This is a genomic window from Mesorhizobium sp. LSHC420B00 (assembly GCF_000503055.1).
Taxonomy (GTDB): Bacteria; Pseudomonadota; Alphaproteobacteria; order Rhizobiales; family Rhizobiaceae; genus Mesorhizobium.
In genome coordinates this window covers 1-57,671 of the sequence record NZ_AYVY01000029.1, presented here as the reverse complement: position 1 = coordinate 57,671, position 57,671 = coordinate 1, and the positions used below count along the sequence as shown (strand labels likewise).

The following is a 57,671-nucleotide window of genomic DNA, read 5'->3' as shown; positions in this document are numbered from 1 at the left end:
TGCGGACGAGGTCCTACAATCGACATCTCGCCCCTTAACACGTTCAACAGTTGCGGTAACTCGTCTATGCTCGTGCGCCTTAGCAGCGACCCGAAGGGCGTAACGCGCGGATCGTCAGCCGTGGCCTGCGCGATCGTCGGGCCGTCTTCGCATACCCGCATCGTACGGAATTTGTAGATCTGGAAACGCCTGCCACAGAGGCCCTGGCGCTCCTGGCGAAAGATAACCGGGCTGCCGGACGTAGCGCGGATGGCGATGCTGACGGCGATCAGCAAAGGCGCCAGCAAGACGAGTCCCGCGAGCGCGATGCTCACGTCGAGGGATCGCTTCATTGCGCGTTCGGCCCACGACAGCGGGGCCCGCTGGAGCTCGAAGCCCTTGAAGGGGCCGAAACGTAGCGCCGATGTCTGCAGCAGCCGTTCCATTGCTGCATCCGCAAACAGAAACACGGGCAGCGGAAGGCGTCCCAGTGCGGTCGCTAGGTTGCGGAGCTGCAAGCGCTTGTCCCAAGGGAAAAACAGGTAAATCTCGTCAAACGGTACCCTTTGGAGGGCGTCACGGAGCTCCCGCACTAGGTCCTCACACATTCTAGCGAACGCCCGACCGGTCACCTTGTCCGCCGGAAGGATCGACACGCCAACAATCTGTATGCCGCGGTTCTGCGCTTCGCTGAGCACTTCGGCTGATGCTTGGTCTCCAAAGCAGATGAGGTGGGCTCTCCGAATCGCAATGGCACCGCGTCCAAGCCAGACGCGCAAGGCCTTCACCGTCCCCACCCGGACAAGCACAATCGCTGCCGCACCGACTGCAAACGAAGTGATTAGCAGCTCGTGCGACAGCTCACCTATCGTTTCGACCAGGACGCCGATCCAGGCAAACACGAAGGCCACCATGAGCCAGCTCAATAGCGCGTTTCGGGCGCTGGCCATCGGCTCAAGATATAACCCGGTTGTGTATGCGCCAGAAAGGCTCTCGAAAACCACAAAGAACGTTGCAGCAAGGGAGGTCACCATCAGGACGTGGGGGTCGCGCAAATCGTAAAGGATATGCGGCTGATAAAAAAGAATGACCGCATGCACACTCAGCCCAACAATAACGAAATCAGCGACCATGCAGACCCCCACTAGAAGGGCTTGCGGAAAATGAAATGCGGCACGCCCATAAACTACCGACTTCTTGGGAATGGTTTGGATAATCTCTGTCATCCGACGCAATTCCAATGATAAGCCCGTGCCTGCGCGAGCGGATATCCGCTTCTTAAAGATTTCTTTGGTCGATCTTGGAATAAACAAGGTCTTTTGTACGTACGGCCGAACAAACTGACTCACATGGCGTCAATCTATTAAAAAAATAACATCTTAATTTCGCGAAACGTAAAAAACGTATTACATTTCATGGTTATTGTTGGTTAACATTGTCTGCTTGTCAATTGATTCGTTCGCAGCCGAATTGCGTATACGTCTACTACTTACGGAGAAGGTTCGCCGCTGGAAACGCTGAATGCGGTGGTTCCGTGGGAGGGTATTCCGCGTGCCGCTGGCGAAGGCGCTGAAGCAGCCGGATGCACTTATTTGAGAATCCACCGCCCAAGATTCTTACGTTTAAATGCCAACCCTTAGCAAAACCGGCGCATTCTTACGTTCAACTGCCAAGCGACAGCGGGAGTGGCATACGCTGCGGGCATGGTGCAGAAATTGCTCGCATCATGCCGAGGTAAAGTCGGCCGTTTGGGGCAATTCACTTTCGAAACTTTCCGCGCCACTCGGCTGCCACGCCATTCTCGGCAACCACGACTGGTGGCACGATGTCGACAGCGTCCGCGCAGCCCTCGTCGACAATGGCATTCCGGTCCTCGAGAACACCGCCACGCTTATTCGGCCGCAGGATGGCCCAGCGTTCTGGCTCGCGGGTCTTGGCGACCAGTGGGCCAAGAAGTTTTCTCGCGGCGTGTACAAGGGCGTCGACGATCTGCCTGGAACAATGGCTGGAATACCCGACGACGGCAATCCGATATTGCTCCTTGCGCATGAACCGGACATCTTCATTACTGTCCCTGACCGTGTCAGCCTGACGTTATGCGGCCATACACATGGGGGACAGGTGCGCTTGCCATTCATCGGCCCCCATCATCAATTCAGCCTACGGACAGCGCTTCGCCTATGGGCATATCGTCGAGGGTGGGCGGCACATGATCGTATCCGGGGGTTTGGGCGTATCGTGGCTGCCGGTGCGCTTCGGCGTGTCGCCGGAGATCATGGTCGTCGATATCGGCCCGAAAACGTTCTCTCTTCCTGTCGACGGATGACATCTGCCGTTCCAGAGAGACCTGCCGTTCGCGGTTGACCGTTCCGTTTGAGGGTATCGATCGTCGTGTACATGCGGTCGGGGTTTGGCCGAGTTCCCATCGCCTACAAGGCGAACGCGGCACAGTCCATCATCCTTTTTCGCAGGCCGGCTGATAGCTCTCGATTTCCACCAGAATGCCTTTGAGAAGTCGAGCCAAGCGTCCGAAACACCTTTCTTCGACATTCTCGGGACGGCCATGCTTGGACGAGCCCTCCTTTCGGCCATCGGCGGGCATACTCCTATTGGACGAGGCGGCGCGACCCAGCGTGTTAGGACTACTCCAATTGCTGAAGGGGCCTGCGTCGGGCAGCGTGCTAGAACTGTTGCGAATAGCGGATCGAAGAACCGGGACTCTGGGTATAGTCGACCAGGCCAGCCGAACACATTCCTTTTCGGAAACAGTGCTCTCATCAAAGCCACTGGCTTTCGGGAATGCGAGGCGCGCTGGTGGTTCGGCCATCCAGACACGGAGAAGTGCCCGAACTCAACCTGATGGGCGTGTAAGAGATCGGCATTGTGCTTGGCACCTTGACCCGCCGAATGGGTGTAGAGACGCGGAATTCACGACAATGAAGGCGGACGGGATCGAGTCGCTGGCCAGCCCCTGGCCAATCTCATCACCGTGAAGGGGTGCGTGTCGTTGCCCAGCCGGCAAGCGGGGTCAGGGGCTTGTTGAACAAGCCGGAAATTGTCGTCGTGGGAGGCTTTGTCTCGCCGGAGCGGCGTAGCGAGATGTTCGAGGCTCTCGCTCGCCGTGCTGCGCCGGAGCCAGAGGTCGGAGCCTACAACCAGACATTCTGAGAGGAACTGGACCATGTCGGAGCGGATCGTCAGTTTTGTGATGAGCGGGGGCGTCGGGTCACGGCTATGGCCGCTGTCGCGCGAGGACAATCCCAAGCAATTCCACGACCTTTCGGGCGACGGCTCCATGCTCGCCAAAACTGTCCGACGCCTCAAGGCGCGGTCGGACGGCGAGACGCCGATCTATCTGATAGCCTCCGAACGGCATGCCGACCGCGTTATCTCGGACATCGGTCCGCTCGGCCTTAACGGTGGCAGCCCGATTTTCGAGCCCGTCAGCCGCAATACCGCCGCTGCGGTGGCCATAGCCACCTTGCAGACAATCTCCGAATATGACGGCGAAGCGCTTGTGCTGGTGGTCCCCTCCGACCATCAGATATCGACCGAAACGCAATTCTGGGAAACCGTCGAGACGGGCATGCCTGCCGCCGATTCAGGAAGCATTGTCGTATTCGGCATCAAGCCGACGCATCCCGAAATCGGCTACGGTTACATCGAGGTTGGGGCAACTGGTGACAGAGTGGCCGCCGTTTCGCAGTTTGTCGAAAAGCCCAATGCCGCGACGGCCCGCAAATATGTGGCTTCGGGAAGATTTTACTGGAACGCCGGCATCTTCCTGTTTCGTGCCGACACGATGCGGAAGGCATTTCTCGAGTTCCGGCCAGACATCTGGGACACCGCGGAACGGGCCTATAAGGCTGCACGGACCGACGTCTTGGGCATCTACCTGCCCCAGGGCTTCTATTCGGCTGTCCCGTCGACGTCGATCGACTACGCAGTCATGGAGCATGCACGCGGTATTGCGATGGTTACGGCTTCCTTCCGCTGGAACGACCTTGGATCGTGGCAATCGCTGCTCGAAGCCAGCCCGACGGACCGCGACGGCAATGTCGTAATGGGCGACGTTGTCGCCATGGATTGCGGCAACTCCTATCTCAGAAGCCAGGGCAGACTGCTCACAGTCATTGGAATGAAGCATGTGGCGGTGGTGACGACACCGGACGCGGTATTCGTCGCGCCTGTCAGCCATAGCCAGAACGTGAAGCAAGTCGTCGAACAACTCGAGAAGAGCGGACGCCTCGAGACGAAGTTCACGGCGTCGGAAGACCGGGTCATCACCAGCGGGTCATGGCGCAAGCGGGTCGAGCACTGGCTCTTCAACGAAACCCTGCCGCTGTGGTCCACTGCAGGGGTCGACGATGCCTATGGCGGCTTCCACGAGGCGCTCGGTTTCGATGCAAGGCCCTTGGGCAAACCCAAGCGCATGCGCACGATGGCTCGCCAGATTTACGCGTTCGCGGTGGCCAAAGAACGCGGCTGGGTTGGACCGGCTGACAGGCTCATCGACCACGGCATCGAGTTCATCGCCAAACACGGCCGCACCGAACGCGGTGGCTGGGTGCGCACCCTCAATTCCGACGGCAGCGTGGCTGACCCGACGGAGGACGCCTACGACCATTCCTGCGTGCTCCTGGCGCTTGCCCATGCTCACCGATGCGGCCATCAGGATGCCCTGCAGCTGGCACAAGAGACGTTCCATTTCATCGACACCCATCTCGAGGACGTCAGCCTGAACGGCTTCCTCGAGACCCCCGGCTGGAAGGGGGTGCGGTTCTCGAACCCGCACATGCACATGCTGGAATCCTTCCTTGCCTGGCATCGCGTCACCGGCGAGCGTGCATATCTCCGTCGGGCGGCACGCGTCATCGATCTCTTCCGGTGCCATTTCTTCGATCAGGAGAGCTGGACGCTTGGGGAACATTTCGACGTCGATTGGCTACCGTTGCCGGGAGAGGAGGGACAGTGGACCGAACCAGGGCACCATTTCGAATGGGCCTCGCTCCTCGTCGAGTTCGCGCGGGCAAGCGGGCAGAAAGACTTGGCAGCCTATGCAAGGAAGCTCTATTCGTCGGCGATCGCCAGCGGATTGAACCGGGCCACGGGCCTGGCTTATGCAGCCGTGTCGCGGCAGGGAATGCCCTTCGACCGGCTCTCCCGCAGCTGGCCGCAATGCGAAGCCGTCAAGGCGGCCGTCGCCCTGGACGGCATCGGCGGACCTGATCTGAAACCCGAGATCGAAGCTCGTGTCGCCCGCCTCTTCAAATGGCATATCGATCCCGCACCGCTAGGCTTGTGGATCGACAGGATTGACGAGCGCGGAAGGTCACTGGCGACGGAGGTGCCCGCGAGCATTTTCTACCACCTCGTGACGGCCTTGATGCAGTATCTGGACAAGACCGCAGGGCAGGTCGAACCTTTCCCGCTGCCAGCTTTGGATGTGAGCAAGACCGTTCCAATGCAGGTTTACGGCTGACCCAACCGTCCGCCATAGCTCCGTGTTGGTGAAACGTTCAATAACGAAACTAGTACAAGATCGGGAGGAATACCCATGAAAGTGACAATCCTGGGAAACTGTCCGCCCCATGCCTACAAGGGATTGATACAAGGCTCAGACCGGGAAGCTGCAATCAAGGCGGTTTTGGAAAGCGTTGGTGGCAAGGTATCCGGTATGATGTTTACTCGCGGCGCCTATGATATTGTCATCAATGCTGAGGTTCCGGACCAGGCCGATGGGATGGACCTAGCACTGGCGGTCCGGGCAAGCGGCTGGATAAACGACCTGGTTGTCCTCGAAGAACTCGACATGAATGCCGCGCTCGCAGCTGCCAAAAAGGGCTGCCGGCGTTACAAGCTCGCCGGATGATTGGACTGGCTGTACATTGAAGGCAGCACGGTTCCGATTGAACGCGCCGTGCTGCCAAGTCTCAAGGAAAGACACGCTGGGGTTTCGGAAATCCGAGGCAGGCGCGGCATTGGTTCAGCTTCGACACCGCGCCGACAGCGAACGCGCCCGGCTCAGGGGGTCAGAAACGGAGGTCATGCCGAGTTAATTTTGGAATGTACACCCTAGGGGATAGCGCCTGACGGAAGAGTCCCGGTTGGGACACCCGTGGCCCGTCGCTTCTAACCTCATGGTCGGCCTGCCCTTCACCGAGGCGCCGCCCGCCCGGACGGAGGGCCCAGCGCGCTAGCGCCAGTCGTCGAGCACGAAGACGCCAGCGCGACTGTAGCCCGGCTCATTGGGCCGGTGCATCGTGACCCCTTGAATTTCGGTGCGAAAGCCACGCCCGGCCAAACGCCGGTACGCCTCGTGGCGGGCCATGTTCACCCCGGCCAGCAGCTTGGGCATCCCCTCCGCTGCGCCAAGTGCCTCGCAGGCGTGCAGCAACCTGTCGAAGGTCTCACCAGCACCCGATCCCGGACGCACGGCCCCGAACTTGATGAAGCAAGCGCCGTCGCCTGCTTCGCTGCGAGGCCCATGGTGGCACACGGCGAAACCATCCAAGCCCGCATCCGCCATGTCCCCGAGAAGGACAGTCTCCCCAAGCCCCTGTGCCTGTATCGGTCGGACCAGAACGTCTCGGGTTCAGGTGCTCCCAAGAAGGTGCCAAAGGCCAGCCGGAAAATCCTCTCGGCTTCCGGCAGATCGGTCTCGGCCAGCGTGCGGATGACAATGCTTGGTGCTGCCGTTCCCATCTCGCTCTCNTCGGCTTCCGGCAGATCGGTCTCGGCCAGCGTGCGGATGACAATGCTTGGTGCTGCCGTTCCCATCTCGCTCTCCCTGGTCTGCTGAGCGTGCAGCGCCTGATGCGCTGCCCAAGACCGTTTCAGTCGGGCTGCATTCTACTCTTCTCCAGAGGAAAGATCACGTCGCATGGGAGAGGTCGGTTTTCCACCGGATCGGACCTCTTGCGTGGGTACTATCTGTCAGGCTTTTACCACTAGAAGGTGCGCTTGACGGATCGGCGAGGTCCGGTTTTGTAGAGGTTTCTTGTCGGAGCGCTTCTTTATCTAATCGGAGCGCGACAAGGCAATCGAGATCACATTGTCAGTATCTGTTTTTCAGGTAGCTCGAACAGCATTGGCAAAAATTGGCCGCTCGGGCGGCGTTCTCATGATCACCGTTCCTAAGCGAGCTCGGACTTTACGACTTTCCAGGATACCTATGGTCCTGACGCAGCGGGTGGAGCTAGCCGTCACTTCCCTACACCCTGTGCGCGCGCCACCAATCTCGCGTAGAAGGGCCCTGGCCGAACCCGGCCCTGCGACGCGAGAACTCCATGCGAATAGTGTTGCCTGTCCTGTTGCTCGGCGCGGCCCTCGCCAGCCTGTCGCCCGCCCGGGCAGCGGCCGGCGATTGCGGCGATGCCGCCGCCCTGGTGCAGCAGGCCTATCCCAAGGCCCGAAAGAGCGCCGACGGCGCTTCGTTCACGCTTGTACCCCATACGAGCATCGCCTCAACGCTCCCGGAGAGCGATGCGCCATTCGGCCTGGCCTGCAAGATCTGGCCGGCTCATTATGACCTGCTTTTGGTCGCGGTACCGCTGATCGACAGCGCTAACAGCGACCACCTGCATGTCGGCGACATCGAGCTACTGGTCGTCGATAGAAAGAGCCTGCGGGTGCGCCAGCGCCTGCTCCAGCCTGGACTGATGACCGATGATGCCATCGCGATCCGTAAGGTGGAATTCGACACCGGCCGCTATGCACTGGCCCCTGAGGTCACCGCCTTCGGCCTGCGCGTCGAAATGGCAAACCATTCGCAGGCTACTCCCTTCACTGAAACCGACCTGCGGCTCTATGCCGTCGCCAGCGATGCGCTGCGCTTGGTGCTCGACGGCCTCGTGGTTGCCGGCCATGGCGGCGAAGGCGATGCCAGTTGCGCCGGATCGTTTCATTCCAGCCAGGTCAGCCTGGCGATGAGCCCGGCGCGCCACCACGGCTATCGTGACATCATTGCGGTCGAGCGGACGGATACCGACAATCCCTCCCCCGACAAAGATGGCGAATGCAAGTCCCATCCCGCCAAGTCTGTGAAGCGGACCTACCGGCTGCGCTATGACGGCAACCGCTATCCGGTTCCGGCGGCACTCAGGGTGATGGGGTTGTGACGCGGCCGCACACGTCCCTGCCTTGGTTCGTCAATGTGATCAATTCCAGTTGAATGGGTATCGACCATTAATTCTCTCGTGGTAGGAGGCGCTCAAGGGGGCTCTTCCCAAAGGAGCTGATGATTTGTGGTGGTCAAGATTCAAAAGGGGTTTTGCCGGAACGTGGGACGACAGACTGGACGGGCTATTCTCCGCAAAGGTCGACTACGCTGGAAAATCCATTCTCGATGTTGGCTGCAATATGGGTGTTGTCGCCTATGAGATATCCAAGCTGAAACCCAGTTCGATCCATGGGATCGACATTGCCAAGCCGCATATCGAGACTGCAAAGATGTTGTTGAGCGGCTCCCCGGTACATGCCCGGTTCGATCGCCTGAATCTTGGCAGCCGGCGCCTCGGCAATATCCTTCTACCGAAATACGATATCGTCCTGCTGCTGGCCGTCTATCAGCACATGCAGCGCAACATCGGCCCAGGCAAGGCGCGAAGGGTGCTTTCCAATATTGTGAGGCGCACCTCAAACGTTGTTGCCCGCGTTCCGCCTGGAACGGATGGCGAATTCATCGAAACGCTGTCCGACGAGGGATTCCAAGTTAAGAGCACTCACACATCCCCTCTTGGTAGTCATGTGCTCGTTCTTGAGAAACCTGCCTTCGGAAATCCGCAGCCATGATGACACATTCCTTGTGGTAGTCTGCCCACCAACATCCATGTGCCAGCAGCGGGCGCAGACCCGCTGCCTGCCTGCAGCTCGGCCCCGGGGAGCGCTGATTCGCCGGCAGAAAGCATCTTGCGAATGGACTTCGCGCCAATACCGATGACATTTGAGGGTTGCGGCTACGGTGTTGTCTGCTAGTGCCTTGACGGCCAGGATGCGCCCGTTGGCATAAGTAGCGGAAGAAGAATTTGGCCGCCACGGCGAGAGCATTGGCCGTCCCGCCTGCGGTCAGCGCGCCGCCACTATCGAAATTCAACCATGTGCGCCATCATTTCTTAGGCGCCCGCCCAGCGCTCATGGCTCGTGGCGCCGGGCGGGTGAACAGGGCTCGGAATTGCTCCTCCGCACGCCGCAGTCCTTCATCTGTCAGAACCACTGACTTCGCCTTGTTTGCTGGATTCGCGATCAGCCCCTTCTCGTGCAAGCGATCCAGAGCGTTCCAATCCAAACCCTTCCAGGCGCGCCTCTCTTCATGCAGCGTCAGCCAAAGCAGGCCCAGAACGGCTTCGTCGATCTTGTCGGTGTCGATCTCCATGCAAGCAATCTAACACGCGAAAGGGCCTCTGCCACGATCCACACCGGATAGTTACTCCCTGCCACGAGCGTTCGGCTGAAAATAAGTGCTTCACTCAGGCGTCGCATGCGCGACAGCGTCATTTGCGCGGGCGACGAGCCGGGATGGGATCGGAGTTCATCATGGTGCCTAAGCGGCCGTGGCAGCCTTGCCGCTGGCAATGAAATGCGGATTGGCGAAATCCTCGTCGTCGCTCTGGTTGCGCTTACCGCAGGCGAGCGGCGCGCTATCCAGCATGCGCGTCATGCCGCCGGCAGCGCGCAGCACCGCGTCACCCGCCGCGGTGTCCCATTCCATAGTGCGGCCGAAACGCGGATAGGTTTGGCGGGACACTTTCTTTTCCGACGCGCTCTCCGGCCGCAGAAGTCTCAACCTTGCCAGAGGTGAATTTTGACCCCTGAGCGGTTATCGCGGAGCGCATTCCGGGCCACAACCGACTTTGCGACATCCCCTTCACTGATTCACTGCCCGTCTAGCGCCAGAATGCGAAATCTGCTGTGAGGGTCGGGCTTAGCAACAACCGCTCAAGGTCGGTCCGACGTTGCAGGGCTGACGTGTTCTCATCGAGCGAAGACTGACTCTGGTACCGTGCCGGGAATGAGCTATAGTTCAGATACTGTGACGGCCGGGGGCTTGCACAATGGCTGGACTGGGTGAACAGATTGCGCGTCAGCAGCGCACCATGGGACCGCTCCTGGTGACGGCAGTGGTCATCGGCCTTATCGGTCTGCCCGTCGCAGCCTGGCTCGACCTCCGAGACCTATCGGAACGGATGCTGCGCAGGCAAGCCAGCGAAATCAGCCGCATCATCGACGAAATGCGCGGATTCTACGGCAGCGACGTCGTGGGACGCGTGCTGCAAGCCAACGGCGCCGTGACTGCGACGCACAACTACCGGGACGTGCCAGGCGCGATCCCTATTCCAGCAACCCTCTCGATCGAACTCGGCAAGCGCATCAGCGCTCACGACGGCTCGGTCAAATATCGGTTCGTCTCGGATCTGCCTTTCAAAGGTCGCTCGCCCCACCAGCTCGATATGTTCGAGCGGAATGCAATCTTGGCTTTGCGCGCCAACCCGAAGGAGCCGATCATCGAGGTCTCGGGTTCACTGTTTGACCGGCAGGTCCGCGCCGCGGCCCCTGTTGTAATGGGACAAGTCTGCGTGACCTGCCATAACTCACACCCGGACAGCCCCAAGACGGACTGGAAGGTAGGGGATGTCCGAGGGATCCAGGAGATATCAGTCAATCAGCCTATTGCTGCGAACGTGCTGACCTTCAAGTATCTGCTCCTATATTTCGGCTTCTCGGCGGCGGCGGGCCTGACGTTCATTCTCCTGCAGCGTCGGCAGTCCGCGTTGATTCAGGGCATCAACAAGGAGCTTTCCGAGGCAAACGACTTCCTGGCCGCGATTTCATTGAAGATCGCCAAATACCTTTCGCCTCAAATCTACAAAAGCATCTTCAGCGGCCAGAAGGACGTCACCATCGCAACCGAGCGCAAGAAGCTCACGATCTTTTTCTCCGACGTCAAGGATTTCACCGCGATCGTGGAACGGCTCCAGCCCGAGGACCTGACGCTTCTCCTCAACGAGTACTTCACCGAGATGTCGACGATCGCGCTCAAACACGGCGGCACCGTCGACAAGTTCATCGGCGACGCGCTTCTTGTGTTCTTCGGAGACCCCGAGACGCAGGGCGTCGAGGAAGACGCGAGAGCCTGCTTGCGCATGGCTGTCGACATGCAGCGTCGGCTGGAGCAGTTGAACAGGGTGTGGCATGACCGCGGAGTTGAACGGCCCTTCCGAGCTCGCATGGGCATCAACACGGGCTATTGCAATGTTGGGAACTTCGGTTCCGATGATCGGATGGACTACACGATCATTGGAGCCGAGGCGAACTTGGCGGCCCGGCTGCAGTCGATTGCCGAGCCCGGCGGCATCTGCCTCAGCTATGAGACTTACGCGCTCGTGCGCGACCTTGTCCGGGCGCGTCCATTAGCACCGATTGCCATGAAGGGGATCAGCCGGGAGGTTGTCCCCTACGAAGTCGAGGGCCTCCTGGGTGAACTCGCCCAGCGCCCTCAGGTCATCAGCGAGCATACGACTGGTCTCGACTTGTTCCTCGATGTTGAGGCAATCGACGAGAACGGGGTGGAGCGGGCGAAGAAACGACTTTCGGAGGCGCTCCTGGCCTTAACCATCCGAAGCAAGCCCGCCGCATTTTAGGTTCTTGAACGTGATCCAATCTGGACCGTGGCCAGCCAAGTAAAGTCCGGTTCAACACCGTTCAGCCGCGCCGGGTCCCGACCAGGAGTTCGCGCGCATCATCCTCGTTGGTCATCAGCGCCGTCAGGGCCGAGGCGTCGATGAACATCATCATTCTCGTACAGGCTGTCGCGAAACGCCTTGTCGGCGGGCCTGCCGTGATCAGGCTTGCCCCGGGCTCGCACATCACGGCAGAACCTGACGCCGATCTCTACGGGGGACGGTCTAGCCTGTTCGCGCTCAAGCTCATGCTTGAGCGCGGCATGGACGGCCCCTGTCAGACCAGTCCTCTTAAGTGCGGCGACCCGGCGGGCCAGTGCGTCGGTCTCGGGATTTTTGATGTGGAACGCCATCACTCGCTCGTATAGCCGTTCAAGTGTATCGGTATACAGCAATTTGGATACACCGTGTGAAGGCCCCGCAGCATCGACCGGACACGAAGCGAATCGGCCACGCCGACCCAACTGTCGGCTGGATGGGGATCGTACCGCTGTGTTTACAGATCTCGAGCAGCATCTGAGGTCGCTTGCATAAGTCACTTGCAACACCCGCATCTTTCGTACGGGTCTGGAACTGCGCAATCACCGTCTAGCCAAATCCAGCAGCCTTGCCGCTGGCGATAAAATGCGGGTTGGCGAAATCCTCGTCATCGCTCTGGTTGCGCTTGCCGTAGGCGAGCGGCGCACCATCCAGCGTTCGCGTCATGCCGCCGGCAGCGCGTAGCACCGCGTCACCCGCCGCGGTGTCCCATTCCATGGTGCGGCCGAAGCGTGGATAGACGTCTGCCTCGGCGCCGGCGACGAGACAGAATTTCAGCGATGACCCGACCGAGACGATCTCGGCAGCGCCCAGCGCGCGGATATAAGCGTCGGTTTCCGGCGTGTTGTGCGACCGGCTGGCAACGACGGTCAGCGGCACCACACCGGCCCTTGCCGAAATCGGCTGGCGATCGACGATCTCATAGTCGTCATTGATCTCGATCGTTTCCGCTTTGCCCGGCCGGCCGGAAAAGAAGCGGCCGGTGCAAGGCGCGAAGACGACCCCGATCTCCGGCACGCCATGGCGAACCAGCGCGATGTTGACAGTGAAATCGGTCCTGCGGTTGACGAACTCCTTGGTGCCGTCGAGAGGATCGATCAGGAAGAAGGCGTCGCCGAGATCCGGTGCCATGATGCCGGCCGAAGCTTCTTCCTCGGCCACGCACGGAATCTCGGGAAATGCGGCGCGCAGCCCGGCAAGAATAATCTTCTCGCTCTCGCGATCTGCCTCCGTCACCGGCGAACTATCCGACTTGCTGTCGACCGCACAGCCGGCACGAAAGACGCGCATCACCTCGCGCCCTGCCGCCAAGGCAAGGTGCTCGAAGACGGCAAGCATCGCTTCGTCGTCAGATACCGCCGCCGCTATCATATTGGTCTTCGGCAATGTCACGCTCGATCAGCCAGTGTTCCAGGGCCTCTACCATCTCCTCGGCCGATTTGCCGAGTGTCTTGAGATGGATTTCCGGTTTTTCCGGCGCCTCATACGGCGAATCGACGCCGGTGAAATTCTTGATTTCGCCGTTCAACGCCCGCGCATAAAGGCCCTTCGGATCGCGCCTGGCGCATTCTTCGAAGGGTGTGTCGACAAACACCTCGACGAATTCGCCGTCGGCCATCAATTCGCGCGCCATGCGCCGCTCTGCGCTGAACGGCGAAATGAACGACACGATGACGATCAGCCCGGCGTCGGCCATCAGGCGCGCGACTTCGGCGACGCGGCGAATGTTTTCGACACGATCGGCGTCGGTGAAGCCGAGATCGCGGTTGAGCCCGTGCCGGACGTTGTCGCCGTCCAGAATGTAGGTATGGCGCCCGGTGGCGAAGAGCTTCTTTTCGAACAGATTGGCGATGGTCGACTTGCCTGAGCCCGAAAGCCCGGTGAACCAGAACACCGCCGGCCGCTGGTTCTTCATATCGCCGCGGGCGCGTTTGCCGACATCGAGCGACTGCCAGTGGATGTTTTCGGCGCGGCGCAGCGAATGCAGGATCATGCCGGCGCCGACCGTCGCATTGGTGATGCGGTCGATCAGGATGAAGGCGCCGGTGGTGCGGTTCTCGGCAAACGGATCGAAGGCGATCGGCGAGCGCGTCGAGATGTTGCAGATGCCGACTTCGTTCATCTCAAGCGACTTGGCCGCCTCATGGGCAAAGTCGTTGACGTTGACCCGGTATTTCAGGTCGGTGACGGTGGCGCTGGTCTGGTCGGTCTCGGTGCGCAGGATGTAGGAGCGGCCGGGCAGCAGCGCATGCTCGTCGAACCACACGATGTTGGCGGCGAACTGGTCGGCGACCTGCGGCCGCGCTGCCGGCGACACCAGCATATTGCCGCGCGAGACCTCGACCTCGTCGTCGAGGACAAGCGTGATGGCCTGGCCGGCGACAGCCTGCTGAAGGTCGCCGCCATGCGAAACGACGCGCCTGACACGGGAGGATTTGCCTGATTTCGCGACGACAACCTCGTCGCCGGGCGCAACCGAGCCGGAGGCGATGGTGCCGGCGAAACCGCGAAAATCGAGATTGGGACGGTTCACATATTGGACCGGAAACCGGAACGGCAATTCGACCGCGGCCTCGTCGACCGAGACGGTTTCGAGATTTTCGATCAGCGTCGGGCCGGAATACCAGTCCGTCCTGTCGGAACGGCCAGTAACGTTGTCGCCATAGCGGGCCGACATCGGAATGGGCACGATCGTCTGGAAGCCGAGTTCACGTGAGAACTGCCCGTAATCCGCGACGATCCGTTTAAAGACCGCCTCGTCGAAGCCGACAAGATCGATCTTGTTGACGGCGAGCACGATGTGGCGAATGCCCAGTAGCGAGGCAATGATCGAATGCCGCCTTGTCTGGCGCAGCACGCCCTGGCGGGCATCGATCAGCACGATGGCAAGATCGGCGGTCGATGCACCCGTCGCCATGTTGCGCGTGTACTGTTCGTGGCCGGGCGTGTCGGCGACGATGAACTTGCGCTTCGGCGTGGCGAAGAAGCGATAAGCGACGTCGATAGTAATGCCTTGCTCGCGCTCGGCCTCGAGGCCGTCGACCAGCAGCGCGAAGTCGACGTCGTCGCCGGTGGTGCCGTGCTTGCGCGAATCGCGCTCGAGTGCCGCCAGCTGGTCCTCGAAAATCTGCTTGGTATCGGAAAGCAGGCGCCCGATCAGCGTCGACTTGCCGTCGTCGACCGAACCGCAGGTCAGGAAGCGCAGCAGCGACTTTCGTTCCTGCGCCGCCAGATAGTCGCGGACGCCATCGGTCGGGGCGAGGCTCTTGGCCATGATGTGGCGCATTTTCAGAAGTACCCCTCGCGCTTCTTCTTTTCCATCGAGCCTGCTTCGTCGCGATCGATCAGGCGACCTTGCCGCTCGGAGGTGCGCGCCGTGAGCATCTCGCCGACTATTGCCTCCAGAGTGTCGGCTTCCGATTCGATCGCGCCGGTCAGCGGATAGCAGCCGAGCGTGCGGAACCGCACCAGCCGGTTCTCCACCGTCTCACCGGGCCGCAGCTGCATGCGCTCGTCATCCTTCAGGATGAGCATGCCGTCACGCTCGACGACCGGCCGCTCCTTGGCCAAATACAGCGGCACGATCGGGATGTCTTCCTGGAGAATGTATTGCCAGATGTCGAGTTCGGTCCAGTTCGACAGCGGAAACACCCGGATCGATTCACCGGCAGCGATGCGGGTGTTGAAAATCTTCCACATCTCCGGCCGCTGGTTCTTCGGATCCCAGACGTGCTGGGCGTTGCGGAACGAGAAGATGCGTTCCTTGGCCCGCGACTTCTCCTCGTCGCGGCGGGCGCCGCCGAAGGCCGCGTCAAACCTATATTTGTCGAGCGCCTGCCGCAGCGCCACCGTCTTCATCACATGCGTATGGGTGTTGGAGCCGTGGTCGAACGGATTGATGTTGTCGCGCACGCCGTCTTCATTGACATGGACCAGGAGATCGAAGCCGAGCTTTTGCTGCATCTGGTCGCGAAAGGCGATCATCTCACGGAATTTCCAGGTCGTATCGACATGAAGAAAGGGAAAGGGCGGCTTGGCCGGATAAAACGCCTTCATCGCCAGGTGCATGAGCACCGACGAATCCTTGCCGACCGAATAGAGCATCACCGGCTTGGCGAAAGCCGCGGCGACCTCGCGAAAGATATGGATGGATTCAGCCTCAAGCCGCTGAAGGTGCGTAAGCGCGATGTTCATGGACTGTGAGCGTTCTTTCGTGCCATCCACAGAAGGGCCTGTATCATCAACGGGCGCGGTCTTCAGCCGCGCGGTTCAAGCTGCACTTCTGGACAATCTATTCTCACGGGCCTTCTAGCAGATCGTTCCTGCCCAGAACAATGCAAGACAAGCCAGCGGCCGAATGGTTCGGGAATGAATTTTCCATACAGCCGGCATAATCGGGAAATTTCTGCCCGGCGAGCGGTTGCGCTTGGGAGGGGCGGGGAAATATTGCCTGGGCCTCGGAACCCGAGCGCCAGGAGCGCTCGCCTGAAAGCCGTCCGCCTCGTTCAGATGACGGCCAACGTAGCGACGAGGCCTTACGACGAATTTCCGATGGGAACAAGGAGCTTGTCACCGTTGTGGTCGATCTCGATCATCTCGCTCTTGCGGCTCAAGCGTTCTGCAAATCCTCTGTGAAAGATGATGGCGTTCATATAGGCAAAGGTGATCGCCAGCGCCTCGGTTCGCAGCGGATAGTCAACCAGCGAATGAATGAGAAGAAAAGATACCGAGAGGAATGCAGCCTTCTGCAATGGGTCACGTCGAACTTTCGCCAATGCAGTTACAAGCAATAGGAAATAGCTTATCAGTAGTGCAATAGCAGGAACCCCGCCCTCAAAGGCTATCTCAAGGTAATCGTTGTGAGCATGATTTACGTACTTCTGAAAAATCATGCTCTCCCGTTCGTATATCTGATAGGCTTGCTGGAAATTCCCAAACCCGACACCTGTCGCCCAATTGTCCTTGATCCCCTCGATTGTGGTTCGGGCGAATTCTTCTCGCCCGAAAGCCGGATCGACTGCCTCCGCGTCGATTTTGGTCCAGACGCCGATCGTGTAGATCGAAAGCCCGACAAAAATTAGGAGAACGCTAAACCCGCTCACCCTTGAACGAGCTGAGAGAAAGATGACTGACAATACAGTGATCGCGAGTCCAATCAGAACGCCGGCACGCGAACCCGCCGCCAAAAGCAGCAGCAAAAGTATAATCAATCCAAGGGACCCCGACAAAAGGCGCCCACGGAAGAGCCCGTGGTAAACGACGAAGGGGATGGAGACAAAGAGCAAAGCCGCAAAATGATTCCGGTTCGCAAAAAGCCCGGCGTTGATCGTGAAAGGCAACAGTCCCTTAATAGCGACGTCGTCTGAGAGCGAATATTGAATCGCTCCTGCCAATCCATTGCAGATCACGCCCATGAAGAAGAACGGAAGAAGCGCGCTGACCTGCTCGGCACGCAAACGCAATACGGCCAAAAAAAACGCTGCAGCGGCCAGAAGATAAAGCAGGCATTCGACCGTGCGGCCGACGCCAACGCTGACGAAGCGAAATCGGCTTTCTTCAACCCAGGGGCCTCCGAGCAACAGCTCCGGCCGCAAGCTGTTGAATATGGCCACCGGCAATGGAACGATTTGCAAAACGATCAAGGCCACCGCGAACATCAGCAGCCACAGAACAGGCCGGGGGATTCTCTGGCCGGGGGTTTGCGAAAAGACGGCCGCCGCCGAAACTATTGCCGCGGCCTCGATCAGAGTGTCTGTGTAAAGGCCGCTCGCAGTACCACCGCCGATCAGCAGCGACACAAACAAGACTGTGCCGAGGAGATATTTATCCCATTCCGACGGCCTGTCGTTCAAGATGGAAGTCTCTCAACGCTCAATTTGTGCATTATCAAGGTGCCGACATATCGAAATCGCCAGCTCTCGGCAATGGCGGCGGTCTGCAACATCAGCAACTGCATCGGGCAGGCGCCGGGTCCTATTGAAAAATTCTGGGCAAGATTCTGACGGTTATAGGTGCCCTCCGGAATACTGAATCGCGCGATTTCCCCCATTGGATCAACACATCTGATCGACCAGAACAATTCCTTTGGAAGCTTCAGGTTTCGTGCTGAGGCAACCAGGGAAATCCTGTATGAGCCTGGAGGCAGCGCAATATACTGCTGGAGAGCTGCGTTCTTGACAGGCGTGTTCAAGAATCGGACCGTCGCCCCGCCCTCGCCCTCCACTGCATCACTGGATGTTGCAAAGGTGATTTCCAAGCCTGACTGATCGCGGATCTGCCAATCGAATGGCTTGCCACTAGGTACTGGCTCGAACGTGCTATTGAATATATATCCGGCTAACGCCCGCTCTTGATCCGACAGGCTGAAAAGGAACAGACGATACGCCGGTCCGAATTGTTTCTCGCGAATATACCCGCCGATTACCGCGCTTAGTTCGTTCGGCTTCGGCGGAGTTCTTGATACTTTCAGATCAAGCAGCAGCCGATTGGCGACGTCGAGCCCCTCGGGAGTTTTGTTAAGGGCGACGAATAGACTGCCTCTCCAGGGTGCTTCCGCCGCAATCGCGGTCAGCACGGCCTGGTAGCCGTCGGGATTCGAGAGAATTGTCGGCATGGCCTCCGCAATTGCAGGAAATTGATCCGGCCATCGCCGCAACAAAATGTCGATCTCGCCGACGGCCTTTGACAAGTCATCCGTTTCTACCGCGCGGGCAATGGACCTCTGCAGCGCGTGGATCTCTGTTTTGGACAATTTTCGGGCTTGATTGAAGAGTTGGTAGGCCTCGTCTTTATCGCCTTGTCGGTATTTGATCTCACCGATCAGGCTGTAGAGACGTGCATCAGCCAAATCGAAGGTGAGCGCGCGCTTGGCCTTGGCAAGCAAGGCATTAAGATCGGTAGCATTGTTCTTATCGTTCAAGTCGCTGGTGATTTCAGCTATCAATGCGTCAACGTTGAACGGATCCAGCGCAAGAGAGACAGTTGGCGTTTCTGTTTCAAGAAATCGACTTAGCCCGATCGAGGAAGCCACCAATACTAGAACGAACGCGACGAACCAAACGACTGAATGTCGGAGACTTTGCATAAGCGGGCTGGCTTGCTCCATCATCGACTTTGCCCTCAATCTTCGGATTGCTCTTGTCCGTGCCGTAGTTGTAGTACTGATAGTTCATGTATTTGTAGGCGTAATTGTAGTCGAATTTGTTCACCGCAAACTTTGACATCGCGGCTCCCACTACGTTTGCGCCGGCCGATCGCAAGCGCTTCAACGCAGTCTTGGCCGACTTGCGCGTCACCTGATTTGTTGAGATGACCATCAATGTGCCCTCCGCAAGCCTGCTGAGAATAGGAGCGTCCGAAAGACCGACGATCGGCGGCGCATCGATAATGACAAGATCGAAGCGCTTGCCGAGATTGGTTATGATCAGAGCCATCTTCGGTGAGGATAGCAGATCCGCTGGATTTGGAGGGATCGTTCCAGAAGTTAGAACGGTCACGTTGGGATACTTCGTCGCCCTGAAGATGCTCGCCAGATCCTCCTTGCGAACGGTGTTTGTCAGCAGATTGCTCAGCCCGATTGTATTGTCGAGGCCAAACAGGCGATGAAGGTTCGGTTTGCGGAGATCGCCGTCGACAATGAGAACCCTTGCGCCGAGTGCTGCAAAATCCTGTCCGAGCTTGAACGATGTGGTCGATTTGCCTTCCGAAGGCTCGGAACTCGTGACGACCAGCGATCGTGGCGCGCCTTCCGCACCGGAAAACTGCAGCGATGTTCGAAGCGAACGATAGGCCTCCGACAGGCCGGACTTCTGATCGGCAATACTGGCCATGAGTTCCCGGTCGTCGACGAGCGGCAAAATACCGAGCATTGCCAAGCCGAGCTCCTTTTCAACCTGCTCGGGATTGGTGAACGTGTTGTTCAGCAGTTCGATAACATAAATGACGGACGCGCTCAGAGCCATAAAAAGGGCCAGCGCGATCGCAAGATTGATGCTCAAGCGCGGTGAATATGGCCTGTCCGGTACTGACGCGAAATCGACGATTGCGGCACTTTGCGTCTTGAGCTCGGAGCTGACACCAACCTCATTCAGCTTGGCGATAAGATTGTCATACTGCGACCGGTTCGAATCGACCTCCCGCTTGAGAATTGTGTATTTGATGTTCTTGTCGTTGAAGATAACCTGCTGCTTCTCCATCTCGGCAAGTTTGGACTTGAGATCGGCCTCCTTGTTCTGCGCCTCTTGATATTTCAGCCGTAGTGAATCCGTAATGGCAAGCACGCCGTTGTTATAGAGACGCTGCAACTCCTTGATTTGTGACTGAAGCTGCTGCATTTCGGGAAAGCCGGGCTTAAGAATGCCCAATTTCTGCTGGTACTGGCTCGTCAAATCCGCCAGCTTTTCATTGAGCTTTTGGAGACCTTCGCTTTCCAATACTGGGGCCAAGCTCGAACCGCGACCTTTATCTATCTGGTCGACCACACGTCCAGCATCGAGACGATCCTGAATCGCCGTCGCAAGGGCAGTATTTAGCGCCTCGATGTTCGACCCTATCAGCGACTTGTCGTCGCCGGTTATGGTAATGCCGGCATCCTTCGCATACGCGACCAGTTCTTCTTCCGATTTTTGAAGCTTCTGCTTCACCTGCAACACCTGTTCCTGGATGAACTGTCGTGCCAGGTCGGATGTTTCGCTTGTCTGATCGAGGCGTTGGTCAATAAAGCTTTGCGCGACCTGGTTGGCGATGTCGCTTGCATATTTCGGTTTCTGATCAACAAAAGTGATCGACAGCAGACTTGTGTTCGTAACCAGATTGACCGTGAGATCGTTAAGGATGCGCTTGATCGCAATTTCCTCGCGCTCCTCTGGGGTCTTCTCCTCAAGCGAAGGCGATTTTGAAATACCGAACGCGCGATAGAAAATATTGCTGAGGGAAAAGGACGGCGTCGGAAACAGGAAATCCGGCTTTTCGCTGAGACCCAGTTGAAACACAACACGCTGCGCCAATGCGCGGCTTTTGAGTTTTTCACGCGCGGTCAGGAAGGCCCGCACGTCGGCATTTTCAGAAACCACCTCAATGTCCTGGAAGACCTTCGCCGAAGGAACCAGCACTTCCAATTGCGTCGTTGCCTGGTATTTCGGCGTCTGCATCATCGTGATGATGACACCCGCGACAAGCCCTGCTGCCGCCATAATGACGAACAGCCACCGATACTGGACGACGTAAAAGAGCAGCTTGAGTGGATTGAAACCCTGTTCCAGCTCCGAATAATCGCGACCATAGGGGCTGTAGTTTTGCCCCCCGTCATAATAGAGGTCGGCGGACAAGGCTTGGCCATGTCCTGGACCTGCAATTTGATGCTGCCTGTTGCGATCGAGCATGGTGCGAAGTGATCCTATCCGACTGACCGGCTGCGGGTTATATCCCTGGGATGACGGCAATTCGCGCGGCACTGGAGGCTATGCCTAGCGCGTCCTTGAGATTGTTCACCGCAATTTTTGAGCTCGACGCAAAGACGACGATCTTGTCACCTCCGTAAATGCGCGGATTGCGGACCTTGCCAGCACGAATGGCTTCCACATTGTAATTGGCGACCAATGTATTCGTGCCAATGTTGCGGTAGATGAAGACCTTCTTTGCGTCCCCTATCGGACTGAAATTTCCCGCAAGAGCGATAGCGTCCAGAAGCGAGGAATTGCTCGACACCGGATATATGCCGGCCTTGTTGACCTCGCCGTCAACGGTTACGCGTTGTCCGATCGATTCCTTGACGAAAACTGTTACATCAGGCGACTGGAGGTAGTTGGAACCGTAGGCAGTTTCGATTTCCTGCTCCAGCTGCCGGACGGTTTTGCCTGCCGCGATGACAGTCCCGATGAGCGGAAGCGAAATCTGCCCGCCGGCATCGACTTGCACGGTTCTGTTCAAATTGTCGACCTGGAACACATTTACCTCGAGCACATCGTTCGGAGACAAAGGCTGCTCGCTGCCGTTCTGGGTGTTTTGCGGAGCAGGCAGGTCCTTTACCACTCGCAGGGCACCACCACCCGCAAGTGGTGTCGACGATGATGTCAATTGCAGTGCATCGACCGAACTCGCCGATGAAGGTGTCGTCGACGATGTGCTCGTGCAGGCCGACATTGCGAGTGAAGCCAGTAGGAGTAATAATACCGTGCCGATATCGCTTCTTACAAAATGAAAAATGCCCATCACGCTGTCCCGCCCTTGAATAGGCGGCCCAATCCTCCAAAACGGCCGGCGTTACCGGCGGCTGGGTTTTTCGGACGCACTTTTCCGATCGGCTCGATGGGCCGGTTCGCCAATATGTCACCTGGACGTTTCAACACCATGTTGCGGGCCTCGTCTTCCCCACATCTCTTGGCAGCAGCAGCAACCGCTTTCGAAAGTCCAGGACGGCGGCGTGTTGCGCTATGAGTGTCCGATGCGATGATATCCACCCTGCCCTCGTCAATCAGCTTTTCAGAATAATAAAGCGCCGTGCGTCCAAAAGCACCAACAATCGAGTCTGCGGTAAGCTGGATAAGACAACCCACTGCATTCAACCTCTCGATAACGTCGTAATTCGTTTTGATCCAGGTCAAACGCTCGGGGTGAGTAAGAATTGGGATGAAACCGGCGTTTACGAGGCGTAGAGCAAGATCCTCCATTCGCGGAGGCAGAACATGATGCGGCGGTTCGAACAGAAAATAGCGGGACCTGTTTAAGGTCGGCACGGTACCCGCCGCCAATTGGTCCGGAAGATCCGGCGCTATGTGGACATCGGCGCCGACGTAGAGAGCAAGTGGTATGGCGGCGCTGCGCAGCGCCTGTTGCAACTCTTGGACCGCCCGAACAATATTCGATGTGCCGTTTTCGTATACGCCGGGCGTCACGTGCGGCGTGCACGCCATATGGGTCGTTCCGTCGGCCACCGCCAGTCGAGCCATTTCCAGCGATTCGGCAAGATTGGGCGAGCCGTCGTCGAGGCCGGGCAAGATATGGGAATGTAGATCGATCATGGGCGTTTGTGACTGCAGCGTAGCAACGTGGCGACGCCATCCCCAAAAAGTATAAATGCGTCACCCGCAGGACAGCGAATGACGCATTTGTCAAGTTCATGCGATACGGTGGATGCCAGGTCCCTGCTACTGGAGGAGAGAATTGTCGTCATCATGCGGGCCGATGATCAGCGCCGCACCGGTGGCAAAAGCTGCGCCTGATGTTTCGAGCGCTACACAAATGCCGCCCTTCGCAGGATTAATCTTGATCGTCGAGTTTGCCGGACGTCGTTCCGAAACTTGCACCAACACACAGCAGCAAAAGATCGACCACTTAGACCGGCACTTCGCACCTCATCCCGGCATGTTCGCCAGACTCACAGCGATGCCTGGTCCGACACCAGCATAAACGCCAAGGCCATTCCATTCAACAACAGACGCGCACAGCAGGAGCGCCGCACGCCTCTGCTGCCGTTGCCTTATTTACTACGCGGTCAACTTAGTCGCTAACGGCGTGGCCGTGATCTTTGTCCGCCGTTGCAGCCAGAACACCAGCCCCAAGAGCCATGCCGCCAAAAATGAAGAGCGGCGTGTTGTTGCTGGTGTTGGCATTGCCCGTCTGAGCGGTCTTCTCAGAACCCAGGACATTGAGGCAAATCTTGTTCTCGACGCGCGAGATATCGAGCGTCGAATTCGCCGGAACGCTCAGATTACAGCCACCGACCTGAACCGAAGCCGAGCCCTTGGCACCAACCACGACACGACTGCCGAAATCAAGCGCGCCGCCCGCTTGCGCCGGACCATAGCCAGCCACCTGCGAGATCATCACATCGCCATTGACGCGACCGAGCGATCCAATCGGATTTACGCCGTTATAGGCAGTTGCACAGGTGCACGACCCATCCTGCGCGAAAGACGACACCGGGGCGAAGCCGGCCAACACAACAACTCCGGCCAACGCACTTTTAACAACTAGATTCATCCGCATCAATCCTTCTGTCCCACGTTACCTGAGGCCGCCCAACCGCTAAGGTACTCAACAGCGCGTAACAGCTTTCTGCGCCAATTCCAACCTATTTCGCATCTGCGAGATATTTTTTGGTTTCGGTGTGGTTGATAGAACACACCATTAGAATATCGCAATGGTCATCTGTACAGCTGGCTAATAGCCGACTAACCGCGGGCCGGTCTGCTATTCCTGGCGGCCGCTGGGGCGCCACGGTTGCTGCGTAGATGAGCCCGCCTGTGTCGACTGTCCACTCAGGATACCTGCCGAGCTTTGCAGTCAGATCCGCGCCGTCGGACCTGAGAGTCCGTTTTGAAATTCAAGGATGGGCGTTTCTGCGGATGAGGTTTGCGCCCATTGCGACAGGGATCATGGCGTGGGAGACGGCGATGCGCTGCTCGTAGTCGCGCACGAGGCGGCGCCATCTTGTCATCCAGCCGAAGGTCCGCTCGACAACCCAGCGGCGGGGCAAGACTTCGAAGCCCTTCTGGTCATCGGATCGGCGGACGACCTCGACCACGAAGCCGCGGCCTTGTCCATGAGCTTTAGACGATCATAGGCGCCGTCGGCGAACAGATGCTTCACCCAGGGCCAGCGCTTGCGGATACCATCCAAGACCGCCTGGGCGCCGGCGCTGTCGGAAATATCGGCCGGCGTCAGGTTGACCATCAACAGCCGCCCATCCGTATCGACTGCGATATGGCGCTTGCGTCCGACGATCTTTTTTCCGGCGTCGTAACCCCTTGTTTTCGCTTGCGGAGCCTTGACCGACTGGCTGTCGATCACGATGGGCTCGCCTCGCGCCCGGCCCGCTCACGATCCAACATCAGAGCCACGTCGTGGATGGTCTGGAACAGAAACCGCCGCGCCAGCTCTCGAAACCAGCCATAGACCGTCTGCCACGGCCCAAAGTGGATCGGCAGCATCCGCCAGCCGCACCCCGAGCGGACCAGGTAGCGCAGCGCATTAATCACCTCGCGAAAATCAACCTCGCGCGGACGCCCACGCCGCCCGGGCTTGGGCATCAGCGGCGCGAACTGCTCCCACTCCTCGTCCGTCAAATCAGACGGGTAGCGCTTGGTCTTCTTGGCGATCTGGGCCATCCGGCATCCGGCCACGGCTCTGCTCTGTCCACATCCACAGCTTGAATCATAACCCAGCCGCAGATGGAACCCCAGTCAGCCGATTTTCAAGACAGCTTCTGAGGCACCGCCACGACGGCGCCACGGAATTTCGGCGCGACATTGCCGTAGCATGGTGCACCCGCGCCGATGAGGCTTGCATGTCAAACCGAGCCCTCGATACCTGCGTTCTTCAAGTGGTGGCGCCGTCCGCATGGACAGGGGCTTGCTGAAGGTTCGCACAGCACCATCTTGTGGGACCAACGCGCAAATCAACGCCTACGGCAAGCTTGCGATGACAGGGCTCCCATCTGCCTCGCCCCGGCGCGCGAAAATGACGGACAGGAAGGCGCTCGTGAATACTAACGCAACAAAAGCAAGTACCATTACCTTCCTGATCGGCAACCCTACTTTGGCGCTGATCCCGTCTAACCCATGTTCAACCGATCACCCAATTCGCGGACTTTCGCGTTTCTTCAGCCCTAACAGGGTTTCATGTCTAGCGATTTCCTCCGCTGTAAACCTCGAAGCCACTCTGGTCGCAGGGTTTCCAACAACGATTGCATATGGAGGCACATCCTTTGTAACAACGGCCGCCGCTCCGACTACCGCTCCCTTTCCTATGCGAATGCCCGATAGCACGGTTGCGCCAAATCCGATCCAAACATCATCCTCTACATGAATCGCATCCTCGGGCTGCGCTAGTTTACCACCGTCAGAATACACCCACGGCGCATCTGCTATAAAACTCCCGATGTGTCGCATATCGTGATCTTTGCGGCCTACAATCCCTACGAAGCTGGAGATCAGCACTCCGTCTCCGATCTGACCGTCGCAAGCAATCCAGCAATGTGAACCGATACTAACGTTTCGTCCGATTACAAGTCGTTTCGGGGACGCCAGATAACTTCCTCGTCCGACGACAAAACCTGGCCCAACTTCGACGTTGCGCCTTACTGCGAGCAGTCGGTAAATCCGCCGAACGAGTACTCGGGCAACACGGAGCAAAATATTCATAGCCGCCGGTCACGAACCATCCGTTTTAGGGTCCCTGCTTTCGTGGTTATTACGCCTAGCCAAGCTTCGCGCGAGCGCGCCAAGCAATCAATCGCCCAATAATCAACCCGAATATCCGTTGCTAGCTCGAAATCAAATCGTGCAGGTGGAATTTGCTTATACAGGTACCTTAACATGTTCCAGCGACTGGAATGAGTTCCCTCAGAGAATCCAGCATTCGCAACCAAAGGCCTCGGTGGAAAAATAGAAACACCACGCTTTGTAAATACGAAATAATTCCACATCAAGAACCAGCTATCGAGGCGCCCCTGAACGGTCAAACGGAGCATCGTCGCATAGTCTCGGTAGCCTGACAGGTTAAATGCATTTCGAAACGCACGTGATGAAATATCCTCCGGGCGAACAGCCAGGTCAAGATCAAACCCCAACCATGCACGTCTCCACGTTGCCCAGCCCCAAGGGTGTGTACTCGGCAATACCAACGAACACGTGTGTGATGAAATCCCTTTTGCGAGCGGTGTGTATGCACAGACGCTGTACACGTCAGAGTCAGAGTCGTACTTATTCAGTGCAGCATTGAAATATGCGAGGATGTCGGGCGAAACAACTAAGTCATCCTCGAGAATTATGGCTCTGTCGTACTCTCTTAAAACCTCTCCCACGCCGGAATGAATTGAATTTCGAAGACCGTTGTTCTTCTCCTTGCTGACAATTTTCACGTTCTTGTGCTTAAGTTTTGAAAGAAAATTTATTACTTCATTAACCTTTACGGCATCTCTTAAGTTTCTCGGACCGTCGACGTATATTCGAACAGGGGAGGTGCGAAACTCTCGACATTCTTCAAGCGACTGGATGAGCCTCTGCAACCGATCCACTCGGTTGTAAGCGAATATTACTATCGCCGCCGGCGTTGCGGCAAAAACCTCTTGCATCAGATCGGATCTCCGCTTGTGTAGTAGGTTTCAGCATCGGCGAGGCGAAGTGATCCTGCCCTGCCTCCAAAGCGGCACATTTCAATCACGCTTTGGTCAGGGCGTTGTTCGAACGGCAAAGCCAAGGTACCGTCGAATAAACCGCCAAGGCCGTTATAAGGAATCCTGGGAACATGCCAATTTTGGTCGCGAAAAACTCCACCGTCTGGCGGCACCGAACACTATCCGCTTTTTTTTTCGCTTTTTCCATGACATGCGTCGTTTCAGGGTTGAAGTCCGCGACGGCACAAACGGGAGCTCCCTTCAGGCTGTTCGCTGCTCTGACACTGATCGGAGGGCCAGATTTCACGACGTTCGGTTTCGATCGCCTTACCATCGCGGATTCTCATGTGCTCGGATTTGAGGTTCCTAATTCTGGCCAGGTGCAGCGAGCTTTGAGGCTGCCGAGAAGCAACCAACATCTGGTCATCGATATCGAAAATTGGCCGTTGGAAGGCCCGGATCAACCATCGTCCATTGCGAAATACCAAAAGACGCTTGGCGCATTCAGAAGGGCGGACCCGGGGGTCAAGATCGGCCTTTACGGTGTTTTGCCGATCAGGGATCATTGGAGAGCAATCGGCCATGAGGGAGCGGTTGGACTGAACGACTGGAAACAGAAAAACACGGAGATCGCCTCATCTCTTGTCCCCTACGTCGACGAGCTGTTTCCATCCCTCTACACGTTCTATGGCGATAAGGACGCTTGGATAGCCTACGCCCGAGCCAATATCCAGGAAGCCAGAAGAATCGCGCGGGGAAAGCCTATTTATTGTTTTCTATGGCCGCAGTTTCACAAGACACTCGCCTTTTTGCCAGGCGAGTTCTGGTATACCCAACTAAGCACGTGCAGGAAACTAGCCGACGGGATCGTCATCTGGGGCACTATGCGTGGCGGTCCAAGTGATGGGCCTGCGGACTGGAACGAAAAAGCAGAATGGTGGCAGGCCACTCTGAAATTCCTTAGGGAAGAAGGTCGCCTGCCATAGATTCGAACTTGAAAAAATGCAAAAAAATGATTCCCCGCTAGTCGATGAAGATGTCTACTGGCTTGATGGCCGGATCGCGCCGGCGCTTAATCACCGACGTTGCGGCAACGATGGTCCGCTTGAAGGGTGACGGCAAGCCTCCAATCAGATTTTTTATCCGACTTACACCCTTTCGCCGCTTATGGTCGCCCGCCCCAACTGCCCAGTAACTCACGTAATCGCTTTGCTGGGGGATTGTCCCGAATATTTTGGCCTCGGCAACTTTCCTGGCCCGGACGTAAAGGTACGCAGGCCTACGCCCCCCATATTCGATGCGGCGAGCCACCTCAGCAGGATCAGGCATCCGCATCCACTTTGCGCCGGGTATCTGCTCTGCGATATAGACGCGCTCGACCTGAAAACCGTTCTCTGGCGCGAAAACCCTGAACATAAGCTCTGGGCTGAACTGGTAGAACCCATGCCCACAAAGGTTGTTGGCGGGAACAATGCCTAAATAATGCCCGCCAACTTGCAGGAGTTCCATGCAATTTTTGATGGCCTGCGGGTAGTTGAATACGTGCTCTGTGCTTCCGCCGTCTATGACTGCAGTGTATCTGCCCTTTAGGCTGCTTTCGATTGGTTGATTAAGATCGCCAATATGAGTCGCATGTTCATAGTCCGAATTGTCGAAGGATTCCGCTTCATCCGCACCAAGAAGCCTTAAGAATGGCTCCGCATAACCATCCCCACTGAAAATCCTATCTTGGTCTTCTTGGGGTATCGTAAAGCCCGCCTGGCGCAACATCGACCCAAGTGATCCCAGGCCAAACTTCACTGTCTGGCGTCCAATCGTTATGGAGCGCGAAAAGGAAACTCCAGACTTTCTTGCAGAAATCAAGAACGCTGCCCCATTGGACTCAATACCCACTATTTCCCCCCATTGTCGCAAATTTGTACAAGGCGTAGATTTCCTGCATATCGGAACGACAGGGCAACGTCTCATGCCCACCAAACCAAAGGGCGCGTGTCATAGGTATCTTGACGACACGTCGTTGTGAACGAACCAGATGTCAAAGTTCGATACGTTGGCAAAGATCTGGCGATATCCAAGCGGAATGAGTCTTTGTCGAAGAGCCGCTATCTTCTCGAGGTTTAAGTTGTGCTCGATGGTAAACAGTCCCACCCTTCTCCTATTTAGAGAAAGACCCTCAAGAACCTGAAGTTCTGACCCTTCAGTGTCTATTGAAAGGTAGTCGATATAATCAGGAGCATCATGCTGATCGAGGAGGTCGTCCAACGTGATAGTCTTGACCTGGTATTTCCGAAGCGTTTGATTGCCTCTAGCCTCACGCACCCCCGCCAGCCCTGACAATTCCCCTAGATGAACGTCCTCTTCGAACACAAGCGTATCACCGCTCCGGGCCGCCACGGCACGCGTGTCAAGAGTTGCCTTTCGCTTGCCGCGGATAGCTGCTTCAAAGCGATTCGCCGGCTCGGCCAGAATGCCGCGCCATCCAAAATCCCGCTCAAGCAGCAGTGTATTGGAAAGTGTTTCGCCGTCGCCAACGCCCACTTCGACGAAATATCCTTCCCGCTTCTGCTCACTGACCAATACGCATACAATGTCCTGCACCAATTGCGAGTGGGAGTTGGAGACAAGATCCTTGATGAGCTTCCCTCCCTCGTTTGGTACTGAGGCACAGAGAAGTGCAGCTGTGACAAGGGGAGTGACCACTTCGGCGGAGCGATTGTTCATACGCAGAAGCTCCAAATATCCCCTCAAGTAATACTGATCGAATTTGATAGAAGACGCAGAAATATCCGGATTATTCAATGCCCTTCCTAAGGAATACACCGCAGGCGCAAGAACCACTGATAAACTTTTTCTTATCGTTTGCAATTTTTTGGACACAGGAACCTCTGAGGATGGCCATAGTGGAAGATAAGATCAAAACGATTATATCAGGCGACTATCGCACGCTTCGTCAACATTAACACGTTGCATATTTGGCTCTTGACGCGGGTCAAGGTTAACTGACGAATTCGAGAGCCAGAACGGCACCTGCGCAGCAGGCCAAAAACATGAGAACTACCGAGGCTACCATCCATTTGCTGTTCCGCTTTACGACCTCGATGTTCTTTAAGTCATGACCATTGCCTGCCAGAACGAACGCACTGCTGAAGACCAGCGCCGCGGCTAGGCTTGCCACAACACCGTAGCCACCGAATTTGAATCCGAGGGGCACGCCAAGCATGATGATCACCACGGCCGCCTGAATTTGGCTTGCCAAATTCCAGCGCATCACACCTCGGCCCAAGGCAATGAGGTAGAACGGAATTGAGAGCACGTTCACGCCGAATCCGAAACCCAATATACAGATGACGTAGATAAATTCTCGTCGGATTTGACCCATCATCAGATAGCTGAAAATCGGGGAGAATGCGATGGCGCCAAGACAAACACTGATGCCGCCCAATATTGCCACTTTGGTCGACTTGTCCAACATGGCGTCGAGTTTTGATACGTCGTCGCCAACACCGGCTGCAGCCGCAACGAGCGGCTGTGCGCCCGCCGCAATCAGACTGCGCGCCTGGTTGAGAAAGCGCAGGGCAAATTCGTAATAGCCGACGAAGCTCAGGCCTCCCCACTGGCTGAGGATCAGCTTCGCCAAGGGCTCGGTCAGCAAGGAAGCGAGCCCGGTAGCCTGGAGGCGCATGCCGAATCCGACTGTTTCCCGGAACACAGATCCAGACCAGCTGTTTGGAAACGGACCAAGATGCGGGATACGCCTGCGCAGCACCGTCCAACCGACGATTATAACGATAAGTTGCTGCAAAATCTGCGCCAAGCCAAAGCCGATACCGCCATAGCGCGGAATAAGCAGCCACGACGCGAAGAGTAAGACAACGGAAGAGCAGCTTACCAATATCGCTCGCTGGTCGACACGTTGGGTTCCGTCGATTGCCGAACAGACAGTTGCGGCGATCGGCGACAGGAACACTGTCCCGACAATCGCGAACGGCATCAGCGATCTCGCCTCGCCAACGCGTTCATGGCCGACAAACCGCTCGATCGCGAAACCTGCCACCAACCAAAGCAGCGCTGCGGCCAGCCCGTTGAAGGCGATCGTTGTCAACGTTACAGTGTTGATGTAGCGAACGACTGCGTTCTCCAGAAGCGGCTTTGACAACTCGACCGCCGCGAATCTGGCCAGTCCGCCCGAACCGCTCACATCCCCCAACCGAGCAACCAGAGACCCCGCCACCAGCAACGACCAAAGTCCAACCCCCTCGATGCCGATTGCATGGGTCAGAATCCGATACGCGCCAAACACACATACCATCGCGACAAGCGGTTGTATAAGCGCAATGGCAGCGTTTTTAACAAGCCGACTATCACGCAGTGCCCACCGTACTCGCAAAATCCGTGATTGCTTATTTAATTGAATCACTGAAGAGCCTTCGCAGCCGCAGATGCTCTCGAACAAGCATCAAAACATGGTCGCCCGCGAGAAGGCTCTCGGCGTTTTCGGGGCGTTTGTAAAATTGATGCGCAACAAGGGAGTTTGGTCTCCAGTTCATAAGGCGCTGAACATTTGTCCTCGAGAAATCGAGATATTTTGCGCCCCGTTTATGCGCCAGCACACTCATGATCGACTGATCATGTTTGTGAGCGGAATATTCGGGATGTTCCATAAACCCAATATCGCTTGGCCCATCCGTCAAACAACGCGGATCCTGACAGTATTTTAGCCACTCGTCGAGGAAACTAAAAGCCGCGTCCGACGGAGTCCACAAGCTCCAAGTCGCCATGATCGTATGGTTCGAGCGCATCTCAATCGTGTCGCTCCCCATCAGGATTAGACAATCTCTCTTTGTCCAACGGCCGACTGAGCCCAGATGAGGGATTGCCGCACCGAGCAAAAAACCCTGCTCACTGGCTCGTGCCGAAGCTTCCAGCCGAACTGGACGCCGCGTAAACTGATAGTAAGGCGACCTTCCGGCATCGCAATAGAAGATTACGTCTCCGGATTTTGCACGCTCCAGTGCCTTGCGGATAATGAATGGCTTCCATAGCCAGTATCCCGCGCCTCTTGGCTGATCGAGAATCGCCGCATTCTCAGAGTAGAATTCCGTTTTCTTAATATCGTCAAAACCGAACAGCTGTGCGCTGTCGAAACCCACGCTGAGCGCGTTTTCGCATAAGGCCTTACTATTAGGGACGAATGCACCTGTTGCGTAACTGATCAGCCTTAGCGGGTTTCCTGAATGCCCTTTGGCTGCGGCTGTCAATTCTCAGCCCCCGGGCCAAAGACATATACGTAAGCCCAAGTGAACAGCTCAGTGCGCCCGATGAGGCGCTTGATCACGCGCATCGCAAATTTGCGCATAAGATTATTGCCCTCGGTTTCGACAGTATAATAGCGCTTCAATGACACTCCGGCACGGTGTGCAATTTCAAGCGCATTTACCGGGGTCACCCAACGAACATGGTCGACGTTGCCGATGTAGGTGTTTCTGGAGATCATCTCTTGAATGTTGCGCCACCAAAACGGGCTCGGCGTCGACACGATAATCTCCCCATCGGGACGGGCGTGGCGGCCCGCAAATCTGATTAGGCCGACGGGATCGTTCACATGTTCGATGACGTCGCCTATGTAGATGACGTCGAACCGCTCATTGAGGTCGGCATCTGAAGTCGCATCACAGACGCGAACGTCATATCCTAACTTGTTCAGTTCGCTGACCTCCTCGACAAGAATGTCGACCCCCACAGCTCTAGAGGCGAGCTTTGCGAAAATGCCATGCCGCCACCCTGGGCGCGTCGTAAATTCCATCGAATGCTCAACAACGCCAATATCGAGCAGCGTTCTATTGGTAAGGGCTTTCTCCCAGAAAGCCGTGAGATCATGTATTGAACCCGCGTCTTTTTTCCTCAGGACGCCAGTCACCAGGGCGCGGGCTGCATCCGAGATTGGATTTTTTGAGACTTCCGACCAGTGCTTTTCTTTGGGCATTCGCACGCTTTCGTTCAAGGGGTTCGCCTACCTACGAGTCAATGTCAGCTTGGATCAATCGGCTGAATGCGTTCCGCGTGCAGTTGCTCAAGGAACAGTTCTCATGGCCGACCTTCCTCGCGCTTGCACCGCGTTCATAAAGGGCCTGTGCTGCACGGCAGGAAAGCCGCCGTGCCAGACCGCGATGATGAGAAAAGATGAAATCCAAAATCCAGTAGCTCCCCATATACCACCGCTTACAAAGCTTCCTAAGGCCTCTCGAAAAAACAGCAGCGCGGCGAAAGTTGCCCAGATGGTTGAGCGCGGATCACGAATGATGCCCACGGCCGAGCGAATTGCAAACATAACGTGCATCGCAAATGGTATAGAACCAATAATGCCGACCGACATAAGCGACTCAAGATAAATATTATGCGGATAATACCCAGTTTGCAACTCAACCACATACCGACCGATCAAGAAATGATCCAGAAACTGATTCCAAGCACCTGTGAACGCTATAACCCGCATCTGGTTCGACATGTCCGAATTAACGTCCGTCCGTGACAGTTGGGTGGTGACAATATCAACCAGATCGGGGCTCGCTACGAAGGCGATGACTAAAACGGCTAAACCCAAACCAAACAGGAGCCAGACGCGCCGCGTCCCTTTAAGTAACAGAACATAAAGCATAAGCGCACCGGCGCCAGCCAGATACGGCCCGCGCGATCTAGTGTAAACAATAACCAGAGCCAACAGCGGGATGGAAAAAACCGAAAGTAGTTTGATCGATAAAGATCGCTTGAACGTTACTACAAAAAAAATAACGTATGCAAAACCCAGGTGACCAAGAGCAATAGGATTTATCCTATCCATAGCCATCCTTCCCGTGGCTGAGTCCAATAGCGCGTCTCTATTGAGAATCATTCCTGCAGCAGCGCAAAGCAATAATATAACTGCTGCGGGAACGAAGTCTTCGTCCTTTATTCCTCTGTAACGCAATGACAACGCATAGGCTGGGATAACACCGCTGAACAAGAAAATCCCCAGCACTACAGCTGAGCCGTTTCCAACATCGATCCCTGACAGATAAATATTCTCAAGGAGGCGTGTCGTGTACAGAAACAGAAACACTGTTCCAGGGAGAAATTGGTGAGTCAGAGGCTTATATGGTCTTGGAGCAACTCTGAAGAAAGCGATAACAACGACAAAAAATATGAAAATCCTTATGTAGATTGACAACGACTGATTATCAGTATCCCCAGAGCTGACCATGGTTGCGAGCGAATGAAAACCTAGAATCGACAGAGAGAACGCAAATCCCGGTGAAAACATGGCCGGAAAAAATCGGGCTATGAAAGATTTTTGCCTCCTTGCAGACCACCCGTGATACTGGGAAACATCGCGGTAACGAGTAGAGATTCTACTCATTTAGTTGCCTCTGTGGCGTCTGCCACCCATGTCCGCGGCGCCATTCAAGCCCCGTAGGGCGGCCGAGATGAAGTTATTTCGCCATGAGCCGATCATAGCGTTGCGCTCCACCGTCGTGCTGATTGACCGGTTCAGATTGCTGATTTTGCGTAGTGCGGTTGCAGCGGCGCGGCAGTCGCCAAAATCGAGAGGGAACACAGAAGCATCCAACTTTGTCGCTGCCGTGTGGATCAAGGAGCCTCGGCGTACGATCGCTGGAACGCCAAATTGAAGCGCTCGGCCAAATACTCCTGATGCCTGATCGTACATCGGCTCGTAGCAAGCCCAGACTGCGTCCGCGACACCGTAGAGGCTTTGCCATTCGCCATCGGTGAGCCGCCGGTCAATCTGAATTCCTCCCGCCGCATTAAAACGAGAGGCCAGCGTTTGCTCGGTGTTGCCAACTCCGGCAAATATGAAACAGACCTGCTTGGCGATATCTGGGTTGGCCTCGAGAATGTCGACCAGAAACGCAAAACCTTTGCGTACCGAGGCGGCGCCGAGCCAGCAGACGATTGGCCGCCCACCAGCCATCTCATGAACCCTGGTCGCAACCGACGTGTCTCCGGGCTGTTTCAGGGCAGAACCATCATGCATGTCCCACCACTGCGGATCATAAAGTCCGATGTTGACGATGGTGCGGTATTCCGGAGCCAAGCTGAAGGGTATGATACTTGCGATCGTGACTCTTGGCACTTGCTTCAAAACGGCAAAGATACTTCTCTTGATGTACCTCTTGAAGCTGAAGGCTCCAAAGCAAGACTGCGGACCTAAAAACAAAGCAACAGTCGCCCGTCTGTGAACAGCCCGCTGGAGAGCTATCGAAACAAAGGAGAACAAGTCATCGTCAAGTGTCGCAAAAAACAGGCGGTCAGCCATCAATAGCCTTTTCCTGAGAGACTGCGACATTGGCCCAACTACAGGAGACAGGCCCAAGGCGGGCCCCAGCAAGTCAGCATAAGACTGCCTGTGTCCGGAGCCCGTCGTAACATACACGATTCCCGTGTTTGGCCGATGAGGCCTTGCGCCACTCCCGATATCGACATTAGACGGCTTTCCACGATTCACGGTTTAGCGTCCAGCTTGATTTCGTCCAATAAAACGTCGCCACAATTGACTACCTGCTGCCCTACTGTTCATTCGCCTTGCCACGCGCCTTGGGCAAGAATTGTCCCAACTTCCGCGCCGGCTTCGCAATAAGCGCATAGTCGACCGGACCTGATCCGAGCCATCGGCGCCGGGAACGCAGCGCTTCCAGATTGTGCTCAATGTGCGAACGGAGGCTCTTCGTGCTGGCTCCCCCGATCATCATGTCGACAAGGACCTGATCGATCGTGGCGACCCTGAATCCATGGAGTTCGACGGCTCTGAGCATCCAGTCGTAGTCGGAGGACACTTTGAGAGTCAGATCGAACGGCCCGACCTTCTCGGCAACGCCGCGCCGAACGTAGAAGGTGGGGTGGGCAGGCATCCACCCAGAGCGGAATCCATCATGAGGTCTCGGCTCTGCCCGCCACCGGCGGAGCACCCGCTTGCTTTGATGATTGTTGACGAAGTCGAGATGACCGTGGGCAATGTCGTTTTCGGCTAATGCCTCGCTGATCTTGCTGAGCACGGAAGTGTCATGAAATGCGTCGTCCGCGTTAAGGGCGCCGATTGCCTCGCCCGTGCAAAGCGCAAGCCCCTTGTTCAGCGCGTCATACATGCCGTGGTCCGGTTCGCTGATGACCTGCAATCCTTGTCCAGCATAGGAGCGGACAATCGCGAGCGTTTCGTCGGTCGAAGCCCCGTCGACGACGATCAATTCCTTGTCCTGGTGATCCTGGGCAAAGAAACTGTCGAGCGTATGACGAATCGTTGCCGCCGAATTCCAGCAGACTGTTAGAACGGAAATCTTCATGTTCGCGGAGGCTCGTCGCGGCTACCGGGCCGCCTTGCGGTTGTGCTCTTCGTCAAGCCGGCGATGCTCGAATTCGCGCGCCACCACCTTGAGGTCGGATTGAACCATCTCGCGCACCATCTCATCTAGCGACGTCGTCGCCTTCCAGCCAAGGATCCGTTCGGCCTTTGAAGGGTCACCGAGCAGCAGGTCGACCTCGGTCGGCCGGAAATAGCGCGGATCGACCTCGACCAATATTCTGCCGGTTTTCGTGTCGACACCCTTTTCGTCAACCCCGGAACCGTTCCAGTTAATGCGGACCCCAACTTCGGCGAAGGCGAGTTCGACAAATTTCCGAACGGAGTTCTTGATCCCTGTGGCCAGCACATAGTCGTCCGGGGTTTCCTGCTGAAGGATCCTCCACATGCCTTCGACATAGTCGCGCGCATGTCCCCAATCGCGCTCGGCAGACAGGTTACCGAGATAAAGCTTGTCCTGAAGGCCGAGGCTGATAGCCGCGGCGGCTCGGGTGATCTTGCGGGTCACGAACGTCTCGCCCCGCATTGGGCTTTCGTGGTTGAACAAAATACCGTTGGAAGCGTGAATTCCATAGGCCTCGCGGTAGTTCACCGTGATCCAGTAGCCATAGATCTTCGCGGCCGCATAGGGAGAACGAGGGTAAAAAGGAGTCGTTTCCTTCTGTGGAACCTCCTGCACCTTGCCATAGAGCTCGGAAGTCGATGCCTGATAGAAGTGCGTCTTTTTAGTCAGGCCAAGCAGCCGGATGGCTTCCAGAAGCCGCAATGTGCCGATCGCGTCGGCATTCGCCGTATATTCCGCGGTCTCGAAGCTCACCTGGACATGCGATTGCGCCGCGAGATTGTAGATCTCGTCCGGCTGCACTTCCTGGATTATGCGGATCAGGTTCGTCGCATCGGTCATGTCGCCATAGTGCAACGAAAAATTGACGCCGGTTTCATGCGGGTCCTGGTAGAGATGATCAATACGGCCCGTATTGAAAGACGACGAACGCCGCTTGATGCCGTGGACAGCATATCCCTTGGCGAGCAGGAGGTCGGCGAGATAAGCACCGTCCTGGCCAGTGATGCCCGTAATTAGCGCGGTTTTTCGACTCATTTCATACCCTTCGGCAGCTTTAAACACATGATGGCCAAGCATTGTCCTGGCGCTGTGTTCGACAGATAAATTTTGATGGAGGCAACTTCAGCACGGTCTCTATCGAGATCCGAACCCGCTTAGCAGAGTCTTCAACGTTCTCAACACGATGACGAAATCAAGCCACGGCGAGAAATTCTTGATGTAATAGAAGTCATAGTGCAGCTTCTCGGTCTCGTCGTCGTCTTCCGACACATATCCTTGATTCACCTGAGCCCACCCTGAAATTCCGGGACGAACGATATTTCGGTAGCGGTAGAATGGCAACGCCAGCGAATAGTGGGATGATAACACTGTCGCCTCAGGGCGAGGGCCGATCCAGCTCATTTCCGAACGAACGATATTTATCAGCTGCGGCAGTTCGTCAATTCTGCTTCTGCGAAGGAAGCGGCCGAGCCGGGTAACCCTGCTGTCACCCTGTTTGGTGACGGCGAGACTGCGAACGTTTGCCGCCCCAGGTTCACTGACGGTCATCGTTCGGAACTTGTAGACCGTAAAGGATTTTCCGCCGAAACCGAGGCGCTCCTGGCGAAATATGGCAGGTCCGGGAGATTCCAACCTGATCATCAGAGCGATCAACAACAGGAACGGCGCCAGCACAATCAGCGCCAACAGCGCACAGACCCAGTCGATCGCCTGTTTGATCTTGATATAGGCCTGGTTTGGATTGATGGAGCCTAGCGTGTTTTCGGACAAATGCTCGATTTCGACGCGACCAGTCAGCGACTCGGTGATTTGCTTGACATGGTAGACCGGAACTCCTGCAAGCGCCCGATCGGCTATGTAGCGCTCCCAATCGTCGGACAGATCCGCGCGCAGATCGGCAACGACGCCGTTGACGCGTTCTATGATCATGTCAGGGGAGACTAGCCAATGCCAGTTCACCCCGCCTATTTCCGCAAGACGACTAACGGCGCCGCCCGGAACCACAGCAAGACTGTAAGGGTCAAGGCGACGGCTTATGATGGTCAGCACAAAGTACCAGAGAATTGACAACGTCAAGCTGCTGGCTGCCTGGAAACCGCTATATTCAATTCGCGATAAGAAAATGACCAAATAGACGAACCCATACGACAATGCGAATGTCGGAAAGATGTAACCCGAAGCCGCAATGCCCGGGAAATTACCTATCCGGCGAAAGGCGAAATAACCTATTGTATGCGCGACGATGCCCGCCAAAATCGTGATCTGCAAGTTGGTATAGTATAGAATTGAAGAATCAAATGAAATCCTGGTCAGCACAGGGAGGAAGATTGCGAAAGCCAAACCGCCTAGGAGTTGGAATCTTACCCTGTGCACGAGGTGCCGCTGTCTTGGCCGATTCATCATAACTATATTCAAGTCAAATGCTCTCTTGCGGGACTACTGAGTCCAAATCTCTTCCAAATGCGCCTTGGCCGCTTCCATTGTTCTAGGCAGGACTTTTAGCCTTGGCGATTCGAACTCCAGGAGGCCTTGCTGGACATTCACTGGACTAGGTGCCGCTCTCGGCCGACGCTCGAATAGGCTATGCCTTCCTTCACGACGTCCTCGCCGCGGTACACGTTTCGCAGATCAACCATAACCGGCGTCGCCATGAGTGCACGGAGCCGCTTCAGATCCAATGACCGAAACGCGTTCCACTCGGTGACGATGACGATCGCATGCGAGCCCTCGGCTACTGCATAGGCGCTTTCCCCGAATGCAATGCCTTCGATCATCTTGCGTGCCTGCTCCATGCCGACTGGATCATAGGCCTTGATCGAAGCGCCCGCATCCTTGAGTGCCTGAATGATGGCCAATGAGGGGGCATCGCGCATATCGTCGGTGTTCGGCTTGAACGTAAGGCCGAGGATACCGATGGTCTTGCCGCGAACCGAGCCGCCGCAGGCCTCGACCACCTTGCGAGCCATGGCCCGTTTGCGCTGGTCATTTATCGAGACCGTCGTTTCAATAAGCCGCACGGGGCTTGCCGCGTCCTGGGCGGTCTTGACCAGTGCCAGCGTATCTTTCGGGAAACAGGAGCCACCGTAGCCCGGCCCGGCATGAAGAAACTTTGCGCCGATGCGATTGTCCATGCCGATGCCGCGCGCGACATCCTGCACATCGGCCCCTAGCCGCTCGCAGAGATCGGCTATTTCGTTGATGAAGGTGATCTTCATGGCCAGAAACGCGTTGCCGGCATATTTGGTAAGCTCCGCCGTACGTCGGCTCGTATAGAATATCGGCGCGGCATTCAACGAGAGTGGGCGGTAGATCTCGCCCATGACCGCTTTGGCCCTTTCGGCATCGGTCCCGACAATAATGCGGTCGGGCCGCTTGAAGTCCTCGATCGCCGATCCTTCGCGAAGAAACTCCGGATTAGAGACCACCGCAAAATCGGCGGCCGGATTTTGCTCGCGGATGATCCGCTCCACCTCATCGCCGGTACCGACGGGGACGGTCGATTTCGTCACCACGACCGTAAACCCCTTGAGTGCGCGACCAACTTCGGCGGCCGCGTCGTAGACGAAGGACAGATCGGCATGCCCGTCGCCACGCCGTGACGGCGTCCCCACGGCGATGAAGACTACATCCGATTGAGAAACCGCATCCGCCAGATTGTCGTCGAAACGCAAGCGGCCTTGCAGGGTGTTGGTGGTGACAAGGTCGTCGAGCCCCGGCTCGTAGATCGGTATCTTGCCGAGTTTGAGCATGGCAAGCTTTTCCGCATCCCGGTCGACGCAGCAGACCTGATGGCCAAAGTCGGCGAAGCAGGCGCCCGAGACGAGCCCTACATAGCCGGCACCAATCATTGTTATTCGCATACCGCGTACTCCCAATCGGCGCCGATGAGATGATCTCGCCAGACAGCGCCTATTCCCCACCGAACGACGGCTACCGCACTCCCGGGTGAAACCCGAGAGCGCGTCGTACAACAATTTACATCACGACGCCGCCTTGATGTTGCGGCTACGCGATTGCTACGAGATCCCTGGCATCCAAGTCGACAGGGATTTCGCCATTCATGATGGCCACCAGAACCCGGGCTCGTCCAGCTGGATCGAGCCGGTCAAGGCGACCGATCGTTTCCGCGAGAGGGCCCGAAAGGATTCGGACCGAGGCGCCCGCTGCGAGGCCTCCACTGAAATCAAGCAGCCCGTCCTTACCGGTCAATGCAATGAAACGCTCTACCAGACCCGAGGGGACCGGCAAAGGCCGGTCGCCTTGCGTGACGAGGGAACGCACACCGAATGTTCCATTGACCGAGCGCCAACGTTGCAGCGCAACGTCAAGGGCGATGAACATATAACCCGGGAAATACGCCGCAGACCGGGTTTCGAGCCGCCGGGCATGACGCACGGTTTTCTCGCAGCGAGGCACAAAGGGCTCGAATCCCTGGATCCGGAGATGCCGCTCGGCGACATGCTCCTTCCCGGGAAAGACGCTGGCCGCATACCAGCGCGTTGCCGGCGCGGCGGTCGGCTCAGGCGACAGGGCTGTTGCCTTGCTCGTTGTTTTTTCCGCGCTACTCACGTGTCTTCCTTCGGCGGTCGGCGCATGATCTCAGGTCAACGGTTGCGACAGTGTGTGGATACCAGCAAGCAACCAAGCCACTAGAGTCAAGGCGGTTGGGTTAAGAATTTCCTACACATTGTCCAGAAATTTAGCTGTGCCTAAATAATCATCGAGCCGCTTTCTTTTTCAGCTGGCTGAGATGCTATGTCGAGCAATTTATTTCCATACGTAGGTGCTTGGTCACGCTGGTCGTCACGAATCGCTCGTTGGTTCTGGTACTTAGTCCGTCGACTTGAAGCTAATGTGACGGATGGCGTCGCGCACAAGCCTGCCGCCAGCGACAAAGATCCTGCACGGCCACACCAACTACGGCGAAAAATCACTGTCGCGCAGAACAGGTTATCACCGCTCGACCGGCTTCACGACCGCTTCAGCAGCGACCAGACAGCCGGCACCAGGCTCGCGGCCAGCGCAACCTTGATCAGATCACCGACGATAAAGGGCAACACCCCGAACTGCCAGGATTTTTCCGGGCCGATCAACAGCGCCAGCCAGGCAAAGCCCATTGCCATCATGACGATCTCGGCCACCAGCGTGGCATTGAAGAGCTTGATAGGATGGCGATCCCAGCCACGGTCGGCAGCCCAGCCGACGATCGCCGCCATGACGACGAAGCCGGCTAGATAACCGCCGGTCGAACCGAGCATGTAAGCGATACCAATGCCCTTTTCGGGCGTGCTCTGGAAGACCGGAAGGCCCAATGCGCCCTCGACCATGTAGAGAAGTAGCGTGGCGACGCCGAGGCGCATGCCGAAGGAGGCAGCGATCAGGAAGACGGCGAGCGTCTGCATCGAGATATCGACCGGTCCGAGCATGACCTTGGTCTTGGCAGACAAGATCAGCAGCAGAGTTCCGGCGATCGCCAGCAAAAGCTGTCCTGCCAGCCGGGCAGCGCCTTTTTCAGGCAAAGCGAGAGAAATGAGCGGACGCATCGTCGTTGCAATAGCCATGGTCTTCCCCGTTCCGGATTGCCGCCGTACGCGGCCCTTGCGTTTTCCTATATTGGCTTCCGTGCTATGCGGCAATCGGTTTTGCCCTCCCCCCAAAAAAGGTCGCGACGTTCGCATGGCGCTGAAATTCGACACACGCTTCGATCCTGCCTATGGCAAGGGCGTGACCGTTGCGCCCGACGTACTTCGGATCACCGCCAAGAACCCCAGCCCGTTCACCTTTCACGGAACCAACAGCTATATCGTCGGGTGCGAGACGCTGGCGGTGATCGACCCCGGTCCCGATGACGAGGCGCACCTTCGAACACTGCTCGAAGCGATCGGGACCAGGCCGGTCAGCCATATCTTCGTCAGCCACACGCATCGCGACCATTCGCCGCTGGCGGCGCGGCTGAAGCAGCATACCGGTGCGGCGGTTCTGGCCGAAGGCCGGCATCGCCCGGCGCGGCCATTGCGTACCGGCGAGGTCAATCCGCTCGATGCCAGCGCCGACACCGACTTTGTTCCTGATATCGCGCTGCCGGACGATATGGTGATCGACGGCGACGGCTGGGCGATCCGGACGGTGCTGACGCCCGGCCATACCGCCAATCACGCGGCCTTCGCGCTGGAGGGAACCGGCATCCTTTTCTCGGCCGATCACGTCATGGCGTGGGCAACCACGATCGTCGCGCCGCCGGATGGCGCGATGGCCGACTACATGACATCGCTCGATCGGCTGATCGAACGTGACGACCGGCTGCTGCTGCCCGGTCATGGTGGGCCGGTGACCGAGCCGCGCAGCTTCATGCGCGGATTGAAAACGCATCGCAAAATGCGCGAACGCGCAATTCTGGAGCGGATCAACAACGGCGACCGGACAATCAAGGACATGGTGGAGGCGATCTATCGAGACACCGACCCGCGCCTGCATGACGCCGCCGGCCTGTCGGTGCTTGCCCATCTGGACGATCTGGTAGCGCGTGGCTTGGTCCACTCCGATGGCGCGCCGGCTATCGGCGGCATCTATTCGCCGGCAACGTAGCACACTGGGGATTTCATTCCGCCGGCGCCACGCCCACCTGGCCGGCGACTTCCTGGTCGAGTTCGGCAAGGAAATCGGTGATGCGCGCTGCATTGTCGCCAAGGTCGTAGCGGCCGTAACGCGAGGCCGAGCGCATATCGACGATGACCGCATCGCCGTCGTCGGTCACGCGGATGGCGACATCGGCGGGAAGACCAAGCAGCAAGCTCTTGGCCAGCGCATCGACAGTCACGTCGCTTTGCCCTGCTGCGTCGGGAAACGGCGCCGTGAGCTGCCAGCCGCGCCGATCGAGCACAGTTTTGACCGCCTCCAGAACGCGATCGAAAGGCAAGGTGTAGCTGCGTCCGGTGACAAGCGGATACGCCTCGGTTTGCAGGCGCTGCTCGCCGGGCGTCGGCGGCAAAAGCTCGTTCATACCCTTTGTCCGCGTAGAAATATCGAGCGCCGGCGGGTCGTCCAAATCCGTGGAAATGTCGCGCAGCGGCGGATAGGTCGCCGCCCAACAGGCCGCGACGGCGTAAGGGATGAGCACCAGAAGCGCCAACAAGGCCCCGACGGTCAGATCGTGGCCGCCGCGATCACCGAAATTCCACAATCGCGCAAAGGCAAACCCGGCGAACAAAAGCGCAAAGGCGGCCAGTAAGGCGACAATGCCGAGCACCCACAGGAAAGCCGGCGTCTCGACGAGATCATATCGGTGCCCGATGAGAACCGTCAGCAGCAGGACCGCCGAAAAAGCGCCGGCACGCCGCGACCAACCGGCAGCCCTCGACGTTTGTCGCTCGGGAATTACCATCATTGTTTTCTGCGTTGCCCCAACCCGAACAAAGGCATAGTGCCTTTCAGCGGCGGCTTGAAGGCGAAAAGACGCCGCATCTCCGGTCAATCCGTCGGCAGGCGATAGTCCCGGAACTGCTGGCGCAAGGTGATCTTCTGGATCTTGCCGGTGGCGGTGTGCGGTATTTCGCTGACAAAGGCGACGTCGTCCGGCATCCACCACTTCGCCAACTTGCCGTCCATGAAAGCGAGGATGTCGGTCTTGGTCGGCTCCCTGCCCGGCTTGAGGACGATCACGAGCAAAGGCCGCTCGCCCCATTTGGAATGCGGAATGCCGATGGCGGCGGCCTCCGCCACGTCCGGATGGCTGACCGCGAGGTTCTCGAGTTCGATGGTCGAGATCCATTCGCCGCCCGACTTGATCACGTCCTTGGCGCGATCGGTGATCTGCATGTAGCCACCGGGGTCGATATGCGCGACATCGCCGGTATCGAACCAGCCTTGTTCATCGAACTGTTCGGATCCGATGCCGCCATAATAGGAGCACGCGACGGCCGGCCCGCGGACCTTGAGCCGGCCAAAGGTCTTGCCATCCCACGGCAGTTCGTTGTCGCTGTCGTCCGTCACCTTCATTTCGATGCCGAACGGCGTAAAGCCCTGCTTCTGCTGGACGTCGAGGCGGGGCTCGCCCTTCAGCCCGGCATAGTCGGGCTTCAGGGTGCACAACGTGCCGAGCGGCGACATCTCGGTCATGCCCCAGGCGTGGACGACCTGGACATCGTAATTGTCCTGGAACTTCGTCGTGAGCGCGCGTGGACAGGATGCGCCGCCGATGACGACTTTCTGCAGATAGGGAAGTTTCTTGCCGGTGTCTTCCAAATGCTGGAGGAGCATCATCCACACCGTCGGCACGGCGGCGCTGAAGGTCACCTTCTCGGTGTCGAGCAGCTCGTAGAGCGAAGCGCCATCCATCTTGCAGCCGGGCATGACCAGCTTGGCGCCAATCATCGGCGCGCTCTGGGCAAGGCCCCAGGCGTTGGCGTGGAACATCGGCACGACCGGCAATATGGTATCGCGTGACGACAGGCCCATGGCGTCCGGCATCGCGGCGATCATGGCGTGCAGCACGTTCGAACGATGGCTGTAGAGGACGCCCTTCGGGTCGCCCGTCGTGCCCGAGGTGTAGCACATGCCGGCGGCGGTGTTTTCATCGAATGTCTTCCAGGCGAAGTTGCCGTCGGCTTCAGCAAGCCATTCTTCATAGGCGACGACCTTTGGTAGCGCAGTCTTGGGCAAATGCGCCTTGTCGGTCAGCACGATAACCCGCTTCAGCGATTTGACCGCGCCGGCGATCTTTTCGAGCAGCGGCAGGAAGGTCAGGTCGACGAAGATCGCCTTATCCTCGGCATTGTTCATGATCCAGGTGATCTGCTCGGGAAAGAGCCGCGGGTTGAGCGTGTGATAGATCGCGCCGACACCCATGATGCCGTACCAGGCCTCGATGTGGCGCGCGGTGTTCCAGGCCAGTGTTGCGATGCGGTCGCCAAGCCCGAAACCGTCACGCTCGAGCCGCTCGGCGACCCTCAGGGCACGGTGATGAATTTCGGCATATGTGCTGCGTACGATCGGCCCCTCGATCGAGCGCGACACGATCTCGCGCCGGCCGTGCTGCCGCTCGGCATTGTCGATCAGCTTGTGGCAAAGCAGCGGCCATTCCTGCATCAGCCCGAGCATCTTGTTCCTCCTGTTATTTTTTGCGCCATTGTGGAACGAACCGGCGGATTGTCCAGCCATGACCGGGCTGGAGCGGTGCATAGAGCGAAATGAGGCCGAATTCGCCACAATCCGGCCATGCTCGGCGTTAACGTTGATTAACGGGCGGGGCGCGATTGGCGAATGAAAGAGGTTCGCATGGACGCGCAGCTCGACGACGAAGCACTCGAAAATACGCTTGCGGAAAGTCTGGCCGATCTGGTGGCGACCGATGTGGCGCCGGCCGATCTGGTTCCCGGGGCCAAAACCGTTTCCGAAGATGAATTCGTCGAGGTCGTCGGCGGCGCCCTCGAGGCGGTCGGCGGCACGCTCTTGTTCAAGATGTGCGTCGAGAACGAGGGCGAAGCCCAGCACGTCGCCGCCGCATCGGTCGGCGATGGCGGCAATCGCCAGTTCCTGCTGCTCAGCTTGCCGACCAGCGGTGGCGCGCTGAAGGTCGAGACCACCGCGAAAAGCACCAATCCGGTGGCCGGCATTGCCGCCGCCTATGCCGGGCTGATGGACGCATTCCAGGCCGCCGCCTGAGTTTTCGGCGAAGCCGAACAAAGAGGCGAGACTTCCGCCGCGGGCGACGCCCGCCGGGTGGCAGGCAGGTCTTGCGCAAGGCTCTTGCCAGACACATTTTGAGGTTGAGGCAAGGAGATCCGACATGGACCACATCGCAAACCCGGCACCCGGCTTTCAGCGCAATCCGGGCAAGACGGTCACCGTCGAGCCTTACAAGGGCACCGTGACGGTGCGCGCCGGCGATGTCGTCATCGCCTCGTCCAGCAAGGTCAAGGTGCTGACCGAACCGCCCTATCCCCCCGTTTTCTACATTCCGTTTGACGACATCGACTTCAAGCAGCTTGGCAAGACCGAACACTCGACCCATTGCCCCTACAAGGGCGATGCCAGCTATTGGAGCGCGCTGCCCGCCGGCCATGCAGGCAAGGATGCGATGTGGGCCTATGAGCAGCCCTTCGACGAGATGGCGGACATCCGCGATTACGGCGCGTTCTATCCAAACAAGGTGACGATCGACGCCACGTCCGACTGATCAATCGGTGGTGCCTTCATCGCCAACGCCGTCCGCATCGTCGAGCCGCACGAAGGTAAGACCCTTGTCCTTCAGCGCCAGAAGGCCTTGCACCACGCCTTCGCCGGCCGCATGGGTCGGCTGGTTGATGTGAGCGATGATGACGTCGCCGTCCTTTGCCGCGGCGATGCGCCGGGCGGTCTCTTTTGCACCGAGCAAAGAGCCGCCGTCGCCGTTGATCGAGAATCCGGCGATCTTGAAACCAAGCTTGCGTATCATCGCGATTGCCGACGGGCTGTATTCGGCGGTTGCGCCACGAAACCATTTCGGCACCGGCTCGCCGGTCACGGCAAGAGCGGCGGCGCCGGATTCGACCTCGGCCAGCACGGCCTCCGGGCTGCCGGCACTGCGAATGCCGTAGATCTTTTGCGGCGTGTCGACGGCCGGGATGTGGCGGCCGCCATGGTTTTCCAATTCAAACAGTTCGGGATGCGCCCGCATGATCTCGATGGCGGCGGCGTTGTGCTTCAGCCAGATGCCGGTGACGAAAATGGTGGCGGGAATCTCGTTTTCCACCAGCGCCGAGAGAATCCGTGTGTCGGTCTTTCCGCCGCAGGCATCGAGCGTCAGCGCGACGCGGCCGCTACCTGCCTCGGACTTGATGTGCAGCGTCGGTTCGACGAGCAACTGGGCGTTGCCGGGCGAGATAGCCGACAGCGATATCGCAACCACGCAAAAATGCTTTTGGAACAGGCGCATTGATTGTTTCCGGGTCGGCCAGATCAAGAGTGAAGCGGCGACCCCAGGACCCGCATCAAGGCGGAAATCGGGACGATGCCCCTGCAAAAGCGTCTGCAGCGGCAATTTGACCGCCGGCCTGACCTTTGGCAAGCGCGAGGTCACAATGCGTGCTCCACGTCCTTAACCGTACGTGAAAGGATCGCGCGCACCGCGCCGGCAACCGCTTTGACCTCAAGTCGCCAGACGCTGCAAGCCTTGCTCGCATCGGTCCGGCGGCACAGGCTCCTGGCTATGGACTCGCAAGTATCGAGGGCCGCGGCGTAACCCTGGCCACGGCGACAGGACCTCAGACGGCCGGGTCGGTCAGGCCGAAGGACCGACAACCGGCGTTCCCGCGGCGGCGGCCATGTGCTTGGGCCACTCTCGTGCCCCAGAAACAGGCGTGCTTGGCCGGGGACAGCCAGCAGCGTTGCCAGTGACAGAGCCCCGACCACGTTGACGACCGGCGAACCGGCCTTGGCGGCGATGCGCTCGGCAGATGCCCGTTCATCGAGGCCGCCGACAAGCAGGAAGTCCAACCCGGTCTGTCGCGAGATCTCGTCGATCGCCAGCGCAAAACGTTCCGGTTGCCATTGCCTCCCCGGAAGCTCGCTCCCGCATGAACGGCTATGAAGGCGTTACGCCGATTATGATCCCGGTCGAGAAGCGCCAATGCCCTGGCGGTCTCCAACGGCAGCGGCTCAATCGTTGGGACCTGCGCACGCAACTCCACGCCAAGCGCCTCAGCGGCGAAAGATATCGGTAGAGATAATACTGGCCACCAAAGCCAAACGGCTTGGCTGCGACGTTGGCGGGCTGGCGTTCCAGCCAGCGCAACGGCTTTCGGGAGGATCGTATCCGACGCGGGTCTTGGCATTGACGAGCCTGACCGATGGTGCGTGAGATTTTGGAATCGGCCACGTCGATGGTCAGATCGAACTGTAACCGGCGCGGAGCGCGCGCCAACGTGTAAGGCTCGCGACCACGCTGCACAGGAGTGCAACGCATCCGTGCGCGCCGGAACGCCACCACGTCCGAGGCGACGCCATGAGCCATCAGGCACCGGCAAAAGTCCGCCTCGCAAAGGAACACGATCCTGGCCCTTGGATATTGGAGGCGCAGGTTACTGGCGAGCGCGGAGGCGAGGACAAGATCGCCGATGAATTCGTCTGGAGGAATCGAGCGGACGTGCGTGGGCGGGTACTGCAACACCTGTTTCTGGCACCGGGACGGGTTTGGGGCCTGGAAACTGGGCAGAAATGATGTCGGGATTTGGAGCCGTCACGCGAACGTTCGCGTGAATTTGGTTACGAATTGGTAAGGACAGAAGCTGGTGGATTCCAACGCTGATCCGCAGCCGTTCTTTGCAGCCTGCGCCGCCGATTGCGCGGCGCATCTGTTCCAGATCGAGCAGATCAAAGTCGAGGGAGCGATCCCAAAAGCGCCATCACGGCGCCAGGCCACAGTGCGTGCTGCAAGTCAGTAACCGTGCGTTAAAGGCTCTCGTCACCGCGCTAACATCCGATCGATCCCAAGTCGTCAGACGCAGGTTTTGTTCTCACTGCCAGTTCCTTGGTCACGCATACTATAAAATGGATCAAACCTGCTCCACGACAGACTATTGCCATCCGAAGCGCCGGCTTAAACCTGCCGTCGTATGAGCCGGCACTGATGCTGATCCTGTTGCAGACTTGTTAGTTTACCGAGGGTTGTCCTGTGGCTTTTCTTGGCCTTGAGACTTCGACCACCAGACAAAATACAGCGAGCCCATCTTCATCACAGGCACGCGGCGGTCGCGTTCCCTGGCTCGCAACTCACGATAGGTCTTCATCTTCAGAGTGCCGCCCGGCAACCTGATACGCACTGCCATCGGTCCAACTCCCGTTGTGCAACGCAGCAATTTTATGCAATGCGGTGAATAGAGACCTTCCGTTACGGAAGAGTCAACAGCATCATCATCAACTTATTTTGCGAGCTGGCCCGCGCAGGCGGGCGGGCAGGCGCATGCCAGGCCGAAAGAATTGGGGCGTCACCCTGGCGACCGATCGTCAATCAGGCGCTGGCGGTTCGACCACCAAGTAAAATAAACCCGGCCGATCTTGACGACGGGTATGCGGCGGGCGCGCTCGCGATCGCGCAATTCGCGATACACCTTCACCTTCAGCGTGCCGCCAGGCATCCTGATACGCACCGCCATCGATTCCGCCGCCCCANAATTCGCGATACACCTTCACCTTCAGCGTGCCGCCAGGCATCCTGATACGCACCGCCATCGATTCCGCCGCCCCATTGTGCAATGCAGCACAAGAGACCTTCCGTCTCGGAAGAGTCAACGCCTGTCCGCGGACTATTTCTGGGGTTAGTCGAGCGGTCTCGGACGTTTTGGCGCGCACGGCGGTTCCTGATCCTGCACCGGGGCGTCATGCCCAGCCGGGATCGTCGGGTGCGGGGGCTATTTCCTGGGCGAGGACTTGTTGGGCGAGGATGGGCGATCGGACATGCCGCTCGGCCACCAGATGACGAAATAATTGCCGACCTGCCAAACCGGCACCTCGCGCTTCTGCTCGCGACGCCGCAGCTCGTCCCTCTTCTTGATCTTCAAAGTCCCGCCCGGAAGCCTGATTCTTATCGTCACGTGTCCTCCCCGTACCCCCCAAGGTACGAACGATAGACGGGGACGGTTTCATCCCGGCTAAGTAATTTCGTCCAGGTCGAGCAATTTCGGGGCCGGTAGACGCAGCGCGCCGGACCACAGCGAGATCGCCGGAACCGGCTTCATTTGAAGAAATCCGCAATGCCGTTGATGGCCAGCACCACATAGACGATCGGACCGGCGACAAATGCGCAATAGAGGCAGAGGATCGCCGCCAGCACCAGCAGCAGCGGCTTGTCGCGGCCGACCGCGCGGAGTTCGGCCTTCACCGTCCAGCGGGCCGCAGCGGTTTGTTCATCATCAGACATGTTCACCATCCCGCGCCCCATTTCACACGGCGGGTCGAAAACATCAACCTTGCTTGCTGCGCGGAGGGATCCACTATGCAGTGCAACATTCTTGCTGTGCATCCAAAGGGTCGCGATGCCCCAAGCTCGGCGCCAGGCAGCAAGAATTTCCGTGGTCACCGTGCTTATCTGTCCGAATCCCTTCGATCAGATTTGGCTTTCGCAGCCAGTACCGCCGCCTGCGCGGCAGCCAGCCTGGCGATCGGCACCCGGTAGGGCGAGCACGAGACGTAGTCGAGGCCGACCTTTTCGCAGAAATGGATCGACGCCGGGTCGCCGCCATGTTCGCCGCAAATGCCGAGCTTGATGTCGGGCCGCGTCGCCCTGCCCTTCTCTGCCGCCATCCGCACCAGCTCGCCGACGCCGTCTATGTCAAGCGACACGAACGGATCCTGCTCGATGATGCCTTTTTTCCGGTAAGTCTCGAGAAACGAAGCCGCATCGTCGCGCGAGATGCCAAACGTAGTCTGGGTCAGATCGTTGGTGCCGAAGGAGAAGAATTCGGCCGCATCGGCGATGACGTGGGCGCGGATCGCGGCACGCGGCAGTTCGATCATCGTGCCTGTCAGATAATCGATCCTGACGCCGGTCTCCTGCATCACGCTTTTGGCGACGGCGTCGATGCGAGCCTTGACGAAGTCGAGTTCCTTCACCAGCCCCACCAGCGGCACCATGATCTCCGGCACCACCAGCGCGCCGGCCTTCCTGCCGGCCTCGATGGCCGCCTCGAAAATGGCGCGCGCCTGCATCTCGGCGATCTCGGGATAGGAGACGGCAAGCCGGCAACCGCGATGGCCGAGCATCGGATTGAACTCGTGCAGCGCCTCGGTGCGGCGCCGGAGCTTGTCCGGGGACACGTTCATGGCAGCAGCCACCTCGGCCACCTCCTCTTCGGATTTTGGCAGGAATTCGTGCAGCGGCGGATCGAGCAGTCGGATCGTCACCGGCAGCCCGGCCATGATCTCGAACAGTTCGAGGAAATCCGAGCGCTGCATCGGCAACAGCTTGGCCAGCGCCGTTCGCCGGTCCTTTTCCGTATCGGCCAGGATCATCTCGCGCATGGCAATGATGCGATCGCCGTCGAAGAACATGTGCTCGGTGCGGCAAAGCCCGATGCCTTCGGCGCCGAAGGAGCGCGCCATGCGCGCATCGAGCGGCGTCTCGGCATTGGTGCGCACCTTCATGCGGCGCGCGCCGTCGGCCCATTCCATAATGGCGACGAAATCGCCCGAAAGTTCGGGCTGCAGCATCGGTACCGCGCCCTTCAGCACCTGGCCGTTGGAGCCGTCGATGGTGATCACGTCGCCCTTGCGGAAGGTCGCTCCCATCGCCATCAGCGTGCCGGCTTTGTAGTCGACGCGCAGCGAGCCGGCTCCTGAGACGCAAGGCTTGCCCATGCCGCGCGCCACCACGGCGGCGTGGCTGGTCATGCCGCCGCGCGTCGTCAGGATGCCTTGGGCCGCATGCATGCCGTGAATGTCCTCGGGGCTGGTCTCGATGCGCACCAGGATCGCCTTGCGGCCTTGCGCCTTGGCCTCCTCGGCGTCATTGGAGGAAAAGACGACCTCGCCGGTGGCAGCACCCGGCGAAGCCGGCAGGCCGACGCCGATGATATCGCGCGCCGCCTTCGGATCGATGGTCGGATGCAGCAGCTGGTCGAGCGAGGCCGGGTCGATGCGGGCGACGGCTTCCTCCTTCGAGATCAGTCCGTCTCTGGCCATGTCGACGGCAATCTTCAGCGCCGCCTTGGCGGTTCGCTTGCCGGACCTGGTCTGCAGCATCCACAATTTGCCGCGCTCGATGGTGAATTCGAGATCCTGCATGTCGCGGTAATGTTTTTCCAGGCGGTCGGAGATACTGACGAAAGCCTGGAAGGCGTCCGGCATCAGCTTCTGCAGCGACGGCTTGTCGGAGCCGGCGGCAATACGCGCGGCCTCGGTGATGTTTTGCGGCGTGCGGATGCCGGCAACGACATCCTCGCCCTGCGCGTTGACCAGGAACTCGCCATAAAGCTGCTTTTCGCCGGTCGACGGATTGCGCGTGAAGGCAACGCCGGTGGCCGAGGTATCGCCCATATTGCCGAAGACCATGGCCTGGACATTGACCGCAGTGCCCCAGCTTTCGGGAATGTCGTGCAGGCGCCGATAGGTGATCGCGCGGTTGTTCATCCAGCTGGAAAACACCGCGCCGATGGCGCCCCAAAGCTGCTCGTGCGGATCCTGCGGAAACGGCTTGCCGAGCTCCTCCTCGACCTTCGCCTTATAGAGCGCAATCACGCCTTGCCATTCGATGGCTGTCAGCTCGGTGTCGAGCTCATGGCCAAGCCCGCCCTTCTGGTCTTCGAGGATTTCCTCGAACACCTCATGGTCGAGGCCCATGACGACATCGGAATACATCTGGATGAAACGGCGGTAGCTGTCATAGGCAAAGCGCGGATCGCCTGAATCGGCGGCCAAGGCTTCGACCGTCTCGTCATTCAGGCCGAGATTGAGCACGGTGTCCATCATGCCTGGCATCGAGGCGCGCGCACCTGAGCGAACCGACACCAAAAGCAGTTTCGAGGGATCGCCGAAACGGCGCCCGGTCAGCCGACCGACATGTTCGAGCGCGACCGCAACGTCCGCTTCGAGCGAAGCCGGGTACGTGTGGCCGTTGGCGTAATAGGCGTTGCAGACCTCGGAGGTGATGGTGAAGCCCGGCGGCACCGGCAGGCCCAGGCTGCACATTTCGGCCAGGTTGGCGCCCTTGCCGCCGAGCAGATTGCGGTCGCCGGCACGGCCTTCCGCGGCGCCGTCGCCAAAAATGTAGACCCACTTGGTCATGCTTGCTCCCCGGTTGCAGGAGATTGGAAATACTGACAAATCGAGCGATATGATGCTGCAGTGCGAAAGGCAAGGCATCGACCAAGCCGGCCGGCCTCTACAATCGATTAATGAAAAGCGGCGTCGAAAAGACTTGCTTTTTGGAAGGCTTTGTTTAGAACATAACGAGAACAAAGGGCAGAACGACGAGAATGACCGGCAAGCTCGATTATCTGGAAATGCCAGCGACAGGCGGAACGCTGGACAGCTTGAAGGCTTTCTACAGCGCGGCCTTCTCATGGTCGTTCACCGATTACGGGCCGACCTATTCAGCTTTTGCCGAAGGGCTAGACGGCGGTTTTCAGGCGGATGGCCAAGATGCGCCGGCCAAGCCGCTGCCCGTGCTCTATTCCGAAAGGCTGGAGGAAACATTAAGCGCCGTCGAGAATGCCGGCGGCACTGTCGTCAAGCCGATCTTTTCATTCCCCGGCGGCAGGCGGTTCCATTTCGTCGATCCGGCCGGCAATGAAATGGCTGGGTGAATAGGTCCGTCAAAGTGACGATTGCAAAACTGGTGAATCGGTCGCGCATAGTCGATATGTCGGCATTGAGCTTTCTCCCGGCTCGTCCTATAAGGCCGCGCGCACAGCGGGCACGCTCCGGCTGTTGGGGCGTCGCCAAGTGGTAAGGCATCGGTTTTTGGTACCGACATTCCCAGGTTCGAATCCTGGCGCCCCAGCCAGTTCTCCAATTCTGACGATCCCCCGAGTCGTAATCTCAGTTGCAGACACCTTGGTCGCGGACTGGTATCTGCGGTATCTGTCCACAACAAATTGGTGTCTCCGGCAGAGAGCGCGATCCGGCTGGCATCTTAGTTAATGTCGGCTCAATTGGCCGGCAGTCAAATGCATCTTGTGGAGAAAAGCAGTTTTTCTACCCCGGCTTGGCGTTCGATCTTATAGTTTAGACTTTTATAATCCAAAACATCAGATTTTTTCGTTTTTCTGAAGAGTGTCAGCACCTCCAACACTTCTTCATTGATAATATTCATAGTCGTCAAGTAATTTTAATAAAAATTTAAATTGTTTGTTAAATAAACTATTGAGTATAATTGTGTATTATCGGCGATAGATAAGATGTCATAAAAATATCGACAAACATCCATCAGAAACAACGTGAGCATCTCTGCAATCAAATTCGTTTTTTATCCCACAAGGCCGACTATCCGGAAATATATTTTTCGACGCAATGTGACAATCCTGCCACCGATCAACCATTCTATCAGGGCGTGCAGGTATGTGATTTGGCGCTAATACACACCTTCTAGTAGGCAGACATTCGCGGGGCGCTATCGAATCAAAATGAGGGATTATGGATGGCGACTCTCCATTACACGTCGGGCGGATCCGGCACGGACATTGCAAAAGCCGGATTCAATCTGGCTAGCGTGCAATATGTTGACCAAGTCAACGAGCTGCCAGAGGGCATGAAAGGCTTGGTCTACCTCGACGAGGCCAACGGCGTAACCCAATCCTTTATCGACAAGGTTACTCCTTTCCTCGGCAATCCGAACGTATTTGGGTTCTTCCTGGTTGACGAGCCGGATCCCACCGGCCAATGGGGTACCTACGCCTCTGCAGCGAATCTGAAGGCCGAATCCGATTGGATCCATGAGCATTTCCCAGGCGCCAAGACCTACATCACAATGATGAGCCTGGGGACGTCGGCGAATCCGGATTTTAGGGGCACGTACAATCCCGCCAATACGGGTATCGATTACTACGGCATAGATGTCTATCCCGTCCGCACGGATGGCCCGGTCGACTACAACATGATCGATAAATTCGTCGCCGCCGCTCAGGCATCGGGCATCCCGACGAGCCAGATCGTTCCGGGCTACCAGGCGTTTGGAGGTGGCGAGTATAACACCGACATGGGTGGCAAATATGTGGTGCCCACCGCCGCCCAGATGCAGACCATGATGGAGCACTGGGCCAAGCTGGTTCCGTCACCCGCCTTCGACTACGCATACGCCTGGGGTTCGCAGCGAGGCGACACAGCGTTGGAGAGCTCTTCGGAACTGCAGGCCGTTTTCCGGGAACACAATCTCGCAACGACTGGGACCGCTCCGCCCCCCGTCGACACAAGCGACACCTTGTATGGCACCAGCGGCGACGATGTGTTTCACGGGGCCGGCGGCCACACAATGATAGGCTATGGCGGCAATGACACCTATTATGTCGATGACATCCGCGATAAGGAGATTGAGGCGGCCGGCGGTGGTACCGACAAGGCACTTGCCTCCGTAAGTCACACCCTTGCGGCCGGCTCGGAAATCGAGCTTCTCGCCACGAACAACCCGTCGGGCACGACGGCAATCAATCTCACCGGCAACGAGTTCGCCCAGACCATCCTCGGCAATGCCGGCGCCAACATCATTAACGGCGGCGCCGGCGCTAACACCATCAACGGCCTCGGCGGCGCCGACACGATGACCGGCAAGGGAGGCAACGACATCTATTACGTCGACAACGCCGGCGATAAGGTGATTGAGGCGGTGGGTGGCGGCAACGACAGGGTGTTCACCACGGTAAGCCATGCGCTTTCGACCGGCTCCCAGATCGAGCTTCTCGCCGCAAGGTACCCATCCGACACTACGGCAATCAACCTCACCGGCAACGAGTTCGCTCAGAGCATCCAAGGCAATGCCGGTGCCAATGTCATCAACGGCCTCGGCGGCGCAGACACGATGANCGGCAACGAGTTCGCTCAGAGCATCCAAGGCAATGCCGGTGCCAATGTCATCAACGGCCTCGGCGGCGCAGACACGATGACCGGCAAGGAAGGCAACGACACCTACTATGTCGACAACGCCGGCGACAAGGTGGTTGAGGCGGTAGGCGGCGGCAACGACAAGGTGTTCACTTCGGTGAGCCATGCCCTTTCGGCTGGCTCGCAGGTTGAGTTTCTCGCCACTACGAATCCGTCCGGCACGACGGCCATCAATCTCACCGGCAACGAGTTCGCCCAGACCATCCTGGGCAATGCCGGCGCCAACATAATTAACGGCGGCGCCGGCGCTAACACCATCAACGGCCTCGGCGGCGCCGACACGATGACCGGCAAGGGAGGCAACGACACCTANCCGGCAACGAGTTCGCTCAGAGCATCCAAGGCAATGCCGGTGCCAATGTCATCAACGGCCTCGGCGGCGCAGATATCCTGACCGGTAACGGAGGCAACGATACCTTCATGTTCAATAGCGCGCTTGGAGCCGGCAATATCGACAAGGTCACCGACTTCAACAAGCTCCAGGACAAGATCCACCTCGACGACGCCGTTTTTGCCGGGCTTAAGTTGGGTGGCCTTTCAGCCGATGCTTTCTTTGCTGGCACGGCCGCGCATGATAGCTCCGACCACATCATCTACAACAGCTCAACCGGGGCGCTCTCTTTCGACAGCGACGGGATCGGGGGCATATCTCAAATACAGTTCGCCACTCTCTCTCCTGGTCTGTCGCTTACAGCAGGTTCGTTCCTTGTGATCTGAACGAACCAGAGCGGCGGACCTTCAACGCGAGCCGGTCTGCCGCTCGGTCATTGTTCAAGCACTGGATTCCAAGCGGGATGCCAGTTTTGGCCGTTGCTCTCCCCCTGGAGCTAGTCTTAGTCTAGCGGACGTGCTCTGCCATAACGCGAGCGAGAAAACGGAGTGGTTCCTTTTGGTGAGCGTCCTCCGGAATCATCGCGGCGAGTAGCCTGCCATCCGAGCTCACCTGATCGGCTGTTGCCAGCCTTCCCACCCACGGAACCCACCCTACTGTGACGCAGCACGAATCACGGAGAGCCGCCGTGGCCGACGCATGGGGCAGCTCAAGGCTAAAGGCTCTCCTCAGGACAAGGCGCAAACACAAAGACATTCGAGCGTCGTCTCCGATGAGTGTTCCGCGCTCGTTCCTCGTTCCGGTGATCGCGAGAGATCTTTCTGCACGCCATCTGACACCACGTTGTTGTTCTTTCCAAAACAGGCGTGGATGGCCTCATCAATGTCAATACTGAGATCTGGGGATAGCCCGCCGGCATCAAAAGCGCTCGAATGTCTGCGATTTGTCGTTGCCTTGACCTTGAGCAAAGATGCGGAGCTCCATTCAACTCGCGACACTCAATTATGCGCTCATAGTCGCCGAGGAGGGCAGCTTTCTGCGCGCGGCGCGGCGCGCCGGTATCGATCACTCCGCGCTCAGCCGGCGCATACGCGATCTCGAATACGCGATGGGAACGAGGATATTTCATCGCCATGCGCGCGGCGTTGGCCCAACCCCGGCTGGCGAGCGTTTCCTGGATCGTCTGCGCTCCGTGCTGCTCGAACTGGACAATACTCTCACCCTGGCCAGGACCGGCATCAAAGATGAACAACAAAGGCTTTCCATCTGCTCCCACGGGATGATCCTGGCGGGGCGAGTATTGGGTGCGATTATCGATTTCGGGAAAGGCAATCCAAATGTGAGCGTTAGCTTGATAGAGGGGTCCCACCGCGAGCCTAGGGCTGCTCTGGGCGGCATCGCGGTCGACGTCACCGTGACCTCCTCCTCGCGCTCCAATGGCGGCCCATTCGAACTAATGTTGTGGAAGGATACTCTGGCTGCGTATTCCGATGAAGCCGGCCACCGATTCCGATTTGAAGCCGGCCAGTCATTCCGATTTCATTCCGGCC

50 protein-coding genes, 1 tRNA gene and 4 pseudogenes (1 of these 55 running past the window's edge) are annotated in these 57,671 nt (G+C 57.9%); 17 read left to right on the top strand and 38 right to left on the bottom strand.

Features of this window, described 5'->3' with window-relative positions:
• On the bottom strand, nucleotides 1–1,205 hold the 5' portion of the coding sequence (locus tag X760_RS73900) for an exopolysaccharide biosynthesis polyprenyl glycosylphosphotransferase (RefSeq protein WP_023721798.1). It extends 247 nt beyond the left edge of the window; the window shows 1,205 of its 1,452 coding nt (coding positions 1–1,205); its start codon is at nucleotides 1,203–1,205; the stop codon falls past the left edge of the window.
• Nucleotides 1,206–1,713: 508 nt separating this feature from the next.
• Between X760_RS73900 and X760_RS79205 the strand changes: the two are divergent.
• The 3 genes and pseudogenes from X760_RS79205 to X760_RS67410 form a co-directional block, all read left to right on the top strand.
• Nucleotides 1,714–2,305, top strand: a pseudogene (locus tag X760_RS79205) (metallophosphoesterase); the annotation flags it as partial.
• 855 nt (nucleotides 2,306–3,160) lie between these two features.
• Nucleotides 3,161–5,461, top strand: a complete 2,301-nt coding sequence (locus X760_RS67415) for an AGE family epimerase/isomerase (RefSeq protein ID WP_023721795.1) — start codon at nucleotides 3,161–3,163, stop codon at nucleotides 5,459–5,461.
• Between the two features lie 75 nt (nucleotides 5,462–5,536).
• On the top strand, nucleotides 5,537–5,851 hold the full coding sequence (locus tag X760_RS67410; protein WP_023721794.1) for a GYD domain-containing protein: 315 nt from the start codon (nucleotides 5,537–5,539) through the stop codon (nucleotides 5,849–5,851).
• A gap of 324 nt (nucleotides 5,852–6,175) precedes the next feature.
• Here the strand turns inward: X760_RS67410 and X760_RS67405 are convergent, their stop codons facing one another.
• Nucleotides 6,176–6,493: a hypothetical protein gene (locus tag X760_RS67405; RefSeq protein ID WP_156948241.1), complete on the bottom strand. Its 318-nt coding sequence runs from the start codon at nucleotides 6,491–6,493 to the stop codon at nucleotides 6,176–6,178.
• Nucleotides 6,494–7,292: 799 nt separating this feature from the next.
• Here X760_RS67405 and X760_RS67400 point away from each other — a divergent pair.
• Together X760_RS67400 and X760_RS67395 are read left to right on the top strand one after the other, a co-directional pair.
• Nucleotides 7,293–8,099, top strand: a complete 807-nt coding sequence (locus tag X760_RS67400) for a hypothetical protein (protein WP_245278714.1) — start codon at nucleotides 7,293–7,295, stop codon at nucleotides 8,097–8,099.
• A gap of 124 nt (nucleotides 8,100–8,223) precedes the next feature.
• Nucleotides 8,224–8,772 carry a class I SAM-dependent methyltransferase gene (locus X760_RS67395; RefSeq protein WP_156948240.1) on the top strand — a complete coding sequence of 183 codons (549 nt, stop codon included), beginning with the start codon at nucleotides 8,224–8,226 and terminating at the stop codon, nucleotides 8,770–8,772.
• 313 nt (nucleotides 8,773–9,085) lie between these two features.
• Here X760_RS67395 and X760_RS67390 read toward each other — a convergent pair whose 3' ends face one another.
• Together X760_RS67390 and X760_RS67385 are read right to left on the bottom strand one after the other, a co-directional pair.
• Entirely contained in the window at nucleotides 9,086–9,352 is a 267-nt protein-coding gene (locus X760_RS67390; protein ID WP_023721790.1) for a DUF6429 family protein, read from the bottom strand.
• 168 nt (nucleotides 9,353–9,520) lie between these two features.
• Nucleotides 9,521–9,709, bottom strand: a pseudogene (locus X760_RS67385) (inositol monophosphatase family protein); the annotation flags it as partial.
• Nucleotides 9,710–10,031: 322 nt separating this feature from the next.
• Here X760_RS67385 and X760_RS67380 point away from each other — a divergent pair.
• Nucleotides 10,032–11,618 (top strand): adenylate/guanylate cyclase domain-containing protein, encoded by a 1,587-nt coding sequence (locus tag X760_RS67380; protein WP_023721788.1) that lies wholly within the window; start codon nucleotides 10,032–10,034, stop codon nucleotides 11,616–11,618.
• A 221-nt stretch (nucleotides 11,619–11,839) separates the two neighbouring features.
• Here the strand turns inward: X760_RS67380 and X760_RS78290 are convergent.
• From X760_RS78290 to X760_RS76665, 13 genes and pseudogenes are all read right to left on the bottom strand, one after another.
• A pseudogene (locus tag X760_RS78290) lies at nucleotides 11,840–12,010 on the bottom strand (type II toxin-antitoxin system VapB family antitoxin); the annotation flags it as partial.
• Nucleotides 12,011–12,245: 235 nt separating this feature from the next.
• On the bottom strand, nucleotides 12,246–13,034 hold the full coding sequence (cysQ, locus tag X760_RS67370) for a 3'(2'),5'-bisphosphate nucleotidase CysQ (RefSeq protein WP_031194837.1): 789 nt from the start codon (nucleotides 13,032–13,034) through the stop codon (nucleotides 12,246–12,248).
• A gap of 10 nt (nucleotides 13,035–13,044) precedes the next feature.
• A complete protein-coding gene (gene cysN, locus X760_RS67365) occupies nucleotides 13,045–14,982 on the bottom strand; it encodes a sulfate adenylyltransferase subunit CysN (protein ID WP_023721785.1) in 1,938 nt (645 codons plus the stop codon).
• A 2-nt stretch (nucleotides 14,983–14,984) separates the two neighbouring features.
• The gene (gene cysD, locus X760_RS67360) at nucleotides 14,985–15,890 is read right to left on the bottom strand and encodes a sulfate adenylyltransferase subunit CysD (RefSeq protein WP_023721784.1); all 906 of its coding nucleotides are present in this window, start codon (nucleotides 15,888–15,890) and stop codon (nucleotides 14,985–14,987) included.
• 341 nt (nucleotides 15,891–16,231) lie between these two features.
• Nucleotides 16,232–17,548 (bottom strand): O-antigen ligase family protein, encoded by a 1,317-nt coding sequence (locus tag X760_RS67355; RefSeq protein ID WP_023721783.1) that lies wholly within the window; start codon nucleotides 17,546–17,548, stop codon nucleotides 16,232–16,234.
• Complete coding sequence (locus X760_RS67350) at nucleotides 17,545–18,726, bottom strand: hypothetical protein (protein WP_245278713.1); 1,182 nt, start codon at nucleotides 18,724–18,726, stop codon at nucleotides 17,545–17,547. The genes X760_RS67355 and X760_RS67350 overlap by 4 nt, the downstream gene beginning before the upstream one ends.
• Nucleotides 18,692–21,076, bottom strand: coding sequence for a polysaccharide biosynthesis tyrosine autokinase (locus tag X760_RS67345; RefSeq protein WP_023721781.1), 2,385 nt, complete (start codon nucleotides 21,074–21,076; stop codon nucleotides 18,692–18,694). Before X760_RS67345 ends, X760_RS67350 begins: the two co-directional genes overlap by 35 nt.
• Nucleotides 21,077–21,113: 37 nt before the next feature.
• Complete coding sequence (locus X760_RS0139450; RefSeq protein ID WP_031194835.1) at nucleotides 21,114–21,905, bottom strand: polysaccharide biosynthesis/export family protein; 792 nt, start codon at nucleotides 21,903–21,905, stop codon at nucleotides 21,114–21,116.
• The gene (locus X760_RS67340; protein ID WP_023721779.1) at nucleotides 21,905–22,714 is read right to left on the bottom strand and encodes a CpsB/CapC family capsule biosynthesis tyrosine phosphatase; all 810 of its coding nucleotides are present in this window, start codon (nucleotides 22,712–22,714) and stop codon (nucleotides 21,905–21,907) included. The genes X760_RS0139450 and X760_RS67340 overlap by 1 nt, the downstream gene beginning before the upstream one ends.
• Nucleotides 22,715–23,192: 478 nt before the next feature.
• Nucleotides 23,193–23,675, bottom strand: a complete 483-nt coding sequence (locus X760_RS67335) for a hypothetical protein (RefSeq protein ID WP_031194834.1) — start codon at nucleotides 23,673–23,675, stop codon at nucleotides 23,193–23,195.
• Nucleotides 23,676–24,018: 343 nt separating this feature from the next.
• Nucleotides 24,019–24,836 (bottom strand): annotated as a pseudogene (locus X760_RS67330) (IS5 family transposase).
• Between the two features lie 431 nt (nucleotides 24,837–25,267).
• Entirely contained in the window at nucleotides 25,268–25,585 is a 318-nt protein-coding gene (locus X760_RS77400; RefSeq protein WP_198030550.1) for a DapH/DapD/GlmU-related protein, read from the bottom strand.
• A gap of 248 nt (nucleotides 25,586–25,833) precedes the next feature.
• Nucleotides 25,834–26,769 carry a hypothetical protein gene (locus tag X760_RS76665; protein ID WP_156948238.1) on the bottom strand — a complete coding sequence of 312 codons (936 nt, stop codon included), beginning with the start codon at nucleotides 26,767–26,769 and terminating at the stop codon, nucleotides 25,834–25,836.
• Between the two features lie 173 nt (nucleotides 26,770–26,942).
• On the opposite strand from X760_RS76665, the gene X760_RS78285 reads away from it, so the two are divergent.
• Nucleotides 26,943–27,797 (top strand): hypothetical protein, encoded by an 855-nt coding sequence (locus X760_RS78285; protein ID WP_031194833.1) that lies wholly within the window; start codon nucleotides 26,943–26,945, stop codon nucleotides 27,795–27,797.
• A gap of 37 nt (nucleotides 27,798–27,834) precedes the next feature.
• Here X760_RS78285 and X760_RS0139440 read toward each other — a convergent pair whose 3' ends face one another.
• The 13 genes from X760_RS0139440 to X760_RS67270 all read right to left on the bottom strand — a co-directional run bounded on the left by X760_RS0139440 (nucleotide 27,835) and on the right by X760_RS67270 (nucleotide 41,785).
• Complete coding sequence (locus X760_RS0139440; RefSeq protein WP_156948236.1) at nucleotides 27,835–28,704, bottom strand: hypothetical protein; 870 nt, start codon at nucleotides 28,702–28,704, stop codon at nucleotides 27,835–27,837.
• 99 nt (nucleotides 28,705–28,803) lie between these two features.
• Nucleotides 28,804–29,610, bottom strand: a complete 807-nt coding sequence (locus X760_RS67320; RefSeq protein WP_023721774.1) for an FkbM family methyltransferase — start codon at nucleotides 29,608–29,610, stop codon at nucleotides 28,804–28,806.
• 196 nt (nucleotides 29,611–29,806) lie between these two features.
• Entirely contained in the window at nucleotides 29,807–31,264 is a 1,458-nt protein-coding gene (locus X760_RS67315; protein ID WP_156948234.1) for an oligosaccharide flippase family protein, read from the bottom strand.
• Nucleotides 31,212–31,961, bottom strand: coding sequence for a hypothetical protein (locus X760_RS67310; protein ID WP_023721771.1), 750 nt, complete (start codon nucleotides 31,959–31,961; stop codon nucleotides 31,212–31,214). The genes X760_RS67315 and X760_RS67310 overlap by 53 nt, the downstream gene beginning before the upstream one ends.
• A 104-nt stretch (nucleotides 31,962–32,065) precedes the next feature.
• The gene (locus tag X760_RS73885) at nucleotides 32,066–32,812 is read right to left on the bottom strand and encodes a class I SAM-dependent methyltransferase (protein WP_156948232.1); all 747 of its coding nucleotides are present in this window, start codon (nucleotides 32,810–32,812) and stop codon (nucleotides 32,066–32,068) included.
• A 69-nt stretch (nucleotides 32,813–32,881) separates the two neighbouring features.
• Entirely contained in the window at nucleotides 32,882–34,204 is a 1,323-nt protein-coding gene (locus X760_RS67305) for an O-antigen ligase family protein (protein WP_084642969.1), read from the bottom strand.
• Complete coding sequence (locus tag X760_RS67300; RefSeq protein ID WP_031194828.1) at nucleotides 34,205–35,122, bottom strand: glycosyltransferase; 918 nt, start codon at nucleotides 35,120–35,122, stop codon at nucleotides 34,205–34,207.
• A 250-nt stretch (nucleotides 35,123–35,372) separates the two neighbouring features.
• Nucleotides 35,373–36,143 carry a glycosyltransferase family 2 protein gene (locus X760_RS67295; RefSeq protein WP_023721767.1) on the bottom strand — a complete coding sequence of 257 codons (771 nt, stop codon included), beginning with the start codon at nucleotides 36,141–36,143 and terminating at the stop codon, nucleotides 35,373–35,375.
• A 21-nt stretch (nucleotides 36,144–36,164) separates the two neighbouring features.
• Nucleotides 36,165–37,259 carry a GDP-mannose 4,6-dehydratase gene (gene gmd / locus X760_RS67290; RefSeq protein ID WP_036245637.1) on the bottom strand — a complete coding sequence of 365 codons (1,095 nt, stop codon included), beginning with the start codon at nucleotides 37,257–37,259 and terminating at the stop codon, nucleotides 36,165–36,167.
• Between the two features lie 99 nt (nucleotides 37,260–37,358).
• Entirely contained in the window at nucleotides 37,359–38,477 is a 1,119-nt protein-coding gene (locus X760_RS67285) for a sugar transferase (RefSeq protein WP_245278712.1), read from the bottom strand.
• A 287-nt stretch (nucleotides 38,478–38,764) separates the two neighbouring features.
• Nucleotides 38,765–40,084: a UDP-glucose/GDP-mannose dehydrogenase family protein gene (locus X760_RS67280; RefSeq protein ID WP_023721764.1), complete on the bottom strand. Its 1,320-nt coding sequence runs from the start codon at nucleotides 40,082–40,084 to the stop codon at nucleotides 38,765–38,767.
• A 145-nt stretch (nucleotides 40,085–40,229) separates the two neighbouring features.
• Nucleotides 40,230–40,793, bottom strand: coding sequence for a transcription termination/antitermination NusG family protein (locus X760_RS67275; protein WP_023721763.1), 564 nt, complete (start codon nucleotides 40,791–40,793; stop codon nucleotides 40,230–40,232).
• A gap of 401 nt (nucleotides 40,794–41,194) precedes the next feature.
• Nucleotides 41,195–41,785 (bottom strand): biotin transporter BioY, encoded by a 591-nt coding sequence (locus X760_RS67270; protein WP_023721762.1) that lies wholly within the window; start codon nucleotides 41,783–41,785, stop codon nucleotides 41,195–41,197.
• A 115-nt stretch (nucleotides 41,786–41,900) separates the two neighbouring features.
• Here X760_RS67270 and X760_RS67265 point away from each other — a divergent pair, with 115 nt between their 5' ends.
• Nucleotides 41,901–42,809: an MBL fold metallo-hydrolase gene (locus X760_RS67265; protein WP_023721761.1), complete on the top strand. Its 909-nt coding sequence runs from the start codon at nucleotides 41,901–41,903 to the stop codon at nucleotides 42,807–42,809.
• A gap of 13 nt (nucleotides 42,810–42,822) precedes the next feature.
• On the opposite strand, the gene X760_RS67260 is transcribed toward X760_RS67265, so the two are convergent.
• Both X760_RS67260 and X760_RS67255 read right to left on the bottom strand, forming a co-directional pair.
• Nucleotides 42,823–43,608 (bottom strand): DUF1499 domain-containing protein, encoded by a 786-nt coding sequence (locus X760_RS67260; protein WP_023721760.1) that lies wholly within the window; start codon nucleotides 43,606–43,608, stop codon nucleotides 42,823–42,825.
• Nucleotides 43,609–43,691: 83 nt separating this feature from the next.
• Nucleotides 43,692–45,320 carry a fatty-acid--CoA ligase gene (locus X760_RS67255; RefSeq protein ID WP_023721759.1) on the bottom strand — a complete coding sequence of 543 codons (1,629 nt, stop codon included), beginning with the start codon at nucleotides 45,318–45,320 and terminating at the stop codon, nucleotides 43,692–43,694.
• Between the two features lie 177 nt (nucleotides 45,321–45,497).
• On the opposite strand from X760_RS67255, the gene X760_RS67250 reads away from it, so the two are divergent.
• Complete coding sequence (locus X760_RS67250; RefSeq protein WP_023721758.1) at nucleotides 45,498–45,884, top strand: hypothetical protein; 387 nt, start codon at nucleotides 45,498–45,500, stop codon at nucleotides 45,882–45,884.
• Between the two features lie 124 nt (nucleotides 45,885–46,008).
• Entirely contained in the window at nucleotides 46,009–46,398 is a 390-nt protein-coding gene (locus tag X760_RS67245; protein ID WP_023721757.1) for a DUF427 domain-containing protein, read from the top strand.
• Here the strand turns inward: X760_RS67245 and X760_RS67240 are convergent, their stop codons facing one another.
• Nucleotides 46,399–47,136, bottom strand: coding sequence for a polysaccharide deacetylase family protein (locus tag X760_RS67240; RefSeq protein ID WP_023721756.1), 738 nt, complete (start codon nucleotides 47,134–47,136; stop codon nucleotides 46,399–46,401).
• Between the two features lie 1,068 nt (nucleotides 47,137–48,204).
• On the opposite strand from X760_RS67240, the gene X760_RS77390 reads away from it, so the two are divergent.
• Together X760_RS77390 and X760_RS76660 are read left to right on the top strand one after the other, a co-directional pair.
• Nucleotides 48,205–48,420: a hypothetical protein gene (locus X760_RS77390; protein ID WP_084642967.1), complete on the top strand. Its 216-nt coding sequence runs from the start codon at nucleotides 48,205–48,207 to the stop codon at nucleotides 48,418–48,420.
• Between the two features lie 70 nt (nucleotides 48,421–48,490).
• The gene (locus X760_RS76660; protein WP_023721753.1) at nucleotides 48,491–48,643 is read left to right on the top strand and encodes a hypothetical protein; all 153 of its coding nucleotides are present in this window, start codon (nucleotides 48,491–48,493) and stop codon (nucleotides 48,641–48,643) included.
• A 213-nt stretch (nucleotides 48,644–48,856) separates the two neighbouring features.
• Here X760_RS76660 and X760_RS77385 read toward each other — a convergent pair whose 3' ends face one another.
• The 5 genes from X760_RS77385 to ppdK form a co-directional block, all read right to left on the bottom strand.
• Nucleotides 48,857–49,027, bottom strand: a complete 171-nt coding sequence (locus tag X760_RS77385; protein ID WP_023721752.1) for a hypothetical protein — start codon at nucleotides 49,025–49,027, stop codon at nucleotides 48,857–48,859.
• Between the two features lie 159 nt (nucleotides 49,028–49,186).
• Complete coding sequence (locus X760_RS77380; RefSeq protein WP_023721751.1) at nucleotides 49,187–49,354, bottom strand: hypothetical protein; 168 nt, start codon at nucleotides 49,352–49,354, stop codon at nucleotides 49,187–49,189.
• Nucleotides 49,355–49,609: 255 nt separating this feature from the next.
• Nucleotides 49,610–49,792, bottom strand: coding sequence for a hypothetical protein (locus X760_RS67230; protein WP_031194824.1), 183 nt, complete (start codon nucleotides 49,790–49,792; stop codon nucleotides 49,610–49,612).
• Between the two features lie 140 nt (nucleotides 49,793–49,932).
• Nucleotides 49,933–50,277, bottom strand: a complete 345-nt coding sequence (locus X760_RS78280) for a hypothetical protein (protein ID WP_245278711.1) — start codon at nucleotides 50,275–50,277, stop codon at nucleotides 49,933–49,935.
• A gap of 5 nt (nucleotides 50,278–50,282) precedes the next feature.
• On the bottom strand, nucleotides 50,283–52,979 hold the full coding sequence (ppdK, locus tag X760_RS67220; RefSeq protein ID WP_023721748.1) for a pyruvate, phosphate dikinase: 2,697 nt from the start codon (nucleotides 52,977–52,979) through the stop codon (nucleotides 50,283–50,285).
• 191 nt (nucleotides 52,980–53,170) lie between these two features.
• Between ppdK and X760_RS67215 the strand changes: the two genes are divergently transcribed.
• The 5 genes from X760_RS67215 to X760_RS67200 all read left to right on the top strand — a co-directional run.
• Complete coding sequence (locus X760_RS67215; protein WP_023721747.1) at nucleotides 53,171–53,500, top strand: glyoxalase; 330 nt, start codon at nucleotides 53,171–53,173, stop codon at nucleotides 53,498–53,500.
• A 125-nt stretch (nucleotides 53,501–53,625) separates the two neighbouring features.
• Nucleotides 53,626–53,700: transfer RNA gene (locus X760_RS67210), tRNA-Gln, on the top strand.
• A gap of 744 nt (nucleotides 53,701–54,444) precedes the next feature.
• The gene (locus X760_RS76655; RefSeq protein WP_245278710.1) at nucleotides 54,445–56,184 is read left to right on the top strand and encodes a calcium-binding protein; all 1,740 of its coding nucleotides are present in this window, start codon (nucleotides 54,445–54,447) and stop codon (nucleotides 56,182–56,184) included.
• The gene (locus X760_RS78275; protein WP_348633253.1) at nucleotides 56,127–56,507 is read left to right on the top strand and encodes a calcium-binding protein; all 381 of its coding nucleotides are present in this window, start codon (nucleotides 56,127–56,129) and stop codon (nucleotides 56,505–56,507) included. The genes X760_RS76655 and X760_RS78275 overlap by 58 nt, the downstream gene beginning before the upstream one ends.
• Nucleotides 56,508–57,091: 584 nt before the next feature.
• Nucleotides 57,092–57,671 (top strand): LysR family transcriptional regulator (locus X760_RS67200; protein ID WP_023721744.1); only part of this gene is annotated, 580 nt, incomplete at its 3' end.

Excerpts from the sequence above, each read along its gene's own strand:
- X760_RS67415 (WP_023721795.1), top strand. The coding sequence starts at position 3,161 with ATGTCGGAGCGGATCGTCAGTTTTGTGATGAGCGGGGGCGTCGGGTCA.
- X760_RS67410 (WP_023721794.1), top strand. The coding sequence starts at position 5,537 with ATGAAAGTGACAATCCTGGGAAACTGTCCGCCCCATGCCTACAAGGGA.
- X760_RS67390 (WP_023721790.1), bottom strand. The coding sequence starts at position 9,352 with ATGGAGATCGACACCGACAAGATCGACGAAGCCGTTCTGGGCCTGCTT.
- X760_RS67380 (WP_023721788.1), top strand. The coding sequence starts at position 10,032 with ATGGCTGGACTGGGTGAACAGATTGCGCGTCAGCAGCGCACCATGGGA.
- cysQ (WP_031194837.1), bottom strand. The coding sequence starts at position 13,034 with ATGCTTGCCGTCTTCGAGCACCTTGCCTTGGCGGCAGGGCGCGAGGTG.
- cysN (WP_023721785.1), bottom strand. The coding sequence starts at position 14,982 with ATGCGCCACATCATGGCCAAGAGCCTCGCCCCGACCGATGGCGTCCGC.
- cysD (WP_023721784.1), bottom strand. The coding sequence starts at position 15,890 with ATGAACATCGCGCTTACGCACCTTCAGCGGCTTGAGGCTGAATCCATC.
- X760_RS67345 (WP_023721781.1), bottom strand. The coding sequence starts at position 21,076 with ATGCTCGATCGCAACAGGCAGCATCAAATTGCAGGTCCAGGACATGGC.
- X760_RS0139450 (WP_031194835.1), bottom strand. The coding sequence starts at position 21,905 with ATGGGCATTTTTCATTTTGTAAGAAGCGATATCGGCACGGTATTATTA.
- X760_RS67340 (WP_023721779.1), bottom strand. The coding sequence starts at position 22,714 with ATGATCGATCTACATTCCCATATCTTGCCCGGCCTCGACGACGGCTCG.
- X760_RS67335 (WP_031194834.1), bottom strand. The coding sequence starts at position 23,675 with ATGAATCTAGTTGTTAAAAGTGCGTTGGCCGGAGTTGTTGTGTTGGCC.
- X760_RS77400 (WP_198030550.1), bottom strand. The coding sequence starts at position 25,585 with ATGCGACACATCGGGAGTTTTATAGCAGATGCGCCGTGGGTGTATTCT.
- X760_RS76665 (WP_156948238.1), bottom strand. The coding sequence starts at position 26,769 with ATGCAAGAGGTTTTTGCCGCAACGCCGGCGGCGATAGTAATATTCGCT.
- X760_RS78285 (WP_031194833.1), top strand. The coding sequence starts at position 26,943 with ATGCCAATTTTGGTCGCGAAAAACTCCACCGTCTGGCGGCACCGAACA.
- X760_RS67305 (WP_084642969.1), bottom strand. The coding sequence starts at position 34,204 with ATGAGTAGAATCTCTACTCGTTACCGCGATGTTTCCCAGTATCACGGG.
- X760_RS67300 (WP_031194828.1), bottom strand. The coding sequence starts at position 35,122 with ATGGCTGACCGCCTGTTTTTTGCGACACTTGACGATGACTTGTTCTCC.
- X760_RS67295 (WP_023721767.1), bottom strand. The coding sequence starts at position 36,143 with ATGAAGATTTCCGTTCTAACAGTCTGCTGGAATTCGGCGGCAACGATT.
- gmd (WP_036245637.1), bottom strand. The coding sequence starts at position 37,259 with ATGAGTCGAAAAACCGCGCTAATTACGGGCATCACTGGCCAGGACGGT.
- X760_RS67280 (WP_023721764.1), bottom strand. The coding sequence starts at position 40,084 with ATGCGAATAACAATGATTGGTGCCGGCTATGTAGGGCTCGTCTCGGGC.
- X760_RS67270 (WP_023721762.1), bottom strand. The coding sequence starts at position 41,785 with ATGGCTATTGCAACGACGATGCGTCCGCTCATTTCTCTCGCTTTGCCT.
- X760_RS67265 (WP_023721761.1), top strand. The coding sequence starts at position 41,901 with ATGGCGCTGAAATTCGACACACGCTTCGATCCTGCCTATGGCAAGGGC.
- X760_RS67260 (WP_023721760.1), bottom strand. The coding sequence starts at position 43,608 with ATGATGGTAATTCCCGAGCGACAAACGTCGAGGGCTGCCGGTTGGTCG.
- X760_RS67255 (WP_023721759.1), bottom strand. The coding sequence starts at position 45,320 with ATGCTCGGGCTGATGCAGGAATGGCCGCTGCTTTGCCACAAGCTGATC.
- X760_RS67250 (WP_023721758.1), top strand. The coding sequence starts at position 45,498 with ATGGACGCGCAGCTCGACGACGAAGCACTCGAAAATACGCTTGCGGAA.
- X760_RS67245 (WP_023721757.1), top strand. The coding sequence starts at position 46,009 with ATGGACCACATCGCAAACCCGGCACCCGGCTTTCAGCGCAATCCGGGC.
- X760_RS67240 (WP_023721756.1), bottom strand. The coding sequence starts at position 47,136 with ATGCGCCTGTTCCAAAAGCATTTTTGCGTGGTTGCGATATCGCTGTCG.
- X760_RS77390 (WP_084642967.1), top strand. The coding sequence starts at position 48,205 with ATGAGCCATCAGGCACCGGCAAAAGTCCGCCTCGCAAAGGAACACGAT.
- X760_RS77385 (WP_023721752.1), bottom strand. The coding sequence starts at position 49,027 with ATGGCAGTGCGTATCAGGTTGCCGGGCGGCACTCTGAAGATGAAGACC.
- X760_RS77380 (WP_023721751.1), bottom strand. The coding sequence starts at position 49,354 with ATGGCGGTGCGTATCAGGATGCCTGGCGGCACGCTGAAGGTGAAGGTG.
- ppdK (WP_023721748.1), bottom strand. The coding sequence starts at position 52,979 with ATGACCAAGTGGGTCTACATTTTTGGCGACGGCGCCGCGGAAGGCCGT.
- X760_RS67215 (WP_023721747.1), top strand. The coding sequence starts at position 53,171 with ATGACCGGCAAGCTCGATTATCTGGAAATGCCAGCGACAGGCGGAACG.